51 protein-coding genes and 1 pseudogene are annotated in these 55,644 nt (G+C 64.9%); 23 read left to right on the top strand and 29 right to left on the bottom strand.

Annotated elements, in window-relative coordinates; translation table 11 throughout:
- Positions 1-952, top strand: a 952-nt coding sequence (locus tag HFRIS_RS00005) for an amidase family protein (RefSeq protein WP_006461115.1), incomplete at its 5' end; no start/stop codon positions are given.
- 46 nt (positions 953-998) lie between these two features.
- Positions 999-2,459 (top strand): Asp-tRNA(Asn)/Glu-tRNA(Gln) amidotransferase subunit GatB, encoded by a 1,461-nt coding sequence (gene gatB, locus HFRIS_RS00010; protein ID WP_006461116.1) that lies wholly within the window; start codon positions 999-1,001, stop codon positions 2,457-2,459.
- A 61-nt stretch (positions 2,460-2,520) separates the two neighbouring features.
- Here the strand turns inward: gatB and HFRIS_RS00015 are convergent, their stop codons facing one another.
- Positions 2,521-3,447, bottom strand: a complete 927-nt coding sequence (locus HFRIS_RS00015; RefSeq protein WP_039873678.1) for a cupin-like domain-containing protein — start codon at positions 3,445-3,447, stop codon at positions 2,521-2,523.
- Positions 3,448-3,603: 156 nt separating this feature from the next.
- Between HFRIS_RS00015 and HFRIS_RS00020 the strand changes: the two genes are divergently transcribed.
- Positions 3,604-4,494: a TauD/TfdA dioxygenase family protein gene (locus HFRIS_RS00020; RefSeq protein WP_006461118.1), complete on the top strand. Its 891-nt coding sequence runs from the start codon at positions 3,604-3,606 to the stop codon at positions 4,492-4,494.
- Here the strand turns inward: HFRIS_RS00020 and HFRIS_RS00025 are convergent.
- The 11 genes from HFRIS_RS00025 to aptA all read right to left on the bottom strand — a co-directional run bounded on the left by HFRIS_RS00025 (position 4,458) and on the right by aptA (position 17,454).
- A complete protein-coding gene (locus HFRIS_RS00025; RefSeq protein WP_006461119.1) occupies positions 4,458-6,053 on the bottom strand; it encodes a methyl-accepting chemotaxis protein in 1,596 nt (531 codons plus the stop codon). The two genes, HFRIS_RS00020 and HFRIS_RS00025, sit on opposite strands and share 37 nt — an antisense overlap.
- Positions 6,054-6,310: 257 nt before the next feature.
- Positions 6,311-7,804 carry a M81 family metallopeptidase gene (locus tag HFRIS_RS00030; protein ID WP_006461121.1) on the bottom strand — a complete coding sequence of 498 codons (1,494 nt, stop codon included), beginning with the start codon at positions 7,802-7,804 and terminating at the stop codon, positions 6,311-6,313.
- 15 nt (positions 7,805-7,819) lie between these two features.
- A complete protein-coding gene (locus tag HFRIS_RS00035) occupies positions 7,820-9,079 on the bottom strand; it encodes a Zn-dependent hydrolase (protein ID WP_006461122.1) in 1,260 nt (419 codons plus the stop codon).
- Positions 9,080-9,246: 167 nt separating this feature from the next.
- Positions 9,247-9,951: an ABC transporter ATP-binding protein gene (locus tag HFRIS_RS00040; RefSeq protein ID WP_006461123.1), complete on the bottom strand. Its 705-nt coding sequence runs from the start codon at positions 9,949-9,951 to the stop codon at positions 9,247-9,249.
- Positions 9,948-10,715, bottom strand: coding sequence for an ABC transporter ATP-binding protein (locus tag HFRIS_RS00045; RefSeq protein WP_006461124.1), 768 nt, complete (start codon positions 10,713-10,715; stop codon positions 9,948-9,950). The genes HFRIS_RS00040 and HFRIS_RS00045 overlap by 4 nt, the downstream gene beginning before the upstream one ends.
- A complete protein-coding gene (locus HFRIS_RS00050) occupies positions 10,712-11,713 on the bottom strand; it encodes a branched-chain amino acid ABC transporter permease (protein WP_006461125.1) in 1,002 nt (333 codons plus the stop codon). The genes HFRIS_RS00045 and HFRIS_RS00050 overlap by 4 nt, the downstream gene beginning before the upstream one ends.
- A 22-nt stretch (positions 11,714-11,735) precedes the next feature.
- Positions 11,736-12,602, bottom strand: a complete 867-nt coding sequence (locus tag HFRIS_RS00055) for a branched-chain amino acid ABC transporter permease (protein WP_006461126.1) — start codon at positions 12,600-12,602, stop codon at positions 11,736-11,738.
- A gap of 187 nt (positions 12,603-12,789) precedes the next feature.
- On the bottom strand, positions 12,790-13,983 hold the full coding sequence (locus HFRIS_RS00060; RefSeq protein ID WP_006461127.1) for an ABC transporter substrate-binding protein: 1,194 nt from the start codon (positions 13,981-13,983) through the stop codon (positions 12,790-12,792).
- A 19-nt stretch (positions 13,984-14,002) separates the two neighbouring features.
- Positions 14,003-14,191: a hypothetical protein gene (locus HFRIS_RS00065; RefSeq protein WP_006461128.1), complete on the bottom strand. Its 189-nt coding sequence runs from the start codon at positions 14,189-14,191 to the stop codon at positions 14,003-14,005.
- Positions 14,192-14,604: 413 nt separating this feature from the next.
- Positions 14,605-16,098, bottom strand: coding sequence for a CoA-acylating methylmalonate-semialdehyde dehydrogenase (locus tag HFRIS_RS00070; protein ID WP_006461129.1), 1,494 nt, complete (start codon positions 16,096-16,098; stop codon positions 14,605-14,607).
- 27 nt (positions 16,099-16,125) lie between these two features.
- Positions 16,126-17,454, bottom strand: a complete 1,329-nt coding sequence (gene aptA / locus HFRIS_RS00075) for an omega-aminotransferase AptA (RefSeq protein ID WP_006461130.1) — start codon at positions 17,452-17,454, stop codon at positions 16,126-16,128.
- 338 nt (positions 17,455-17,792) lie between these two features.
- Here aptA and HFRIS_RS00080 point away from each other — a divergent pair, with 338 nt between their 5' ends.
- Entirely contained in the window at positions 17,793-19,211 is a 1,419-nt protein-coding gene (locus tag HFRIS_RS00080; RefSeq protein ID WP_039873833.1) for an aminotransferase-like domain-containing protein, read from the top strand.
- Positions 19,212-19,282: 71 nt separating this feature from the next.
- Here HFRIS_RS00080 and HFRIS_RS25740 read toward each other — a convergent pair whose 3' ends face one another.
- Both HFRIS_RS25740 and HFRIS_RS25745 read right to left on the bottom strand, forming a co-directional pair.
- A complete protein-coding gene (locus HFRIS_RS25740; protein WP_244436239.1) occupies positions 19,283-19,813 on the bottom strand; it encodes a DUF2520 domain-containing protein in 531 nt (176 codons plus the stop codon).
- 60 nt (positions 19,814-19,873) lie between these two features.
- Positions 19,874-20,140, bottom strand: a pseudogene (locus HFRIS_RS25745) (NAD(P)-binding domain-containing protein); the annotation flags it as partial.
- Here HFRIS_RS25745 and HFRIS_RS25750 point away from each other — a divergent pair.
- A complete protein-coding gene (locus HFRIS_RS25750) occupies positions 20,033-20,284 on the top strand; it encodes a hypothetical protein (RefSeq protein ID WP_244436244.1) in 252 nt (83 codons plus the stop codon). The pseudogene HFRIS_RS25745 and the gene HFRIS_RS25750 overlap by 108 nt on opposite strands.
- 84 nt (positions 20,285-20,368) lie before the next feature.
- Here HFRIS_RS25750 and HFRIS_RS00090 read toward each other — a convergent pair whose 3' ends face one another.
- The gene (locus HFRIS_RS00090) at positions 20,369-20,815 is read right to left on the bottom strand and encodes a winged helix-turn-helix transcriptional regulator (RefSeq protein WP_006461133.1); all 447 of its coding nucleotides are present in this window, start codon (positions 20,813-20,815) and stop codon (positions 20,369-20,371) included.
- A 106-nt stretch (positions 20,816-20,921) separates the two neighbouring features.
- On the opposite strand from HFRIS_RS00090, the gene HFRIS_RS00095 reads away from it, so the two are divergent.
- The gene (locus tag HFRIS_RS00095) at positions 20,922-22,169 is read left to right on the top strand and encodes an MFS transporter (RefSeq protein ID WP_039873834.1); all 1,248 of its coding nucleotides are present in this window, start codon (positions 20,922-20,924) and stop codon (positions 22,167-22,169) included.
- Between the two features lie 104 nt (positions 22,170-22,273).
- Here HFRIS_RS00095 and HFRIS_RS00100 read toward each other — a convergent pair whose 3' ends face one another.
- Positions 22,274-23,170: an AraC family transcriptional regulator gene (locus HFRIS_RS00100; protein WP_039873686.1), complete on the bottom strand. Its 897-nt coding sequence runs from the start codon at positions 23,168-23,170 to the stop codon at positions 22,274-22,276.
- A gap of 154 nt (positions 23,171-23,324) precedes the next feature.
- Between HFRIS_RS00100 and HFRIS_RS00105 the strand changes: the two genes are divergently transcribed.
- Positions 23,325-24,302: an SDR family NAD(P)-dependent oxidoreductase gene (locus HFRIS_RS00105; protein WP_006461136.1), complete on the top strand. Its 978-nt coding sequence runs from the start codon at positions 23,325-23,327 to the stop codon at positions 24,300-24,302.
- A gap of 22 nt (positions 24,303-24,324) precedes the next feature.
- Here the strand turns inward: HFRIS_RS00105 and HFRIS_RS00110 are convergent, their stop codons facing one another.
- A complete protein-coding gene (locus tag HFRIS_RS00110) occupies positions 24,325-25,074 on the bottom strand; it encodes an SDR family NAD(P)-dependent oxidoreductase (RefSeq protein WP_006461137.1) in 750 nt (249 codons plus the stop codon).
- A gap of 78 nt (positions 25,075-25,152) precedes the next feature.
- Here HFRIS_RS00110 and HFRIS_RS00115 point away from each other — a divergent pair, with 78 nt between their 5' ends.
- A complete protein-coding gene (locus HFRIS_RS00115; protein WP_006461138.1) occupies positions 25,153-25,725 on the top strand; it encodes a TetR/AcrR family transcriptional regulator in 573 nt (190 codons plus the stop codon).
- 60 nt (positions 25,726-25,785) lie between these two features.
- Entirely contained in the window at positions 25,786-26,427 is a 642-nt protein-coding gene (locus HFRIS_RS00120) for an HAD family hydrolase (RefSeq protein WP_006461139.1), read from the top strand.
- 9 nt (positions 26,428-26,436) lie between these two features.
- Here the strand turns inward: HFRIS_RS00120 and HFRIS_RS00125 are convergent, their stop codons facing one another.
- Positions 26,437-27,168 (bottom strand): DsbA family protein, encoded by a 732-nt coding sequence (locus HFRIS_RS00125; RefSeq protein WP_006461140.1) that lies wholly within the window; start codon positions 27,166-27,168, stop codon positions 26,437-26,439.
- A 74-nt stretch (positions 27,169-27,242) separates the two neighbouring features.
- Positions 27,243-27,854: an NAD(P)-dependent oxidoreductase gene (locus tag HFRIS_RS00130; RefSeq protein ID WP_006461141.1), complete on the bottom strand. Its 612-nt coding sequence runs from the start codon at positions 27,852-27,854 to the stop codon at positions 27,243-27,245.
- A 147-nt stretch (positions 27,855-28,001) separates the two neighbouring features.
- Between HFRIS_RS00130 and HFRIS_RS00135 the strand changes: the two genes are divergently transcribed.
- Entirely contained in the window at positions 28,002-28,928 is a 927-nt protein-coding gene (locus HFRIS_RS00135) for a LysR family transcriptional regulator (protein WP_006461142.1), read from the top strand.
- A gap of 31 nt (positions 28,929-28,959) precedes the next feature.
- Here HFRIS_RS00135 and HFRIS_RS00140 read toward each other — a convergent pair whose 3' ends face one another.
- Entirely contained in the window at positions 28,960-29,520 is a 561-nt protein-coding gene (locus HFRIS_RS00140; RefSeq protein ID WP_006461143.1) for a PAS and helix-turn-helix domain-containing protein, read from the bottom strand.
- Positions 29,521-29,793: 273 nt separating this feature from the next.
- Between HFRIS_RS00140 and HFRIS_RS00145 the strand changes: the two genes are divergently transcribed.
- Positions 29,794-30,489: a CoA transferase subunit A gene (locus HFRIS_RS00145; protein WP_006461144.1), complete on the top strand. Its 696-nt coding sequence runs from the start codon at positions 29,794-29,796 to the stop codon at positions 30,487-30,489.
- A gap of 16 nt (positions 30,490-30,505) precedes the next feature.
- On the top strand, positions 30,506-31,156 hold the full coding sequence (locus HFRIS_RS00150; protein WP_006461145.1) for a 3-oxoacid CoA-transferase subunit B: 651 nt from the start codon (positions 30,506-30,508) through the stop codon (positions 31,154-31,156).
- 123 nt (positions 31,157-31,279) lie between these two features.
- Here HFRIS_RS00150 and HFRIS_RS00155 read toward each other — a convergent pair whose 3' ends face one another.
- Positions 31,280-32,728 carry a sensor domain-containing diguanylate cyclase gene (locus tag HFRIS_RS00155; RefSeq protein ID WP_081626808.1) on the bottom strand — a complete coding sequence of 483 codons (1,449 nt, stop codon included), beginning with the start codon at positions 32,726-32,728 and terminating at the stop codon, positions 31,280-31,282.
- Positions 32,729-32,955: 227 nt separating this feature from the next.
- On the opposite strand from HFRIS_RS00155, the gene HFRIS_RS00160 reads away from it, so the two are divergent.
- The gene (locus HFRIS_RS00160; protein ID WP_051110860.1) at positions 32,956-34,383 is read left to right on the top strand and encodes a sensor histidine kinase; all 1,428 of its coding nucleotides are present in this window, start codon (positions 32,956-32,958) and stop codon (positions 34,381-34,383) included.
- The gene (locus HFRIS_RS00165) at positions 34,368-35,723 is read left to right on the top strand and encodes a sigma-54-dependent transcriptional regulator (protein ID WP_006461148.1); all 1,356 of its coding nucleotides are present in this window, start codon (positions 34,368-34,370) and stop codon (positions 35,721-35,723) included. The genes HFRIS_RS00160 and HFRIS_RS00165 overlap by 16 nt, the downstream gene beginning before the upstream one ends.
- Positions 35,724-35,727: 4 nt before the next feature.
- Here the strand turns inward: HFRIS_RS00165 and HFRIS_RS00170 are convergent, their stop codons facing one another.
- From HFRIS_RS00170 to HFRIS_RS00195, 6 genes are all read right to left on the bottom strand, one after another.
- The gene (locus HFRIS_RS00170; protein ID WP_006461149.1) at positions 35,728-37,533 is read right to left on the bottom strand and encodes a sensor domain-containing phosphodiesterase; all 1,806 of its coding nucleotides are present in this window, start codon (positions 37,531-37,533) and stop codon (positions 35,728-35,730) included.
- On the bottom strand, positions 37,526-39,259 hold the full coding sequence (locus HFRIS_RS00175; protein ID WP_006461151.1) for a methyl-accepting chemotaxis protein: 1,734 nt from the start codon (positions 39,257-39,259) through the stop codon (positions 37,526-37,528). Before HFRIS_RS00175 ends, HFRIS_RS00170 begins: the two co-directional genes overlap by 8 nt.
- A 228-nt stretch (positions 39,260-39,487) precedes the next feature.
- Positions 39,488-40,729, bottom strand: coding sequence for an MFS transporter (locus tag HFRIS_RS00180; RefSeq protein ID WP_006461153.1), 1,242 nt, complete (start codon positions 40,727-40,729; stop codon positions 39,488-39,490).
- Positions 40,730-40,851: 122 nt separating this feature from the next.
- Positions 40,852-41,610, bottom strand: coding sequence for an SDR family oxidoreductase (locus HFRIS_RS00185; protein ID WP_006461157.1), 759 nt, complete (start codon positions 41,608-41,610; stop codon positions 40,852-40,854).
- A 156-nt stretch (positions 41,611-41,766) separates the two neighbouring features.
- Complete coding sequence (locus HFRIS_RS00190) at positions 41,767-42,579, bottom strand: SDR family NAD(P)-dependent oxidoreductase (RefSeq protein WP_039873842.1); 813 nt, start codon at positions 42,577-42,579, stop codon at positions 41,767-41,769.
- A gap of 128 nt (positions 42,580-42,707) precedes the next feature.
- Positions 42,708-43,061, bottom strand: a complete 354-nt coding sequence (locus HFRIS_RS00195; protein ID WP_006461161.1) for a DMT family transporter — start codon at positions 43,059-43,061, stop codon at positions 42,708-42,710.
- Positions 43,062-43,237: 176 nt separating this feature from the next.
- Between HFRIS_RS00195 and HFRIS_RS00200 the strand changes: the two genes are divergently transcribed.
- The 3 genes from HFRIS_RS00200 to HFRIS_RS00210 all read left to right on the top strand — a co-directional run bounded on the left by HFRIS_RS00200 (position 43,238) and on the right by HFRIS_RS00210 (position 45,685).
- On the top strand, positions 43,238-43,993 hold the full coding sequence (locus HFRIS_RS00200) for a hypothetical protein (protein WP_006461162.1): 756 nt from the start codon (positions 43,238-43,240) through the stop codon (positions 43,991-43,993).
- Between the two features lie 133 nt (positions 43,994-44,126).
- On the top strand, positions 44,127-44,474 hold the full coding sequence (locus tag HFRIS_RS00205) for a DMT family protein (protein ID WP_006461163.1): 348 nt from the start codon (positions 44,127-44,129) through the stop codon (positions 44,472-44,474).
- The gene (locus HFRIS_RS00210) at positions 44,471-45,685 is read left to right on the top strand and encodes an MFS transporter (protein ID WP_006461164.1); all 1,215 of its coding nucleotides are present in this window, start codon (positions 44,471-44,473) and stop codon (positions 45,683-45,685) included. Before HFRIS_RS00205 ends, HFRIS_RS00210 begins: the two co-directional genes overlap by 4 nt.
- Here the strand turns inward: HFRIS_RS00210 and HFRIS_RS00215 are convergent, their stop codons facing one another.
- Positions 45,686-46,429 (bottom strand): helix-turn-helix domain-containing protein, encoded by a 744-nt coding sequence (locus tag HFRIS_RS00215; protein WP_006461165.1) that lies wholly within the window; start codon positions 46,427-46,429, stop codon positions 45,686-45,688.
- Between the two features lie 188 nt (positions 46,430-46,617).
- Here HFRIS_RS00215 and HFRIS_RS00220 point away from each other — a divergent pair, with 188 nt between their 5' ends.
- From HFRIS_RS00220 to HFRIS_RS00230, 3 genes are all read left to right on the top strand, one after another.
- Positions 46,618-47,028, top strand: a complete 411-nt coding sequence (locus tag HFRIS_RS00220; RefSeq protein ID WP_006461166.1) for a hypothetical protein — start codon at positions 46,618-46,620, stop codon at positions 47,026-47,028.
- A 91-nt stretch (positions 47,029-47,119) separates the two neighbouring features.
- Positions 47,120-47,884 carry a DUF2145 domain-containing protein gene (locus tag HFRIS_RS00225; RefSeq protein WP_051110857.1) on the top strand — a complete coding sequence of 255 codons (765 nt, stop codon included), beginning with the start codon at positions 47,120-47,122 and terminating at the stop codon, positions 47,882-47,884.
- An 11-nt stretch (positions 47,885-47,895) separates the two neighbouring features.
- On the top strand, positions 47,896-48,270 hold the full coding sequence (locus HFRIS_RS00230; protein ID WP_006461168.1) for a c-type cytochrome: 375 nt from the start codon (positions 47,896-47,898) through the stop codon (positions 48,268-48,270).
- A gap of 11 nt (positions 48,271-48,281) precedes the next feature.
- Here the strand turns inward: HFRIS_RS00230 and HFRIS_RS00235 are convergent, their stop codons facing one another.
- A complete protein-coding gene (locus HFRIS_RS00235; protein WP_006461169.1) occupies positions 48,282-49,160 on the bottom strand; it encodes an oxygenase MpaB family protein in 879 nt (292 codons plus the stop codon).
- Positions 49,161-49,576: 416 nt separating this feature from the next.
- On the opposite strand from HFRIS_RS00235, the gene HFRIS_RS00240 reads away from it, so the two are divergent.
- The 3 genes from HFRIS_RS00240 to HFRIS_RS00250 are packed head-to-tail and all read left to right on the top strand — an operon-like array spanning position 49,577 to position 55,488.
- Positions 49,577-52,765, top strand: coding sequence for an efflux RND transporter permease subunit (locus HFRIS_RS00240; RefSeq protein WP_006461170.1), 3,189 nt, complete (start codon positions 49,577-49,579; stop codon positions 52,763-52,765).
- A 3-nt stretch (positions 52,766-52,768) separates the two neighbouring features.
- Positions 52,769-53,983 (top strand): efflux RND transporter periplasmic adaptor subunit, encoded by a 1,215-nt coding sequence (locus tag HFRIS_RS00245; RefSeq protein ID WP_006461171.1) that lies wholly within the window; start codon positions 52,769-52,771, stop codon positions 53,981-53,983.
- On the top strand, positions 53,980-55,488 hold the full coding sequence (locus tag HFRIS_RS00250; protein ID WP_006461172.1) for an efflux transporter outer membrane subunit: 1,509 nt from the start codon (positions 53,980-53,982) through the stop codon (positions 55,486-55,488). Before HFRIS_RS00245 ends, HFRIS_RS00250 begins: the two co-directional genes overlap by 4 nt.
- Positions 55,489-55,644: the final 156 nt, after the last annotated feature.

A 55,644-nucleotide genomic window follows, 5' to 3' on the forward strand; every position in this document is an offset into this window, starting at 1 on the left:
CTCGATTCGCCAGCCGGCCTCGCTGTGCGGCGTCACCGGCATCAAGCCGACCTATGGCAGCGTCTCGCGCTACGGCATGATCGCCTTCGCCTCCTCGCTGGACCAGGGCGGCCCGATCGCCAAGACCGCCGAGGATTGCGGCCTGCTGTTGAACGCCATGACCGGCTTCGACGAGCGTGATTCCACCAGCCTGCAGCGCCCCAAGGAAGACTTCACCCGTTCGCTGAACCAGAGCCTGCAAGGCCTGCGCATCGGCGTGCCCAAGGAATTCTTCGGCGCCGGCCTGGCCGCCGACGTGGAAGCGGCCGTACGCGGCGCGCTGGCCGAATTCCAAAAGCTCGGCGCCACCCTGGTCGATATCTCCCTGCCCAAGACCGAACTGTCGATCCCCGTGTATTACGTGATCGCCCCGGCCGAGGCCTCGTCCAACCTGTCGCGCTTCGACGGCGTGCGCTACGGTCACCGTGCCGCCGACTACAAGGACCTGGCCGACATGTACAAGAAGTCGCGCGCCGAAGGCTTCGGTGAAGAGGTCAAGCGCCGCATCCTGGTGGGCTCCTACGTGCTTTCGCATGGCTACTACGACGCCTACTACCTGCAGGCCCAGAAGATCCGCCGCCTGATCGCCCAGGACTTCCAGAACGCCCTGACCGGCCCGGACCGCCAGTGCGACGTCATCATGGGCCCGGTCTCGCCCACCGTCGCCTGGGACCTCGGCGACAAGACCGACGACCCGGTGGCCAACTACCTGGCCGACATCTTCACGCTCTCCACCAGCCTGGCCGGCCTGCCGGGCATGTCGATTCCCTGCGGCTTCGGTCAGGGCGAAAAGAACGGCAAGCGTCCGGTCGGCCTGCAGATCATCGGCAACTACTTCGACGAGGCGCGCCTCCTGAACGTGGCGCACCAGTTCCAGCAGGCCACCGACTGGCACCTGCGCGAACCGGCCTGATCACCTGGCCCTCGTCACCAACAACAGCATTCGCAAGGACAACATCATGCAGTGGGAAGTCGTCATCGGTCTGGAAACGCACACGCAGCTTTCGACCCAATCCAAGATCTTCAGCGGCAGCTCGACCCGCTTCGGCGCTGAGCCCAACACCCAGGCCAGCCCGGTGGACCTGGCCCTGCCCGGCGTGCTGCCGGTACTGAACAAGGGTGCCGTGGAACGCGCCATCCAGTTCGGCCTGGCCATCGGCGCCACCATCGCGCCGCGCTCGGTGTTCGCGCGCAAGAACTACTTCTACCCTGACCTGCCCAAGGGCTACCAGATCAGCCAGTTCGAAATCCCCGTGGTCCAGGGTGGCACCATGTCGTTTGCCGTCGAGAAGGACGGCAAGACCGAGATCAAGACCATCAACCTGACCCGCGCCCACCTGGAAGAAGACGCCGGCAAGTCCCTGCACGAGGACTACCAGGGCATGACCGGCATCGACCTGAACCGCGCCGGCACGCCGCTGCTGGAAATCGTCACCGAACCCGAAATGCGCAGCGCCGCCGAAGCCGTCGGCTACGCCAAGGCCCTGCACTCGCTGGTGGTGTGGCTGGGCATCTGCGACGGCAACATGCAGGAAGGCTCCTTCCGCTGTGACGCCAACGTCTCCGTGCGCCCGGTCGGCCAGAAGGAATTCGGTACCCGCTGCGAAATCAAGAACCTGAACTCCTTCCGCTTCCTGGAAGAGGCCATCAACTACGAAGTACGTCGCCAGATCGAGCTGATCGAAGACGGCGGCACCGTGGTCCAGGAAACCCGCCTCTACGATCCGGACAAGAAGGAAACCCGCTCCATGCGCAGCAAGGAAGACGCGCAGGATTACCGCTACTTCCCCGACCCCGACCTGCCGCCGCTGGCCATCTCGCAGGAGTGGATCGACCGCGTCAAGACCACCATGCCGGAGCTGCCTGCCGCCATGCGCGAGCGTTTCGTGGCCGACTATGCCCTGCCCGAATACGATGCCATGGTGCTGACCCAGTCCAAGGGCATGGCTTCCTACTTCGAAGCCGTGGTCGCCGCCGCCGGGAAGGATCAGTCCAAGCCGGCCGCCAACTGGCTCATGGGCGACGTCGCCTCGACCCTGAACCGCGAAGACACCGACATCGCCGACGCCCCCGTCAAGGCGGCGCAACTGGCGCTGCTGCTGAAGCGCATCGCCGACGGCACCATCTCCAACAAGATCGCCAAGGAAGTTTTCGCCGGCATGTGGGAAGCCCGCTCCGACAAGGACAGCCTGGCCGACGACATCATCGAGGCCAAGGGCCTGAAGCAGATTTCCGACAGCGGCGCGCTGGAAGCCATCGTCGACCAGGTGCTGGCCGCCAACGAAAAGTCGGTCGCCGAATTCCGTGCCGGCAAGGAGCAGGCCATCAACGCCCTGATCGGCCAGGCCATGAAGGCCACCCGCGGCAAGGCCAACCCCGCGCAGCTGACCGAATTGCTGCGCAAGAGGCTGGCAGGCTGATCCTTCCGCACTGCGCTGCCCATGAACGAACCCCACCCCTGGCAACAGGCGTGGGGTTTTTTCATGCGCCCGACAGCACCAGCGGCCGGCCCCGCGCCCAGCGATTGCTGGACAGCGAAAACGTCAGTGAGCTGACCTGGTGGTACCAGCCCGCCGGGATATAGAGCATCTCCCCCGGCTGCACCTCGCAGCACACCAGCGCCGCCTGGCGCGCCAGCGGAAAGCGCTCCAGGTCCGGATGATCGGGATCGAAGGGCGAGCCGAACAGGATGGCGTTGGCCTCCTTCGGATACAGATACTGGTCGTGATGCGGCGGTGCCAGCCAGACCCGCTTGCGACCCCACAGCTGGGCGAAGACATTGTCGTCATAGTCGCAATGCAGCGGCGTGATGCAGCCGGCCGGGCCGATCCAGAAGCGTGGCGGCCCCATCTTCTCGAAGAAGCCGGGCCAGTGGCACAGCGCATTCAATGCACGCAGTTCCAGGTTGCCCAGATAGGGTGGAAGTCCGCTCTCGTCCCGCAACGCCTGCTCCAGGTAGTCCACCAGCGTCATGTCCTGCATGGCCCGGTCCGGCGCGAAGGCGGTGTTGATGTAGTCCCCCACCCTGGCCCGTACCGGCAAGGCCCCGAAATGCTGGCGCAGCCCCTCCATGTCCATCGCCGCCAGCGGCCAGCGGCTGGCCATGCCGGTCATGATGAAGGGCAGGCCGGCGCGGGCGCGCTCGCGGAAAGCCGCCGTCTTCTGCGGGCCGATGCGCGGGATCGCCTGCACCGCCGGCAGCACGGCACTGGCCTCGCGAATGGCCTGGCGCATCCTGGCCACCGAGGCCACGCCGCGTATCTGCGCATCGCGCTGGTCACGCGCCTGCTTGCGCGCCGCCACTTCCTCGACGCTCAGCCCGGTGAGGTCGGCGCGCGGCGGCAGCCTGCGCGTTTTTGACGGGGCAGATTCAGGGGAATGTGAAGGAAAAGGCGGGCGCTGTGTCATCCGGGCTATTGTAGCGGCATGCCGTATCTCGCTCGGCGCATAAGGATATGAATTATTCTTCCTTGCTGGGTCTATGCCCCGGGGGGTGTAATAAGGGCTTTCCTGCCCGGGCAGTCGCGTCCGGGATCGTCAGGCCAGAGCGCAAGAGGAGCCCCCATGTCGGTCGCCACACCGGAACGCACGCAGCAGACCCAACAGCAATTCGAGATCCGTCCCTTCGACGCCCCGCTGGGCGCGGAAATCCTCGGTCTCGACCTGAACCTGCCGGTCTCCGCCCCGGAACTGGCGCGCATCCGCAGCGCCCTGGTGCAACACGGCGTGGTGGTATTCCGCGACCAGCGCATCACGCCGCAGCAGCACATCGACTTCAGCCGCCGCTTCGGCCCGCTGCAGGTGCACGTACTGAACCGCTTCCACCTGGCCGGCCATCCGGAAATCCTGATCGTCTCCAACGTGGTCGAGGACGGCAAGCCCATCGGTCTGGTGGATGCCGGTGCCGACTGGCACTCCGACCTTTCCTACATGCCCCGTCCCAGCCTGGGCGCCCTGCTGCATTCGCAGGAACTGCCGGCCGAGCAGGGCGACACGCTCTACGCCAACACCGCCGCCGCCTGGGACAGCCTGCCGGCCGCACTGAAGACCCTGCTCGACGGCAAGCGCGCCGTGCACTCCTACGTCTATCGCTACGAGCGTCTGCGCAAGCTTTCACCGTGGCGCGCACCGCTGACGCAACAGCAGATCGACGAAGTGCCGCCGGTTGAGCATCCGGTGGTGATCACCCACCCCGAGAGCGGGCGCAAGATCCTCTTCGTCAGCGAAGGCTTCACCTCGCACATCGTCGGCATCCCGCGTGACGAAAGCGATGCCCTCCTGAAGGAACTGCACGCCCACATCACCCGCCCGGCCAACGTCTACACCCACCACTGGCAGGCGCATGACCTGGTGTTCTGGGACAACCGCAGCACCCAGCACTACGCCGCGATCACCCCGCAGCACCTGCGTCGCACGCTCTATCGCACCACGGTCGAGGGCAACGTCCCGCGCTGATCGATCACCACCAGTGCCGTCGCGTCCAGGCGGAACACGCTGACCGCCTGCGTCAGCGCGCTCGCCTGGTCCTGCATGGAGCGCGCCGCAGCGGCGGCCTCTTCCACCAGCGCCGCGTTCTGCTGCGTGGCCTCGTCGATATGGGTGATGGCCAGGTTCACCTGTTCGATGCCGTCGCTCTGCTCCTGGCTGGCCAGGGTGATCTCGCGCACGATCTCGCTCACCCGCACCACGCTCTGCACCACTTCCTGCATGGTGCCGCCGGCCTGTTCCACCAGGCGGCTGCCATCGTCGACCTTCTGCACCGACTCGTCGATGAGTACCTTGATTTCCTTGGCCGCCGCTGCCGCGCGCTGCGCCAGTGAACGTACCTCCGAGGCCACCACCGCAAAGCCGCGCCCCTGTTCACCGGCCCGGGCCGCTTCCACCGCCGCATTGAGCGCCAGGATATTGGTCTGGAAAGCGATGCCGTCGATCACGCCGATGATGTCGGCAATCTTTTGCGAGGAGGCATGGATCGCCCCCATGGTCTGCACTACCTGATCCACCACCGCACCACCCCGGCTGGCGACCTGTGAGGCCTGCGCGGCCAGCGCGTTGGCCTGGCGCGCATTGTCGGCATTCTGCTTGACGGTGGAGGTCAGCTGTTCCATGGCCGAGGCGGTTTCTTCCAGCGAGCCGGCCTGCTGCTCGGTACGCGCCGACAGGTCGAGGTTGCCGGTGGCGATCTGGGTCGAGGCGGTGGTGATGGTATCGGTCCCGCTGCGCACGCGTGCCACGATGTCGCGCAGATTGCCATTCATGCGCTTGAGGGCGGAGAGCAGCTTGCCGGTCTCGTCGCGGCTGCTGCTATCGATGCGCGAGGTGAGGTCACCCGCGGCCACCGTCTCGGCCACCGCGATGGCCTGTGTCAGCGGCCGCGTGATGCTCAGCGTCAGCGCCCAGGCCAGCAGCGCCCCCAGCGCGATCTCGATGCCCCCCAGGACCAGCAACATGCTGCGTCCGGCGCGGTAGTTGTGATGGATCTCCGCGGCCGCCGCGTCGATGGCCTTCTTCTGGAATTCGGCATAGCGCAGCACGCCGTCGGCGTAGTCATCCATCATCTTGATGAGCGTGGTATCGGTCATCACGCGCGCCCCGGCATCATCACCGGCGGTCTTGATGTCGAAGATCTTCTGTCGCGTGGCGCGATAGGCGGCCCGCAGCCTGCCCACTTCGTCAAACAGCCGTTTTTCCTCGGGGTCCACGATGGCGGCCTCGACCCGCTTCTGCAGCTGGCTGATCTGGGCCGACTGGGCATCGATCTGTTTCTGGAAGTAAGCCTGGAAATCGTCGTCGTCGGACTTCATCACCGCCAGGGTGCGCACCCCGTTTTCCTTGATGGCGGCATGCCATTGCACGGAGTCGCGCTCCTTGGCCAGGGCCACGCGGGTCATCTCATCGGAGGCGTCGCCGATGCTGCCCAGGCGCCATACCCCCAGCCCCACCATCAATGCCATCAGCATCAGCAAGGAAATGAAACCGATGCTCAGGCGCACGCCGATCTTGAGGTTCTTCATGTCGTCCTCCCAAGGTTGCCGCAACGGGCTGGCGTTGGTGAATAGTTGTCGTCGTGAGCGCCGCTGCGGAGATGCAATAAAGATATAAACGATTTCCCTGTCTGCGCACCCGGTCATCAGGATCCAGGGGCAGAGCAGGTCAGCCTACCACGGGGGGCGACGATTGCACCATGTACTTTTGGGGGACTGTTGCGAGATGCCATTGCAGCATGGCAGGCAGCCTGCCTGGCTGCCTGCTCAGAGGGGGGATGAGAGGACTACCAGTCCATCTGTGCGTCCAGCGGATAGATGGGACGCCGTATCTTCTTGATGGGGAACAGCCTGAAATTGGCACTGGTCGGCCCGCCGCTGTCGGAATCGCATTCCACCAGCGCGCGGCTGATCGGCACGAATACCGGGCGGCAATACATGCGCGACTTCAGGATCAGGAAGGCCTGTTGTGCCGGGTCCAGTCCCAGGCTGGTGAATACGCCCAGGTCGTAGGGCTCCACCCGTTCCTCGGTGACGACGATGCGCGCCGCACCGATATCGAGGAGCACGCTGCGTCCCATCTGCAGCGTCGAGCCGGTATAGATCGGTCCGGTGACGGTAAAGCGGCCATCGCTGATGGCCAGCACCTTGCCGGTATAGACCGGCGGAACCTTGGTGATGCCCTGGGCACTCAGCGCCACCTTGTTGCCCACCGCCAGCGTGAGCTGCGCGCCGACCCCGGCGGCAACCAGTTGGGCCACCGCCTCGGGATCGCTGATAGGACCGACGGCAATGCCTTCCAGGCCGGCCGCCAGCGCCGCTTCCAGCACGTCCATGGTGTTGCAGGTGCCACCGGACATGACGTTGTCGCTATGGTCCAGCAACAGCACGGGACCGCTGCCGGCTGCTTCGGCGAGCTGCCGAGCCTGCGCCAGCGATTGCGCCAGCGGCAGGCTGTCATAGACGAAGTCATCGCGCTCGGCCCAGATCTGGCGGCCGATCTCGTCGGCCACGCTATCGGCCAGCGCAGCATCGTTCTCGGCCACCACCACCACCGACATGCCGGCATCATGGAAATCCGACAGGGGGAAGCCCGCCAGCACCGAGACCGCCAGCACGCCCGGCCGCTGCTCGGCCTGCTTGGCCGCCTCCACCGCGCGCTGCATGGCCGAGGCCGAGGTATTGCTGGTCAGCGTGGCCGACAGCACCGGCACCTGGCGCCAGCCCAGGCGCGGGCGGGATTTCTCCTGCAGCAGGGCCACCAGCAGGCGGCCGGCATGCTCGCCGGTCTCGTACATATCGACGTGCGGATAGGTCTTGAAGCTGACGATCACGTCGGCATTGGCCACCATCCTGGGCGTGACATTGCCGTGCAGGTCCAGCGCCACCCCCAGCGGCGTATGCGGGGCGATGCGGCGGATGCGTTCCAGCAGCACGCCTTCGCCATCGTCGGCGTTCTCCGCCACCATGGCGCCGTGCAGGTCCAGCAGGATGGCATCGCAGCCGGCCTCGATGGCCCGCACGATGCCGTCGCACATCACGGTATAGGCATCGGCCGCCACGGCGGCGCTGGGATTGGCCCAGGCTGCCAGCGGCGTGACGATCTCCGCGCCCAGCCCCTCGGCGATATCGAGGAAGGCGCCCATGGCCGTGCGCGCCCCTTTCTGGTCACGGTAGGCCGCCTCGTCCCATTGCGGGGCGAAGGCGTCCAGGGGAGTGGGAATCGGCGAGAAGGTATTGGTCTCGTGATTCATGCGTGCAATGACGATTTTCGGTTTCATGATCACTTTCCTGCATTAATCCCTGACCACGCCGGCACTGGCCAGCATGGCCTGCAGCAGCACGTTGCAGCCGGCTTCGAGGTGCTCGGGGCGGGCATCCTCGATCTCGTTGTGGGACACGCCGTCCTTGCACGGCACGAAGATCATCCCGGCCGGTGCCAGGCGCGCCGCGTAGATGGCGTCATGGCCGGCACCGGAGACCACGTCCATGGTCTTGTAGCCCAGCGCCGCAGAGGCGGCGCGCACATTGTCCACGCAATCCGGATGGAAGGGGCAGGGCGGGAAGTAGGACACCCGCTCCAGCTCGATGGACAGCCCGGTCTTCTGGCGCATCGCCTCCAGGTAGGCCACCAGGTCTTCATGCATGCGGTTGAGCGATTCGTCGCTCACGTTGCGCAGGTCGATGGAAAACTTCACCTGCCCCGGGATCACGTTGCGGCTGTTGGGCATCACCTGCACCTGGCCCACCGTGCCACGGCCATAGGGCGGGTAGCGGTGGGCGATGGCCACCACCTCCTGCATGATGTACGTGGACACCTGCAGCGCATCCTTGCGGATTTCCATCGGTGTCGGACCGGCGTGCGATTCGAAGCCGGTCACCGTGCAGTCGTACCAGGACAGCCCCAGCACCGCCGGCACCACGCCGATGACGGTGTCAGCGTTTTCCAGCACCGGCCCCTGTTCGATGTGGGCCTCGTAGTAGGCGCCGATGGGATGGTCACCGCAGACCTGGTCGCCGATGTAGCCGATGCGCTCCAGTTCATCGCGCACCTTCTTGCCGTCGATATCGGTGGCGTTGTAGGCATGCTCCAGCGTGAAGGCGCCGCAGAAGACGCCCGAGCCCATCATCACCGGCACGAAGCGCGAGCCTTCCTCGTTGGTCCAGACCGCCACCTCGATGGGCGCCTCGGTCTGGATGCCGTGCTGGTTCAGCGTGCGGATCACCTCGATGCCCGAGAGCACGCCATAGTTGCCGTCGAACTTGCCGCCGGTCGGCTGGGTATCGATGTGCGAACCGGTCATCACCGGCGGCAAGGCATTGTTGCGGCCGGGCCGGCGCATGAAGATGTTGCCGATCTGGTCCACCACCACGCTCATGCCCTCGGCACGTGCCCAGGAGGTGACCAGGTCGCGGCCCTGCTTGTCCAGGTCGGTCAGCGCCAGGCGGCACACGCCCCCCTTTTGCGTGCCGCCGATCCTGGCCAGCTCCATCAGTGAATCCCACAGTCGCGCGCCATCGACGCGCAGGGTGGGGGCTTGTGTTTTCATGTCCATTGTCGATTCCTTGTTTGGTTTTGCCACAGGCAATCCTTCGATACGGCCTTCGGCCTACTCAGGCCGAACGGGAGGAGGGGACGCCACCACGCGTGCGTAAAGCCATCCCCACCCCGTTCGACCTGAGTAGCCGCGCAGCGGCGTATCGAAGGACGCTCCATCGTCATTCATGCCGCCAGATTGACGCCCAGATAACGGTCCTTGACCCGGTCGTCGGCCAGGAAGGCATCGTTGCTGCCGCTATAGACGATGCGTCCCTGTTCGACGATGTAATGGCGGTCCGCCAGTTGCGTACAGACTTCCAGGTTCTGCTCCACCAGGATGATGGACATCCCGGTGGCCTTGATCTCCTTGATCTGCGCCACGATCTCGTCCACGATCACCGGTGCCAGCCCTTCCACCGGCTCGTCCAGCATCAGCACGCGGGGATGCGTCATCAGCGCCCGCGCGATGGCCAGCATCTGCTGCTCGCCACCGGAGAGCTGGCCGCCGCCGTTCCTGCGGCGCTCCTTCAGGCGCGGGAAGATGGTGTAGATTTCTTCCAGCCCCCAGGCCGACTCCTTGCGCGCGGCCATGGTCAGGTTCTCTTCCACGGTCAGCAGCTTGAAGATGCCGCGATGCTCCGGCACCAGACATACCCCGCGCGCGGCGATCTTGTACGAAGGCAGGCCACTGATGCGCTGGCCCTCGAACAGGACCTGTCCCTGCGCCGGTGGCACCACGCCGACGATGCTCTTCAAGGTGGTGGTCTTGCCGGCGCCATTGCGCCCCAGCAGCGTCACCACCTCGCCGGCATCGACCTCCAGCGAGATGCCCTGCAGGATGTGGCTCTTGCCATAGTAGCCGTGAACGTCTTGTACTTGCAGGATCATGCCTTGCCTCCGGTGATCATGCTGCCCAGGTAGGCCAGCCTTACCCGTTCGTCGTTGCGGATCTCGGCCGGCTTGCCCTGCGCCAGGATCTGGCCCAGCTGCATCACGGTGATGCGGTCGGAAATGTCCATCACGATGTCCATGTTGTGTTCGATCAGCACCACCGTATAGTCGTGGCGCAGGCCGTGGATCAACTGCTTCATCTCGGCGATGTCGTCGATGCCCATGCCCGAGGTCGGCTCATCCAGGAAGATCACCTTGGGTCGCCCGGCCATGGCCATGCCCACTTCCAGCCGGCGCTGCTGGCCGTGCGACAGTTCGGCGCAAGCGCGTTCGGCCACCGCCTGCAACGACAGGCGCGTCAGCAGCGTATCGGCCAGCGCGCAGGCCGCTTCGAACTGCTCGGCCCGCTTCCAGGGATTGAGTGCGGCCAGCGGAGCGCGACCCTGTGCCGCCAGCCGCAGGTTTTCGCGCACGCTCAGGTTGGGGAACAGGCTGGTCACCTGGAACGAGCGCGCCAGTCCCTTCTGCACGCGCCGGTTGCCCGGCAGGTGCGACACTTCCTCGCCCTCCACCAGGATGCTGCCTTCGGTGATGGGCGTGGTCCCGGTCAGGGTATGGAACAGCGTGGTCTTGCCCGCGCCATTGGGGCCGATCACCGAATGCACGGTGCCGCCTTCGATATCGAGCGTGATGCCGTTGACGGCGGTGAACTTGCCGTAGCGCTTGGTCACGTTGACCGCTTGCAGGATGGGGCGGCTCATGGGTGCTTCTCCTGGGTGACGGCGGCCTGCGGCTCGGCCTCCCGGGCCTTGGTGCCGCGTACGCTATCGATGATCTTCATCGCCAGACCGAACAGGCCTTTCTGCATGTACAGGCTCACCGCGATCAGCAGCAGGCCCAGCAGCATCAGCCAGCGCGGCCACAGGCTGGAAAGCCAGTTGCCCACCAGCACGTAGAAGCTGGCACCCAGCAGCGAGGCGAACAGGTTGCCGGTGCCACCGATGACAGTCATCACCAGGATCGCCTCGCTGGTGTGGTACTCGATGTTGGACAGCGGCGCCACCCCGGTCATCATCGCGTGCAGGCCACCGGCCAGCCCCGTGACCGCGCCCGAGATGACGAAGGCCGCCAGCTTCAGCAGCCGCACGTCATAGCCCAGCGCCGAGGCTCGCGCTTCGTTCTCGCGCACCGCCAGCAGGGTCTTGCCCAGCACCGAATCGACCACCCGCTGCAGCAGCCAGAACACCAGCACGAACAGGATGGCCACCACCGTGTAGTACTGCCACGACGAGGTGGTCGGCAGCAGCGTCAGGCCGAACAGCGACAGCGGCGGACGCGGGATATCCAGCAGGCCGTTGTCGCCGCCCGTGACGTCCTTCATCGTATAGGCCAGGAAGTAGAACATCTGGGCGAAGGCCAGCGTCAGCATCACGAAGTAGGTGCCGCGCTGGCGGATCGAGAACCAGCCCACCAGCAAGGCCACCAGCGCGCCGCCCAGTGCCGCCAGCGCCAGCGAGGGCAGCAGCGCCAGCTTCAGCTGCAGCAGCACCACGCCGGCCGTATAGCTGCCCACGCCGAAGAAGATGCCCTGGCCGAAGGACATCAGTCCGGTATAGCCCAGCAGCAGGTTGCAGCCCAGCGCGGCCAGCGCGAACACCAGCACTTCGGTGGCCAGCGTGCCGGAACTGAGCAGCAGCGGCAACAGCACCACCACGGCGGCGGCCAGCAGGGTGTAACGGAAATGCGCAATCTGTTTCATGGAAACTCCCGTGCAGAAAAGCTCAAGCCGCACCCGGCCGGCCCAGCAGGCCATTCGGACGCAGCAGCATGACGGCCGCCATGGCGACATAGATCATCAGGTGTGCGCCCTCGGACCAGACCGTGCTCATCACGCTCTGTACGATGCCCACCAGGATGCCGCCGATCAGCGCCCCCCAGAAGCTGCCCAGCCCGCCGACCACCACCACCACGAAGGCAATCCCCAGCGCCTCCACCCCCATGAAGGGATCGGCACCGCGGATCGGCGCCGCCAGTGCGCCCGCCAGGCCGGCGGTGGCCGCCCCCAGCGCAAACACCAGGCTGAAGATGCGGTTGATGTTCAGGCCCAGCAGCGACACCATCTCGGTCGATTCCGAACCGGCGCGCACGATCGACCCCAGGCGCGTACCTTCCAGCACCCACCACAGCAGCAGCGCCATCACGGCGGTCAGGCCGATGACAAAGAGCCGGTACTTGGGATAGACGAAACCGCTCCACATCACCACCCCCTGCAGCACGTCGGGCGGCGAGACATTGTTGCCCAGCGGTCCCCAGACGGAAATCACCGCTTCCTGGATCACCAGGGCCATGCCGACCGTGAAGAGGATGTGGAAATGATGCGGCAGTGCATACACGTGGCGCAGTACGAAGCGCTCCACCACCCAGGCGAACAGGCCCACGGCCAGCGGCGCCAGCAGCAGCGACCACCAGAAGTTCAGCCCCAGGTCGGTGACCTGGAAGCACAGGTAGGCGCCCAGCAGGAAGAAGGCGCCATGCGAGAAATTGACGAAGCGCAGCAGGCCGAAGACGATCGACAGGCCCACCGCCAGCAGGAAGTAGAGCATGCCGATGCCTACGCCATTGGCGATCTGCAGCAGATAGATGTTCATGGAACCTCGTGAGGGGAACAAGGAAGTTCGGTAATGCCTCGATCACCGTTCGGACCGAGTAGACCTGCAGGGTCGTATCGAAGGCGCTCCGTCCTGGTTGCGCCGGGCGTCGCGCCTTCGATACGCCGCTGGCGCGGCTACTCAGTCCGAACGGTTTTTGACTCGCTGAGCCTCAGGGCAAAGGTCATCACAGCTTGCACTGCGTCTTTTCCAGCGGCAGGAAGGACTTGCCGGAGGAGACGATATCCGCGTAGTCGTTCTTGTTGGCCATCTTGGACTTGGCCTTGCCCTTGAGCAGGTAATAGTTCTTGATCACCTGGTGGTCGCCCTTGCGGATTTCCTCGGTACCGGTCAGGCCCTCGTACTTCATGCCTTCCATGGCCGCAATGACGGCCTTGGGGTCGGTGCTGTTGGCCTTGATGATGGCGTCCAGGATGATCTTGGTACAGATGTAGGAACCGGCCAGGCTGTAGTTCGGATCGATCTTCAGGTTGTCGTTGACCAGCTTGACGAATTCCTTGTTGAAGGGCGAATCGATGGCATGCCAGTATTGCGCGCCGAAGTAGACGCCGTCGCAGATGTCCGCGCCCAGGGTCTCGAACTGTTCCAGCCCCGAGGCCCAGGCCATGAGGATGGTGCAGTTGTTCTTCATGCCGAAGCTGACCGCCTGGCGCAGCGTGTCCGAGGACTGCGAGCCGAAGTTCAGCAGCAGCAGCACGTCCGGCTTGGCCGCCATGGCATTGGTCAGATAGCCGGAGAACTCCTTCTCGGTCAGCGAGTGGTAGCTGTTGCCGACGTGTTCGATGCCCTTTTCCTTGAAGATGTTCTTGGCCGCCGACAGCAGACCTTCGCCGAATACGTACTGCGGCGTGATGGTGTACCAGCGCTTGGCGTTGGGCAGCTTTTCCAGCAGCGGACGCACGGTCTGCTCGATGGCACCGAAGGTCGGCACCGACCAGCGGAAGGTGGAGCGGTTGCAGTCGCTGCCGGTGATCTCGTCGGCACCGGCGGTGGTGATGAAGACCGCACCGGCCTTGTCGGCTTCCTTGCCCATGGCCAGCGCCTCGCCGGAGAGGATGCCGCCGGCGAAGAAGCGGGTGCCCTTCTCGATGGTTTCCTGCATCTTGCGCACGGCCGTGGCCGGCTTGCCTTCGGTGTCGAGGTTGGTATAGCTGGTGCTCTTGCCCAGCACCTTGCCGTACTTCTGCAGGGCCAGCTTCATGCCCATGTCGGCGAACTTGCCGTTGGCCGCGAAGGGGCCGGACATCGGCACCGGGCAACCGAAGGCGATGCTCTCTGCCTGGGCAAACACATCGTGGTAGGTCAGTGCGCCGGGTGCGGCCAGGGCGGACAGTTTCAGGAAATTGCGACGGCTGATCATGCTTGTTTCTCCCTCGAAGCTAACGATTGACAGATGACAGACAGATGACATCCATGGAAATGCGCAACACTGCATTACTGCCCATCAACGCAATTTCCATGCCCATCGCTCCCATGAAACTTAGGAAATGGTGGACATCGATGGATTGCGCAGACGTGAAGAAGCCACCGCCAAAAACCGGCGGAAAAGCCTGGAACCATAGGGGCATGCTGCCTTCCGGCAAGCGCGGAAAGCAGAGATCGTGATTGCAAAAAACGCAGCAGCGGCGCGCATTTGCGCCGCGTGGCGTGAGCCTGCATGAGGGCTCCTCCTGCCGCTCCGATGAGCGTGTCTCCAGATAGTTTGCCGTTGTCCCGTGCCGCCGGTGTGTGTCCACCGATCTGCCACGACGGTCTGTATTTTCTAAGCTTTTCGCCAGCGTATCTGCTTTTGGTGCAGACCGCACTGACGATTCTTATCCTGTGGGTTCAGGGTCTCCTTGTTTGCACCAGCGGCTGACGTTTTCTGCACCATTGCTTGCGTGAGTTGCATCATGCCATTCCGGGACGCTGCCTCAGCATACCTGCGCCTGCGTCCGCACAAAAGAAAAACGGCATGAAAATTTCATGCCGTCTGTCCTGTTTATTTCATCTGCGGGAAAGCGAATTCCGCCCCTGCGCTGGCGGTATTGGGCCAGCGCTGCATCACTGCCTTGGCCCGGGTGTAGAAGCGCACGCCCTCCGGTCCGTACATGTGATGGTCACCGAAGAGACTGCGCTTCCAGCCGCCGAAGCTGCTGAAGGCCATCGGCACCGGCAGCGGTACGTTCACCCCCACCATGCCGACCTCGATCTGGCGCACGAACTCGCGCGCCACGCCACCGTCGCGGGTATAGACCGCCACGCCATTGCCATACTCGTGGGCGTTGATCAGTTCCACCGCGCTGGCGATGTCGGGGCAGCGCAGCACGCACAGCACCGGGCCGAAGATTTCTTCCTTGTACACCGTCATCTCCGGCGTGACGTGGTCGAGCAGGGTGCCGCCCACGAAGAAGCCCTTTTCGAAGCCCGGCACCTGATAGCCACGGCCATCCACCACCAGCGTGGCGCCTTCTTCGACACCACGGCCGATCAGGCCTTCGATGCGTTCCTTGGCGGCGGCTGTCACCACCGGACCCATCTCGGCACCGGCGGCCATGCCTTCGTTGATCTTCAGCTTGCCTGCGCGTTCGGCCAGGGCCGCCACCAGTTCGTCACCGGCGCTGCCGACGGCGACTGCCACCGAGATCGCCATGCAGCGCTCGCCAGCGGAGCCATAGGCCGCACCCATGAGGGCGTCCACGGCCAGCTGCATGTCGGCGTCGGGCATGACCACCATGTGGTTCTTGGCGCCGCCCAGGGCCTGCACGCGCTTGCCCTTGGCCGACCCACGGGCATAGATGTATTCGGCAATCGGGGTCGAGCCGACGAAGCTGATGGCCTTGACCTGCGGGTGGTCCAGCAGCGCATCGACGGTCACCTTGTCACCCTGGATGACGTTGAAGACGCCGTCCGGCAGGCCGGCTTCCTGCAGCAGGTCGGCAATCAGCAGTGCGGCCGAGGGATCGCGTTCGGAAGGCTTCAGCACGAAGCAGTTGCCACAGGCGATGGCGATGGGGAACATCCACATCGGCACCATGGCCGGGAAGTTGAACGGCGTGATGCCGGCCACCACGCCCAGTGCCTGGCGCATCGACCAGGCGTCGATGCCACGGGCGATCTGGTCGGTGTATTCCCCCTTGAGCATCTGCGGAATGCCGGCAGCGAACTCGACGATCTCGATGCCGCGCGCCACTTCGCCCTGGGCGTCCGAGAAGGTCTTGCCGTGCTCGCGCACGATGATGCGGGCGAAGTCGTCGGCCCGTTGCTGGATCAGGTGCAGGAAGCGGAACAGCACCCGCGCCCGGGTCAGCGGCGGCGTATTGGACCAGGCCGGGAAAGCCGCCACGCCAGCCTTCACTGCGGCATCGACCTCATCGACCGTACCCAGCGCCACCTGCGCCACCGGCACGCCCAGCGCCGGGTTGAAGACATCGGCGTAGCGCCCGCTCTTGGTATCGACGCGCTGGCCGCCGATGTAGTGTGCAATCTTTTCCATGAATCTTTCTTGCGTCGTAGTGAGGGATCAGGCCAGGGTCTTGAGGATGGCCGCCAGCTTGCCGAACAGTTCGTCGATCTGCTGCTTGTTGATGATCAGCGGCGGCGACAGGGCGATGATGTCGCCGGTCACGCGGATCAGGATGCCGTCGTTGAAGGCGCGCACGAAGGCGTCGTAGGCACGGGCGCCGACGCGGCCCGGGATGGACGACAGTTCGATACCGGCGATCAGGCCGATGGTGCGCACGTCGATCACATGCGGCAGGCCGCGCAGCGCGTGCGCTGCTTCCTGGAAGTAGTCGGCCACGGCCTGGGCATTGTCCAGCACGCCTTCGGTCTCGAACACGTCCAGCGAGGCCAGGCCGGCGGCGCAGGCCAGCGGGTGGCCGGAATAGGTATAGCCGTGGAAGAGCTCGATGCCGTCCGGGCCGTTCATGAAGGCGTCGTGGATTTCCTTCTTCACGAACACCGCACCCATCGGCACCACGCCGTTGGTCAGACCCTTGGCGGTGGTGAAGATGTCCGGTTCGACATCGAAGTAGTCGGACGCGAAAGGCGTACCCAGGCGACCGAAGCCGGTGATCACTTCATCGAAGATCAGCAGGATGCCGTGCTTGGTGCACAGCTCGCGCAGACGCTTGAGGTAACCCTTGGGCGGGATCAGCACGCCGGTGGAACCAGCCACCGGCTCGACGATGACGGCGGCGATGTTGGAAGCGTCATGCAGGGCGACGATGCGTTCCAGCTCGTCGGCCAGGTGCGCGCCGTATTCCGGCTCGCCCTTGGTGAAGGCGTTCTTTTCCAGGTTGTGGGTGTGCGGCAGGTGGTCCACGCCTTGCAGCAGCGCGGTGCTGAAGGTCTTGCGATTGCCGCCGATGCCGCCCACCGACATGCCGCCGAAGCCCACGCCGTGATAGCCGCGCTCGCGGCCGATCAGGCGGGTACGGGTGGCATTGCCCTTGGCGCGGTGATAGGCCAGCGCGATCTTGAGCGCCGTATCCACCGCTTCCGAACCGGAGCCGGTATAGAACACGTTGGCGAAGCGGTTGCCGGTGTAGGCCTTGAGGCGTTCGGCCAGTTCGAAGGCGCTGGGGTGACCCAGCTGGAAGGAGGGCGCGTAGTCCAGCGTGGCCACCGACTTTTGCACGGCCGAGACGATCTTGGGATGGGCGTGGCCCAGCGGCACGCACCACAGGCCGGCGGTGCCGTCCAGGATGGCATTGCCGGCATCATCGCGGTAATGCATGCCCTCGGCCGAGACCAGCATGCGCGGCGCGGCCTTGAAGTTGCGGTTGGCGGTAAAGGGCATCCAGTAGGCCGACAGGCTGGAAGGATGCGAATGGTCTTGACTGGACATGGCAGGCACCGATGGAAAAGGTAAAAGGAGAAACCAGCAGGGAGTGCTTGATTATTGCCAGACACTGGCAGTATTGTTAGCTACACTTTTGATTTTGATCTGAAACTGTATTGTTCTGTGCGATAAACTGTATTGAGCTATCCGCCGGGAACGACATTGCCCGGCCGACTGGCGTCGATGGCCCAGCAGCCTTTATCCAGAAGGGGAGGGGAGCACAATGGTGAGTCCGCCTCGCCGCCGTCGGCAGAGCAATACAGTTCAGGTTTTCACAACACACATCTTCCGATTGCAGCAATGCAGTGGACATCATGGGCTCCATCCCGCCCGAAAGGATCAGCATGGCCAAGCTCCCGCGAGCGCCCCTGCAACTCGATCTGCAACGCAATACTGCGGCCCGCCTGGTCGAGCAGGTCGCCGACGGCCTGGCCGGGCTGATCGAAGCCGGCGAACTGCGCTCCGGTGAACGCCTGCCTTCGGTCCGGCAATTCGCCCAGAGCCACGCCATCGGTGCCTCCACCGTGGTCGAGGCCTATGAACAACTGGTGGCACGCGGCATGTTGCTGGCACGCCGTGGCGCCGGCTTCTTCGTGGCCGCACGCGCTGGCCAGAGCGGAGCACGAGCGGTGTTCGTGCCGCATGAACCGGTGATCGACTCGGCCTGGCTGCTCTCGGAAATGTTTGCCGACGAACGCGTGCCCATCAAGGCCGGTTGCGGCTGGCTACCCGGCAAGTGGCTCAACGACGAAGGTCTGCACCAGGCCGAGCGTCGCATCATCCGCTCGCCCGGCGCGCAGCAGGTGGGCTATGGCCACCCCTACGGCTATGCCCCGCTGCGCCAGCTGATCACGCAATTCCTCGGCCACTGGGCACTGGAGCTGGGCATCGAACAGGTGCTCACCACCCACGGCGCCACCCAGGCCCTGGACCTGGTCATCCGCACCATGACCCAGCCCGGCGACACGGTCATGATCGACGACCCCGGCTACTGCAACCTGATCGCCATGCTGCGCCTGGCCGGGCTGAACGTGATCGGCGTGCCGCGCACCCCGGGCGGGGTCGATACCGAGCAGCTGGAAACGCTGGCCCGGGCACACCGGCCCAAGATGTTCTTCACCACCAGCGTGCTGCAGAACCCGACCGGCACCTCCTACACCCCGGCCTGCGCCATGCGCGTGCTGCAGGCGGCCGAGCGGCATGGCTTCTGGGTGGTGGAAGACGACATCTTCCGCGAACTCGGCCAGGCCACCGATCCCATGCTGGCCGCGCTGGATGGCCTGCAGCGGGTGATCTACGTGGGCAGCTATTCCAAGACCATCGCGCCCTCGCTGCGGGTGGGCTACATCGCCTGCCAGCGCGAACTGGCGCGGCAGATCGTGCATACCAAGATGGTGCTGACGCTGACCAATTCGGAGATCAACGAACGACTGGTGCACAACGTCCTCACCGAAGGCCATCATCGGCGCCATGTGCAGACCCTCAATGCGACCCTGCTCAACGCCCAGGCCACTCTCAATGCCAAGTTGAGCGACGCCGGCCTGACACCTTTCACGCCGGCGCGTGGCGGCATGTTCACCTGGGCCACCATCGAGGGCTGCGCACTGTCGGCCCGCGAAATCGCCGACCGCGCCAGGCAGAAGGGCATCTGGCTGGCGCCAGGGGATTTCTTCCATCTGTCGGCACCGGACAGGACCAGCTTCCGTTTCAATGTGGGGTATGCGGATGTGCCGGAGTTGTTTGATTTCCTGCGGGGGCTGTAGGCCTTCTATCGTGTGCAACAGGCACCACTTGAAGCCGCGCGTGTAACCAGAACGGTCCCGGCCGCAAGGCACTATCGAACCGGCTTGTCCGTGCTGTCGAGCAGTGTCTCGATCTGCCTTGCCCGTCCCGGATCGATGCTGCCGCGCTCCAAGGCCAGGGGAATGTTGCGCAGTGCCAGCTTGCGGTACAGGTCGGCGGCGCTTGAATCCACGTGCTCCAGCGAAGCCAGATGTTTCTGGATCGTTCCCATATCCCCACGTGCGATGCATCCCCCCATTCCTTTGGCCAGGCCGGCATCCTGCACGGCCGCCACGGTGCCTCGCAGAAGCGGTATCAGGGCCGCCATGGACTGCCGCTCAGATGCGCCAAAGCCCGCCCACAGCTTGGCCCCCTCTTTCAACAGCGCGATCAGGAAGGGGCCGACGTAATAGGCCGAGGCGTGATAGAGCGGGCGGATACCGGCGGGGAGCGGCAACGGGACGCATCCGATACTTTTCGCCAAGGACTCCAATGTCGCCAGCAAGCCTTCTTCGGCCTCAATCCCGACCGTGCATCCCGGCAGCCCGGCCAGAGCGACCTCGGGATTGGCGAACATCTGCATGGGATGAAATCCTCCCACCAGGGCGCCGGCTTGCCTGGCGCTCACCAGGGCCGATACTTCCGTGGCGCCGGAGCAGTGAACGACGGCTGTCCCGGCTGCCCACGAAACTTCTTCGCAGACCGGCCTGATCGCATCATCGCTCACGGTCAAGAAGACGAGGGAGGATAGTTCAGCGACTTCCTGAGGCGAGCCGGCCATGATGGGCTCGGGACAGCGCGCATGGAATTGGGCGAGATTGGCATCGCTTCTGCTATGCACCGCCGCGACGCGATGCCCCGCCTGGGCGAACGCGGCTGCCAGAGTCTGGGCGACCCGGCCCGCTCCCACGAAGCCGATCCGCGAAAGCACATTCGCCGTTTGCATGGATTCTCCCTGATCAACGCCGCCAGTCATCGGGTTTCGCGGCAAATTGAAGCGCAACAGGTCGGCAAGGCCATGCGTGAAGCCTTGCGGATTTCCTCGACGACATGAAGACGGCCCGTTACCGCAGCTTTCATATAGTTGCGTAATACAACCATAGTCCAAGCAGGGCCGAATAGCAATGGCCTGGTTCGCTCAGGCGAGCTTTCGTACTTCGGTCGCGCTGGGGGGCAATCCACCGCCGTCCCTGGCGGTCGGCTTCATCAGCGGAATCGGCTTGCCGGTGCGTTTGTCGATGAGCACCGAATGGCGTTCGCCGCGCTTGAACAGATGTTGCTCGCCCCATTGCCGCAGCGCCACCACGACGGGGAACAGGCTTTCGCCCTTGGCGGTGAGTACGTATTGCTGATAGGCCGTGCCATCCGAGGCGGCCTGCATGTCGAGGATGCCGGCTTCGACCAGCTTGCGCAGCCTGTCGGAGAGGATGTTGCGGGCCACGCCCAGATTGCGCTGCAGTTCGCCGAAGCGACAAGCGCCGTCGAAAGCATCGCGCACGATCAGCAAGGACCACCGATCCCCGATCACGTCGACGCTGCGCGCAACGGGACAGGGTTCGTCAGTCAGGACGCTATTGTTTGGCATGGCATCTCCCCGAGCCGGGACGGTGATCAATCTGGTTGCATTATAAAACCACATCATCTAGCATTCAATGAGTTTCGATTTGCAACCAGATTGGATGAATGCCATGATGAAGGATACTTCGGCGTCAGCGCCGAACCGACCCGCTGCACCGGTCCGGCGCGCCGATATGCCGCGCAGCATGCTATGGCTGTTCGCCATCGCCAGCGGCCTGAGCGTGGCCAATGTCTATTACGCGCAACCGCTGCTCGATGCCCTCTCGAGAGACTTCGGCATCAGCCACGCTGCTATCGGCGGCGTCGTCACCGCGACCCAGATCGGTTGCGCGGTGGCCTTGTTGCTGCTGGTGCCGCTGGGTGACCGGATGGATCGACGGCGTCTCATGGCGATACAGCTATTGGCGTTGGTGGTCGCGCTGGTGGTCGTCGGTCTGGCCCAGAGCGCGCTGGTCCTGTTGATCGGTGTCCTCGCCGTCGGCTTGCTGGGTACGGCGATGACACAGGGGTTGATCGCCTATGCCGCCAGCGCTTCGGCTGCGCATGAACGAGGGCGGGTTGTCGGCGCGGCACAAAGCGGTGTGTTCGTCGGTCTGCTGCTGGCCAGGGTCTATGCGGGAGGCGTCAGCGACCTCGCAGGCTGGCGCGGTGTCTACCTGACCGCTGCCGCGCTGATGCTGGCCATCGCCACGCCGCTGTGGAGAAGGCTTCCGGCCCTGGCCGCCGTGCCCGATGAAATGGGCTATCTGCGTCTGATCGCTTCCATGCTCACGCTGCTGCTGCAGGAAAAGGTCTTGCAAGTCCGGGGTGTGCTGGCCATGTTGATGTTCGCCGCACTCAATATCTTCTGGAGCGCCCTGGTGCTGCCCTTGAGCGCGCCACCCTATGGGTTTTCACATACCGCCATCGGCGCCTTCGGCCTGGTCGGCGCCATCGGTGCACTGGCCTCCGCGCGTGCCGGGCAATGGGCCGACCGTGGACAGGGGGAGCGTACCAGTGCCGTCGCACTGGCACTCCTGCTGCTGGCCTGGTGGCCGCTGTCCTTGATGGCGTGGTCGCTGGTGGCGCTGGTGGTCGGCATCATCTTGCTCGACATAGGCGCGCAGGCGCTCCACGTCACCAGCCAGAGCATGATTTTCCTGACCCGGCGCGACGCCTACAGTCGCCTGATCGGTCTCTACATGCTGTTCTATGCCGTCGGCAGCGGCCTGGGAGCGATCGGCGCGACGGCCACCTATGCCCATGCGGGCTGGCAAGCGGTATGCCTGCTGGGTGCCGCGGTCAGCCTGCTGGCGTTGCTGTTCTGGTGGCTGACCCGACGGGTTTCATCCATGGCAGCCACCCATACGCAAGATCGATAGCGCGGAAGTCCGGCTGCCCCAATGGCACCATGCTCTCATGCCCAGCAGCGCCAATGCCCACAATGCGCCGGGCCAGTGTGATGCGCCAGGGATGGCCAGCAGCATCAAACGACGACATTGGATACATCCACCAGATTTTCACGCAGGCGGGAAGCATCCCGTTTCGGCGGATGGCCGAACAATCGGGAATATTCACGGCTGAATTGGGACGGGCTTTCATATCCCACCGCGTAGGCGGTCCGGGTGGCGTCCACGTCAGAGGCCAGCAGACGTCGGGCCGCCTGCAGTCGCAGCGTCTTATGGTATTGCAGGGGGCTCATCGAGGTGGCCGCGCGGAAGTGGCGGTTGAAGGACGCAATGCTCATGCCAGCGATGTCGGCGACGGTCTTGATCGGGAAGGATTCATCGTAGTGATGACGCATCCAGTCGATCGCTTTTCTGACCTGCGTCAGTCGTCCCTCCTCGCGGCCGATTTGCCGCAGCAACGGTCCGTGCGGGCTTTGCAACAGCCGGTACATGAGCTCGCGCTCACGCGATGCGGCCAGCACGGCAATATCGTCCGGCGTATCCAGCAGGGCCAGCAAGTGGTCCCAGGCTTCAAGTACGTCGCGCGAGACCCGCTCGATGTTGAAGGCTGCCGGCTCTTTTTTGTGCGGGGCGGCCGGCATGTCGGCGATCAGGGAGGTGAGGATGCCGTGGTCCAGCGTCAGGCCGGTGCCGACGTAGGGCTGGTCGCCCTCCATTTCGAATATGCAACAGGTCGTCGGTAAATCGATCAGGGAAGCGAAGCAGGCGCCCGCACTGTAGCGCAGCATCTTCTTGTTCACCATCATCTGCTTGGCGCCCTGCAAGATCAGGCATACGCCGGCGCCGATGGCCATCATGCTCGGCTCCGCTTGCCGGAAGACGCCGACGGCCAGTCGCGGAATGGCTGTGTCCAGGCTCTTCGGGTCTTCGTGGCGCAGTACGCGGCGGCTCATTTGATGAAGGAGATCTTTCATATCTTCAGTGTGCCAGCTGAATCGGACATGTTCAATGAATTGAGCGGATCAGGCAATAAATTGCGCTGTTTTGGCGAAAATCCGTCAAGCCCAAAGCGTATCTTGGCAAGACGCATGCGGTGTCGCATGCCTCTGAACTCAACAGGAGAACATCTTGAACAGCGCACATTTCAACGCAAAATCGACGACGGATGAAGTATTGGCCGGCACGGACCTGCGCGGCAAACGGGTCTTCATCACGGGTGTCTCGGCAGGGCTGGGAATCGAAACGGCCCGCGCCCTCGTGGCCCATGGCGCCGACGTCATCGGCACCGTGCGCGACCTCGACAAGGCGCACGGTGCCACGCAGGTGGTGCGGGATGCGGCAGAAGCCTCAGGCGGCAGCCTTGAGATCATCCGGATGGACCTTGCCGATCTGGCATCGGTCCGAGCCGTGACCGACAGCATGGTCGCCGCAGGAAAAACCTTCGACCTCGTCATTGCCAATGCCGGCATCATGGCACCACCCTTCGGCGTGACGCCGGATGGCTTCGAGCTCCAGTTCGGCACCAATGTCCTGGGACACTTCGTATTGGTCCACCGGCTGGCACCGCTGATGGTAGCGGGAGCAAGACTGATCATGCTCTCCTCCAACGGGCACCGGTTCGGCGATGTCGATCTCGACGATCCGAACTTCACGCATACCCCTTACGATCCCTGGCTTGCATACGGCCGCTCCAAGACCGGCGACGCCTTGCTGGCCGTGGCCTTCGACGCGCGGCATCGACATCGTGGCGTGCGCGCGGCGAGCGTCCACCCGGGTGTCATCCTGACCGAGCTGACGCGCAATATCGCGCCTGAAGTGTTCGAGAGTGCCTTTGCCTCGATGCATGAACAACACCTGGCGCTGGGAAATGCGCCCTTCGAGGTCAAGACCCCCGCAGAAGGCGCCGCGACGACGCTTTGGGCCGGCGTCGTCGCGGATGCCGAGACCATCGGCGGACGTTACTGCGAAGACTGCGCAATCGCTGCCCCGCTTGCTGACGATGCCGTCGTCAGCGCTTTCAGCGCAGGCGTACGCCCGTATGCGCTCGATCCGGTACGTGCCGAGCAGTTATGGATCAAGTGCGCAGAATTGACGGGCGAAGCGTAATGAACAAGCGCAGCCAACTATCTCACACGGCGACGGAACCACCATCGACGAACAACTCGACACCGGCGATGTAACTGCTCTCGGGCGATGCCAGGAACAGTACCGCACGTCCTACTTCATCCGGTTCCCCCAGGCGTCCTGCGGGGATTAGCTGCCTGAGTGCGTCCTCCACCCCAGGACGCGCTTCAAGGTAGTCACGCATCAGGCGGGTCTCGGTTCCTCCAGGCGCCACCACATTCACGCGGATCTGACGGTCCTTCAGATCCGCGGTCCAGCTGCGCGCAAAGGAGCGCACAGCGGCCTTGCTCGCGTTGTACAGCGATTGTCCCGGGAAGCCTTTGACCCCGGCCACGGAACCATTGAGGACAATTGCGCCGCCTGCCGACATCAAAGGCAGCGCCTTTTGCACACTGAACAGCAATCCGCGTACATTCAGATTGAAGATCTGATCGAAGTCCGCTTCATCGATCAGTCCCAGTGGCTTGGCATCGGCCGAGGCGGTCCCGGCGTTGGCGAAGAGCACGTCGAGTCTTCCTTGCTCCGCCTGGATGCGTGCGTAGAGGCGATCCAGATCGCCTGGATTGGCAGCATCCCCTGATACACCGACCGCACCGTGGCCAATTTCCCGGACTGCCGCATCAAGTTTGTCGGCCCTGCGACCGGTCACATAGACCCGGGCGCCCTCGGCTGCAAACAGCTTGGCGGTGGCCAGGCCAATGCCTTCGCTGCCACCGGTGACCACCACAACCTTGTCGTCGAATCGCTTTGCCATCTCTGTCCCTTTCATAAGTGGAGAATTGCTCCACTTATTATGTGGAGATATCATCCACTTTTGCAAGCGCATTTGAATATGACGAACAAATTCCCCCTGACAGAAGAACCCTCGTTAAGGGCCGATGCCGCGCGCAATCGCGAGCGCATCCTTGCGGCAGCCGAAGAAGTGTTCCTGGAACGGGGAGCAGATGCCTCGCTCGACGACATCGCCAAGCGCGCCAAAGTCGGGATCGGCACGCTGTATCGCCGCTTTCCCACCCGGGAGGCGCTGCTTGCCGCAACCAACGATGAGCGCCTGATGGCGCTGGCCGAGGCGAGCCGGGGACGTGACGACAAGCTCGACCCCGATGCTTCCGTGCGCGCCTTCGTGAAGGATCTCGTGGCGCATGCGTCTCACTATCGGGGGCTGGCGGCGGCGCTGGGTACGGTCCTCAAGAGCGGCACGCCGGGTTGTCACGCCAGCGGCGAGGAAGCGCAACGCCTGCTCTTGCGCGCACAAAAGGCGGGCGCCATTCGGCGGGACGTCTCGGTCGAGGATCTCGTCTGCATGGTGACTGCGATTTCCCTCAGCATCGAACAAGGCAGTGCGACAAAATCGCGGATCGCCCATTTGATCGACCTGTTCCTCGACGGCGTCGGCGTGCGGTGATCGGAGCGTTTCAGACCACGCGACGGAAAGCCTTCCAGACCATTTGACAGGACATCCACCATGACGTTTTCAGCACCAAGCGGCATCCGCGCCGTCGTCTTCGATTTCGGCGGCGTACTGTTCGACTGGAATCCCCAGCACCTGTATCGCCAGCTGATCGCTGATGAAGAAGAGCGCAACCATTTCCTCACCCACATCTGCTCACCCGAATGGAACGTACAGCAGGATGGTGGTCGCACGCTGGCCGATGCGACCGAGCTGTTGGTGCGTGAGCATCCGCAGCACGAAGCCTTGATCCGGGCCTTCTATGGTCGTTGGGTGGAAATGCTGCGCGGACCGCTCCCCGAGGGCGTGGCATTGCTGCGTGAACTGCATGCGCAGCAGGTGCCGGTATTCGGCCTGACCAACTGGTCCGCCGAGACCTATCCGTATGCACGGGACAATCACGACTTCATGCAGTTGTTCCTGGACATTGTCGTGTCAGGCGACGAGCGTTGCATCAAGCCTGAGCCGCGCATCTACGAGATCGCGCTGGAGCGTTATGGACGCCACCTGCCGGCACTGCAGCCGCAGCAACTGGTCTTCATCGACGACGCGCAAAAGAATATCGACGCCTGCCGGGCGCTGGGCTGGCACGGCATCCACCACGTCCAGGCGGAGCAGACCCGCTTGCAATTGCGCGCACTGGGCTTGCCGGTCTGACGGTCGTGATCAGTCGCAGCGGCCGGTCTGCACATCGCATTGGAGCGGCGTGCTTTCCTGCGCTGGCAATGTCGTGCTGGTCGTGCCGGTTTCGTCACGCAGGTAGGCGGCCCACTGCTCGGGCTGCCCCAGCCAGCGGCCGGTGTCCAGTACTTCCAGCGTATCGCCCCGCTGCAAGATGAAGGTGGGGAAGCCGCGTCCGCCGACGTAGTTCAGCAATTCACGGCTGGCCGCGATGTGGTCATCCAGTTCTTCCTGCTCCACGCGCTGCAGTTCGGCGACGAAGGTGGCAGCGTCGACGCCCAGCGCCTGGGCCAGTTCGGTCAGCGTGCTCACCTCCGAAATCCGTCGTCCCTGCTGGTAATGGGCACGCTGGATGGCCGCCAGCATGTCCAGTCCGGCTGTCTCGCCCTGGATGGATTGCACCGCCAGCACGGCGGCTATCGGTGGCGCCGAATCGAAGACGGCATCGGTGTCCTTGAGCAGTCCATTGAAATAGTCCTCACCGAATGCCTGCCCGGTCATCTGCGCGATGCGGTGGTCGTGCGGCATCACGTAGTCGCGCAACTGCGCGTCGACGCGGCGGCGGTTGCGGCCGGCCATCATGCCGCCACCATGCGCCTGCACCGGCAGCACGGCGCGGGCTGCGGCCACCAGTGGCGCAGCCCCATAGCACCAGCCGCACAGCGGATCGTGGATGTAGTGGAGCACGGTGTCGTGAGCGGTGGCGGGAGTGGTCATGATGGGGTTCCTCTTGGATGAATCGATGTCGGGCCTGAGGATGTTTCACCATCAGACCCGGGGTATTGCCTGGCTCAGTAGCCTACCGTGAAACGCGCGCGGACGTGCTTCGGTTGTTCCAGTTCGTCCAGCAGGGCGACGGCGAAGTCTTCATAGGAGATCCAGCTCTTGCCATCGGCGCCGACCAGCAACTGGTCCTGGCCCAGGCGGAACTGGCCGGTGCGTTCGCCGGCGATGAACAGGGCCGAGGGCGACAGGAAGGTCCATTCCAGTGCCTGCTCGCCGCGCAGGACGTTCAGGAAGTCACGGCCGCCGGCGGCTTCCGGCTTGTACTCTTCCGGGAATTCCGGAGTGTCGATCAGGGCTTTGCCAGGTGCGATTTCCAGGCTGCCGGCGCCGCCGACGATGGCCAGGCGCTTGACGCCCGCCGCCTTCACGGCCGGCAGCAGGTCGGCCGCGCCGAAGCTGGTGAAGCGGCCGCTGGAGACGACCACGTCGGCACCCTTGATGGCCGATGCCAGGCTGGTGGCGTCCTTGACGTCGGCCGCGACCACGGTCACGCCGGTGCGCTGGGCGATCTTGCCGGCATCGCGGGCGATGGCGACGAGATTGTGGCCGCGACGCAGGGCTTCGTCCACGATGCGGCTGCCGACATTGCCGGAGGCGCCGATGAGTGCGATTTTCATGAGGTTTCCTTTCGAGGTGGTGATGGGAGCACGAGGAGCGGCACAGGGTGTCGCACAGTCGCCATCATAGGATCGCTTTTGTTTTCGAAAAACAGCATAATCGATCACAGTTTGTTTCCAAAAACGTGCAGATCGAAAGGCGGCACCATGGATCGCTTGATGGCCATGCAGGTATTCGTGGCGGTGGTGGACGGCGGCAGCCTGTCGGCCGCGGCCGGGCAGCTGGACCTGTCGCGGCCGGTGGTGTCGCGCTATGTGGCCGAGCTGGAGGACTGGGTCGGGGCGCGCCTGCTGCACCGGACCACGCGGCGCCTGTCGCTCACGCCGGCCGGCAACGAAATATTGCCGCGTTGCCGCCAGATGCTGGAGTTTTCCGATGACATGCGCCACGCGCTGGACACGCCCGATGAGACGCCCCGCGGGCTATTGCGCATCACCGCCAGCACTTCCTTTGCGCAGACCCAGCTGATCCAGGCGGTGGTCGACTACGGGCGCCGCTATCCTGGCGTGGCGGTGGACCTGCTGGCGCTGGACCGCACGGTGAACCTGGTGGAAGAACGCATCGACCTGGCCATCCGCATGACCAACCGGCTGGAACCCAACCTCATTGCCCGACCGCTGGGCGTGTGCCGCTCGATCATCTGTGCCGCGCCGGATTACCTGGCCCACCACGGCACCCCGCGCAAGGTGGAAGAACTGGCCCTGCACAATTGCCTGACCCACTCCTATGTGGGGCGCAGCCTGTGGCAGTTCGATCCGAAGAAGGTACATGGAAAGGGCGGCAAGACAAGGACGGCGGCGCAGAGCCAGAGCGTGGCCGTGGGCGGCAGCATCAGTGCCAATGAAGTGACGGTGCTGCTGCAGGCGGTGCTGGCCGGGGTCGGTATCGGCCACATGCCGGCCTATGCCGTGGCGCCGCTGGTGGCCAGTGGCCGGCTGGTGCAGTTGCTGCCGGACTTCGAGCCGCTGCAGTTGGGGATGTATGGCGTCTACGCCTCGCGCAAGCATATGCCGGCGACCTTGCGCACCATGCTTGATTTCCTGGCCCAGCGCTTCGCCGGGCAACCGTTCTGAGCGGAGCAGGTCAGGCCAGGGTCGGGCCCGTTCAGGGGGTGATGCTGAGCAGCTTGTGAACCAGTTCGGAGGAGGTGGAGGCGGCGAACTTGCGCATCAGGCGGGCGCGATGCATTTCCACCGTGCGCGGGCTCAGTTCCACCTGGCGCGCAATGAGCTTGCTGGTCTTGCCTTCCACCAGCAGCGCGGCGATCTCGCGTTCGCGTGGCGTCAGGCCGGGCGCGATGGGGCGCTTGGCGCTCACGTCCTCGAAGGTCCAGATGCCGGCGGCATGCGGGTTGTCGCGGTTCAGGGCGTGGCCGGTGACATGGCACCAGAACATCTCGTCGTTGGAACGCTTCATGATGCGTTCGTCCGAATAGAATCCCTTTTCATTGAGGATGGGGACCAGGCGCAGGCCGGTGCGTTCGAACTCGTCGGCGGTGGGATAGATTTCCTGGAAGGACGTCTGCCGCAACTGTTCCACTTCGTAGCCGAACATCGCCGCCATCGCCAGGTTGCCCTGCTGGATGATGCGGTTGTGCGAGACGCACATGCCGATGGGCGCGTGCATGAAAACCTGTTCGAAGTCGATGGCAAGTGGCTGGGTCATGAGTAATGCTGCGCGATGTGCCGCAAGTAGCCGGCAAGGTCCCTCGAACCCGGCGCACCGCCCCTGCGGTCGATGTTATGCTGCATTGCGCCAGGTATTTTTACCGTATTGTATGGCTTATTTCACCTGACCTATGATAATTGGCGCTAATCGGAGCCCGGCATTGCCATGGCGCAGCGCGAAAGAGAAGCTCCGATGCCATCCCTGTTTGAGCTGGTATCCCCACCAGCAGCTTGCAACCCTGCTCGCAAGACAAGAGCCGAAAGGAGACTCGTGAACAAAGTGTATCCAGACGCGGCCACCGCGTTGAAAGACATCGTCAAGGACGGTCAGACCATTGCGGTCGGCGGCTTTGGCCTGTGTGGCATCCCCGAGGCGTTGATCGCCGCCCTGCGTGATTCGGGCGCGCAGAACCTGACCGCCATTTCCAACAACGCCGGGGTCGATGGTTTCGGCCTGGGCCAGTTGCTGTCCACCCGCCAGATCAAGAAGATGATCGCCTCCTACGTGGGCGAGAACAAGGAGTTCGAACGCCAGTACCTGGCCGGCGAACTGGAACTGGAATTCACCCCGCAGGGCACGCTGGCCGAGAAGCTGCGCGCCGGCGGTGCCGGTATCCCCGCCTTCTTCACCAAGACCGGTGTCGGTACCCTGGTGGCCGAGGGCAAGGAAGTGCGCGAATTCGACGGTGAGCGCTATGTGATGGAGCGTTCGCTGGTGGCCGACGTGTCGCTGGTGAAGGCGCAGAAGGCCGACAAGGCCGGCAACCTGGTCTTCAACAAGACCGCCCGCAACTTCAATCCCAATGTCGCCATGGCCGGCAAGGTCACCGTGGTGGAAGTGGAAGAACTGGTGGAAGTGGGGCAACTCGATCCGGACCAGATCCACACCCCCGGCATCTTCGTGCATCGCATCGTGGTCAACGCCACGCCCGAGAAGCGCATCGAACAACGCACCGTGCGCGCATAAGAGGAGACACGACAAAATGGCATGGACCCGAGATGAAATGGCTGCCCGCGCAGCCAAGGAACTGCAGGACGGCTTCTACGTGAACCTGGGCATCGGCTTGCCCACCCTGGTGGCCAACCACGTTCCCAACGATATCGAAGTTTGGCTGCAGTCCGAGAACGGCCTGCTGGGCATCGGCCCCTTCCCCACCGAAGACCAGGTCGACGCCGACCTGATCAACGCCGGCAAGCAGACCGTGACGACCATCCCTGGCTCGTCCTTCTTCAGTTCGGCCGATTCCTTCGGCATGATCCGTGGCGGCAAGATCAACATCGCCATCCTGGGCGCGATGCAGGTCTCGGCCAAGGGTGACCTGGCCAACTGGATGATCCCCGGCAAGATGGTCAAGGGCATGGGCGGTGCGATGGACCTGGTGGCCGGTGTCGGCCGCGTGGTGGTCCTGATGGAGCACGTGGCCAAGGCCAAGGACGGCAGCACATCCAGGAAGATCCTGAACGACTGCAACCTGCCGCTGACCGGCGTGGGCGTGGTCAACCGCATCATCACCGACCTGGGCGTGATCGACGTCACCCCCGGTGGCCTGAAGCTGATCGAACTGGCTTCCGGCGTCACCAAGGAAGAAGTGATCGAGAAGACCGAAGCACCGCTCGACGTGAGCGAGGTCTGAGCGAGATCTGCGTGAGGTCTGCATTAGCGCCGAACGATCGGCCTGACGCTGCATCGCAATGAACAAGGGCGCCGTGAAAACGGCGCCCTTTTTTCGTAGTGCAGGCCATGCCGCCCGTGCGCTTCAATCCGCCATGCTGACCCGCACCGCATTGCGGCCATCCCGCTTGGCCCGGTAGAGCGCGGCATCGGCGGCGTTGAGCACGTCTTCCACACGATGATGATGAGTGCGCTGCAGCGTGGCCACGCCCACGCTGATGGTCACCACCCGCAACGGGCTGCTGGCATGTACGATCAGGCGGCTGTAGACCGCGTCGCACAGGCGTTGTGCCATCAGGCGCGCACCTTCGGTGTCGGTCAGCTCCAGCAGCACCACGAATTCCTCGCCGCCATAGCGGCCCGCGCAGTCGGTATGACGCGGCAGGTTGTCGCTGATGGTCTTGGCCACCTCCTGCAGCACGCCATCGCCCAGCTTGTGGCCATAGGTATCGTTATAGGGCTTGAAGTAATCCACATCGATGAACAGCACCGAGAAGGTCGAGTTCAGATTGCGCCGGCAGCGCTCCCAGGCCGCCTGCAGGGCCTCGTCCAGGGCGCGTCGGTTGAGCAGGCCGGTCAGGCCGTCGGTCTGGGCCAGCTCTTCCAGGCGCCGCTCGATGGTCACGCGCCGGCGCAGTTCCTGGCGCACGTGCGACAGCAGATAGGCCAACAGCAGGGCAAAGATGAACAGCGAGATGATCACCGCATAAAGAGTCTTGCGCCAGTTCTTGAAGATGGCCTGTTCGGCATAGCCCACGAAGACGATCAGCGGTGAGTCGGGAATGCGACGGAAGGTATAGAGCCGTTCCACGCCATCACTGTTGGCACGGGCGAAGAAGCTGCCCTCCTCGTGCCGCAGTGCGCTCTGGATGCGCTGGAAGTTGGAACTGCCACTCAGGTCGCGGCCGATGATCTGCTCGCTGTACGGAATGCGCATGTAGGCCACGCCATCGTCCGAATACAGCGAGATCACGCCATCGGCGCCCAGCGAAAGTCCTTCGAACAGTTCGCGGAAATAGCTCAGGTTCAGCGCCATGACGACGATGCCGCCAAAGCTGCCGTCTTCATTGAACAGGCGTTTGGACAGCACCACCACGCGTACATCGTTGCCCAGGTTGGGCAGGTTGGCCAGGATGGGTTTGGAGACATACAGCCCCGCATTGGCTGAATCGCGATGCGCGGTGAAATAGGCGCGGTCGGCGTAGTTGGGCGCGGCATCACCCTGGCGACGACGCGAGCTGGCCTGGACCCGGCCATTGGCATCGATGATCGCCATCACCGAGATATGGCTGACATTGGCGGTACTGCCGAACAGGTACGCATAGCGCTGGGCGTCATTGAGGCGCGCTGCGCCCAGTGGATGCTGGTAGCGGTAGGCCAGCGTATCGAGCGACAGCGACAGCACTTCCATGTTGCGCGAGATTGCCCGCTGGGCGATCAGGGTCACGTTGCCGGCATTGTCCACGGCCGCCAGGCGCGTCTGGCGATAGCTCTGGTAGAGCGTGCTGGCACACATGGCGATCACCATCAGCATGGCGATGCCCAAGACCACCACCAGATATTTCTTCAACTGCTTGATTTTATTTCCCCCCTGCTTCACCCCAGGCGCAATTAACGCATAAAGCAAAAAGCGCTTCCATCTTGATCGGCGGCAACGTGATTGAGTTGCAACAAAAGATGAACCGCCATCCCGCCGTTCCTGTCAGATGGCTTATCACCGGTAAAGCTTCGTGCTTAAATGCGAGCGCCATGAAAGGCGACATGCCAGCCGGCACCGGAGGCCTCCTGAACATCAAGAACACCATCAAACGCGACCTGGTCATCCTGTGGGCCTTCATTGCCCTGATCGCGCTCGTGCTGGCTTTCCTGCTGCTGCAGCTGAGCCGGCAGGGCGCCGCCTCGCAGATCAGCCAGGCCACCGGCCAGGCCGCGGTGAGCTGCACCGCCATGAGCGCCGGACTGGCGCATGCGCTTTCCACCCATCCTTCCAGCCCTCCCTCTCCCTCTGTCCCCAGCACACCCCAGGCGTCCAATGCCGACGGGTTGCCCGCGCGCTCGCTGATGCAGGCCGTGATCGACCTGTCCCTGCGCGATCAGGCCGGGGTCGAGGGCGGCTTCTGGCACCCGCAACAGGACGTGGTGGCCTACGCCTTTCCCACCTATGACGGCAGCGGCATCAAGCGCGACCCGCCCGGGGCGGAAATGGAACGCATCGTCTCGATCGCCCAGCGCGCCCTCGATGGCGCGGCCACCGTGAGCGATGTGCGCCCCGGCCTGCGCGAGGCGGTGGTGTTCGCCGCCTGCCCGGTCAACTTCAAGGGTGTGTCGCTGGCGGCCTGGACGCTCAAGCGCGTGCCGGTGATGAGCGCCGGCGTGCTCAACCAGTTGCTGGTGGCCATTGCGCTGTTGCTGGGTTTCGTCATTGTCAGCGGGGTCTGGCTGGGGAGCACGCTGAGCCGCTGGCGTGGGCAGTCCGAGCGCCTGTCGCACCAGCTCGCGCATGCCGAGCGCCTGGCCACGCTGGGCCGGGTGGCGGCCGGCATGGCCCATGAAATCCGCAATCCCATCGGCGCCATGCGCATGAAGGCCGAGAACGCCCTGGCCGCGCCGGCCCAGGTGCGCGAGGCGCGGGTGACCGGTGCACTGGAAATGGTGGTCAGCCAGACCGAGCGGCTCGACGCGCTGGTGGCCAGCCTGCTGGCCCTGGCCCAGCCCTTCCAGGTGCAGCGCCAGCGCATCGACCTGGCGGCCTGGATCGAGGAAAGGCGCCAGGCCCATGCCGAGCTGGCCGAGAAGAAGCAACTGCAGCTGGGCACTACACTGGATCTGCCCAGCTTCGCCTCGGGGCTGTCAACCAGTGCGCTGGACCCGGTGCAGATGGCACGCGCGCTGGACAATCTGCTGCTCAATGCGCTGGCCCACTGCGAGGCCGGCGGCCGTATCGACATCGGTGCCCGGCTTGGCGCGGATGGCCGCCTGCAGCTCTGGGTTGCCGATGACGGCCCCGGTGTCGCGCCCGAACTGCGCGAGAGCCTGTTCGATCCCTTCGTCAGCCAGCGCAGCGGCGGTACCGGTCTGGGACTGGTGCTGGTGCGCGAAATCGTGCATGCCCATGGCGGCAGCATCACCCTGGCCGCCACCGAGCGTGGCGCCCGTTTCGATATGGAGTTGCCATGGCGCGCATCCTGATCGTCGATGACGACGTCGCCTTTCGCAGTAGCCTGGCCGAGACCGTCGGCGATCTCGGCCATGAGGTGCTGGAGGCCGGCAGCACCGCCGCCGGCCTGCGCCTGCTCTCCGCCCATGCCATCGATGCCGCCATCGTCGATCTGCGCATGCCGGAGGAAGATGGCCTGGTCTTCCTGCAGCGTGCTCCGGTCATTGCCGCCATTCCCTGCATCATGCTCACCGCCTATGCCAGCGGCGACAACACCATCGAAGCCATCCGCCTGGGCGCCTTCGACCACCTGACCAAACCGGTCCCGCGCACGGCGCTGGTGGAGACCCTGGAACGTGCCTTGCGCCAGAGTACCTCCGCCTCCGATTCTTCAACTGCGCCGGACGCGGCCAGCGCCGCTGCCAGCGAGCGCAACCAGCTGGTGGGTGACAGCGAAGCCATGCGCCAGGTCTTCAAGCAGATCGGCCGGGCCGCCACCAGCGACGCCACCGTGCTGATCCTGGGCGAAACCGGCACCGGCAAGGAGCTGGTGGCACGCGCCCTGCATCGCAATGGCAGCCGCGCAGGGCGTCCCTTCGTGGCGGTCAACTGTGCGGCGATCCCGGCCGAGCTGATCGAAAGCGAACTGTTCGGCCACGTCAAGGGCGCCTTCAGCGGGGCCACCCAGCATCGCATGGGACGCTTCCAGGAAGCCGATGGCGGCACCCTGTTCCTGGACGAGATCGGCGACATGGCCCTGCCGACCCAGGCCAAGATTCTGCGCGTGCTGCAGGAGCGGGAATTGACGCCGGTCGGCGGCAGCCAGTCGCTGCGGGTGGATGTGCGGGTGATCGCCGCCACCCACCGCGACCTGCCGCAGGAGATTCGCGAGGGGCGCTTCCGGGAAGACCTGTGGTATCGCCTGCAGGTGGTACCGATCATGGTGCCGCCGCTGCGCGAGCGGCCCGGCGACATCCTGGCCATTGCCGAACATTTCCTGCGCCAGCATGGCGCCGACAGCCCCAAGCGCATCAGCGCGGTGGCCGCGCGACGTTTGCTGCAGCATGCCTGGCCGGGCAATGTGCGCGAGTTGCGCAATACGATGGAACGGGCGGCGGTAATGAGTCACGGCAACTGCATCGAGGCCGAACACCTTGCCTTGCCGACCCTGTCTGCCACCAGTCCGGCGCAGGGCATGCAGATCGACTGGGATGGTCCGCTGGCGGCGGCGGTGGCACAGGTGGAGCGGCTGATGTTGGAGCGCGCATTGGCCGCGGCCAACGGCAATCGCGCCGAAGCCGCCCGCCGGCTGGGCATTTCGCGCCAGCAGTTGTATCGCAAGCTGGAAGAAGCGGGGCCGCCAGGTAGCTAGGGCCTCAGGCCGCCGCCCGCACGTGGGCCGAGAAGGCCTCCGGTGTCAGCGGGCGGGCCATGTAGTAACCCTGCGCTTCGTCCACGCCCCAGGCGCGCAACAGTTCCAGGGTCTGCGCCGTTTCCACCCCTTCGGCCACGATGTGGTAGTCCAGTTCCTTGGCCAGCGCGATCAGCGATTGCACAATGCGGCGATCCCTTGCGCTGCTGTCCAGGTGACGGATCAGGGACTGGTCAATCTTCACCACCGAGGCCGGGACCTGTTGCAGGTAGGCGAAGTTGCTGTAGCCGGTACCGAAATCGTCCAGCGCCAGCCCCATGCCCAGGGCGCGGATCTCATGCAGCAGCTTGAGCACGGCCGGGCTGTGCATCCATACCCCTTCGGTGCATTCGATCTCGACCATGGCCGGGTCGATGCCGCTGTCACGACAGCCGCGTTCCAGGCGGCCGATCAGGTCGGACTCCTCGAAATTGGGCGCGGCCAGGTTGATGGCCAGCTTGACCGGCATGCCCTCGTTCTTCCAGGTCGCCATCTGTTGCAGGGCGCTTTGGATCACCCACTCCGAGACCGGACGGATCAACGCCGTGCGCTCTACCAGCGGGATGAATTCGGCCGGCGAGATCGGTCCCAGCTCATGGTGCTGCCAGCGCAGCAGCGCTTCGCCGCCGTGATAGCGGTTGCTGCGCAGGTCCAGCTTGGGCTGGTAGGCCAGGGCCAGGCCACCCCCCTGCTGGCGCTCCGGCAGCAACGCATCGGGAATATCGTTGAGCAGGCGGAAGCGGCGCTGGTGCATCACGTCGGCATCGGCATCGTAATCGGCCCAGCGTTGCCGGCGCGCCAGGGCTTCGTGCAGGGCGGCCACCGCCTTGCGCGGCGCATCGCGCAATTGCTCGCGGGTCTGCACCACGCTGACGATGCCCCCATAGCTGGGCAGGTTCATCGGTACGGCCATGCTGTCGACCGGTTGTTCCAGTGCCGCTGTCATGCCGCGCAGGTGGCCGGCCAGTTGCTCGGCCTTGCCGGCATGCGAGAGCAGCGCGAAACGACCGTCGCTGATGTGATAGACATCGGCCTGGCCCTGCACCAGCGTCTGCAGCCGCGCCCCGACATTGCGGATCAGCTCGTCATGGATACGCGAACCCAGCACGCTGCCGATCTCGAAGGAGGTATGGGCGTCCGGCATGTCGATGTAGGCCAGCGCCCGGGTGCCCGGCTCTGCCTCCTGCAGGGCGCTGTCGGCCGGGACCAGCGAGGCCAGGTCTTCCCGCAACTGGTACTTGTTGGGCATGGCCGTGAGTGGATCGACACGGCCGATGGCTCGCCGCAGCAGCATCTGCGACATCGCCAGCGCAGCCAGCTGCTGCAGCTGCTTGCGCTGGGCTGCATCGAAGGTGCGCGGCACGGTGTCGGTGATGCACAGCGCGCCGATGGCATGGCCCTCGGGCGTGAGCAGGGGCGCGCCCACATAGAAACGGATATGCGGCGGCCCGGACACCAGCGGATTATCCGCAAAGCGGGCATCGAGGGTGGCGTCTTCCACCACCATCAGCGCACGCTGGCTGACTGTGTGGTCGCAGAAGGACAGCTCGCGCGAGGGCGCGCACATGTCCGGGCCGCTCTGCGACTTGACCCACTGCCGGTCGGCGTCGATGAGCGACACGTACGCCCCGTTGACGCCGAACAGCGAGTGGCACAGGCGGGTGATGTTGTCCAGATCTTCGGAGGAGCCGGTATCGAGCAGATGCAAGGCATGCAGCGCCGCCAGGCGCTGCAGTTCATCGTTCGGCCGGGACAGGGCCGGGTCAGGCATCACCGTGATCCCCGGCGGCGGCCAGCTGCAAGGGGCGGCCGGTCTGGCTTGCCAGCGAGCGTGGCGGATTGACCTCGACGCTCGGGCGCGACTTCACCGCTGCTGCGGCCGGTGCCGCGGACGAGGAGGGCGCTGCCAACTGGAACACGTCCACTGCCCGGGTCAGGTGCTGCGCCTGGTCCTGCAGGCTGGAGACGGCGGCACTGGCCTGTTCCACCAGGGTCGCATTCTGCTGGGTGACCTGATCCATCAGGGCGATGGCCTTGTGCACTTCCTCGATGCCCACGCTCTGCTCATGGCTGGCGGTGGAAATCTCGCCCATCACATCAGTGACCTGCTGCACGCTGGCCACGATCTGTTCCATGGTCTCGCCGGCACGTTCCACCAGGCGGGTACCGTTCTCGACGTTGTCGACCGACGCATCGATCAGTTGCTTGACTTCCTTGGCCGCCGCCGCGCTGCGTTGGGCCAGGCTGCGCACCTCGGTGGCGACCACGGCGAAACCGCGTCCCTGTTCACCGGCACGGGCCGCTTCCACTGCGGCATTCAAGGCCAGGATATTGGTCTGGAAGGCGATGCCGTCAATCACCCCGATGATGTCCACGATCTTGCGCGACGAGGTGTTGATCGCAGCCATGGTATCGACCACCTCTTCGACGATGGCGCCACCCTGCTTGGCGATGTCGGAGGCATTGCGGGCCAGCTGGTTGGCTTCGCGGGCGTGGCCGTCGTTCTGCTTGACGGTCGCGGTCAGCTGTTCCATGGCCGAGGCGGTCTCTTCCAGCGAGGCGGCCTGGTCTTCGGTGCGGGCCGAGAGGTCGCTGTTGCCGGCGGCGATCTGGGCGCTGATGGTGGCCACACCGGCGGCCGCATCACGCACCTCGGTCACGGTATTGCGCAGGTTGATGCTCATTTCGGAGAGTGTCGCCATGATGCTCTGGCGCTTGCCGCCATCGTAGCGGCGCAGGGCCACTTCGTGATACAGCTCGCCACGGTCCACCGCCAGTGCCAGTTGCTTGACCTCGTCCGGTTCGGCACCCAGGGCGCGACCGATGGATCGCGTGATCAGACCTGCCAGCACCACCCCGGCCACCATGGCGGCTGCCAGCAGTACCAGCATGAAGGCCTGGAAGCCACGGGCGGTGCTGCGTGCCTTGGCCGACTCGGCCTGGCTCATGCGTTCCTGCAGGTCGATGAATTTGTTCACCGTGGCCAGCCAGGTGATGAAGGCCGGCTTGGCTTCGCCCAGCATGATCTTGCGGGCGCCGTCGATGTCGCCGCTGCTACGGGCGGCGATGATGCGTGCCGAAAGCGGCATGGCGCGGGCTTCGGCGGCCTTGATCTGGGCCAGGGCGTCGCGCTCGTCGGCGTTGGGCGCATGCGCGCCCTTGTTGGCGAAGATGGCATCTAGCGGCTGCGCCGATTGCTGGTAATCAGCATCGAGCTTGTTGATCAGGGCCACCACGTCCTTGACCTCGGCGTCGTCCACCAGCGTCAGATCGCGCAGGGCGATGGCGCGGTCGTGGACGCTGCCGCGGAAGTTGATGGCATAGCGTTGCTTGACGTTATTGTCTTCGCTGACCGTGGTCAGACTGCCTTCGATCGCATTGACCTTGCTGATGCTCACCACCGTCAGCACCAGCATCATCACCAGCACCAGCGCAAAACTGAGACCCAGGCGCGCGGCCACGCTGAGCGAACGCCCCTTGTTGTTTGCCTTATCCATGATTTCCCCTGTTGTATGGATTTGATTGTGCGGATGAGATCCGCGGCCGGCGCCCTCTCGCGCCATGGAAGACAGTTCGATGATAGGTTGCCCCATGCCCCCCGGCAGGACAAAGAGGGGCATGTTTCCGGACGACCGGCCCCAACCGGTCATCCGCTGCTTTCCGGATCGGCAGCCTATCACGACGGCGGAAAAACTTCTTGGACGTTCTCGGATGGCCTGCTTGCCTCAGGGCAGCTTGCCGGCGCGGTCCAGCACCAGCCCCAGCACGGCGCAGCAGCCGGCGAACAGGCCGATCCCGCCAACCGCACCCAGACCAAGGATGCCGGCGCCGATGGCGCTGCCCACGGAGAAGCCCAGGTACATGGTGGAGGTATTGAGCGAGAGCGAGACCGAGGCCTGCGAAGGCGGACCGGCCGCGATCAGCCGTGCCATCTGAGCCGGGAAGAAAGCCCATACCGCAAAGCCCCACAGCGCCACGGCCAGCAGCACCGGGACCAGCGCGACCTGCGGTGCCAGCCAGGTGGCTGCCGCCAGCGCCCAGAACGACAGTGCCAGCAGCAGCAGGGCGGTACGGACCACGCGCTGCGAGCCGAAGCGGTCATTGAGCATGCCGCCAGTGCTCACGCCCACGGCCGCCGCCACCCCCCACAGGCTGACCGTCAGGCCGATGCCGGTTTCGCCGAAGGCCAGGGTATGTGACAGGTAGGGCGCGATATAGGGATAGGCGGCATAGGCCGCAACCGACCAGAACAGGGTGACGGCCAGCAGGCGACGCACCGCTACCTGCCCGATCACGCCGACCCGCTCGCGCAGGCTGGCCACATGCAACTGGCCACCGGCCCGGCGATCCACCCCCAGCCAGATACCGACCACCGCCACGGCACCCATTGCCGCCACCGCCAGGAAGGTGGCACGCCAGCCAAAGGCATGCCCCACCACGGAACCCAATGGCAGGCCCAGGGCGATGGCAATGGTCATGCCGCCACTGACGATGGCCAGCGCCCGCCCGCGTTGCTCGGGTCTGACGATGGCGCCGGCCAGGGCATTGGCATTGGGCGTGTAGAGCCCGGCGGTCACCGCCATGAGCAGGCGCGCGAACAGCAGGCCGGCAAAGCTGGTGGACAGGGCCGCCGCCAGGTTGGCCACGGTGAAGATGCCCATGGCGCCGATGAGCACATTGCGGCGATTGACGTTGGCCGACAGCACCGTGGTGATGGGCGAACTCAGGGCCAGCATCAGGGTGAAGACGATCACCAGGCTGGCCACGACCGACACGCTCATGCCGAAGTCGGCCGCCATGCGCGGCAGCAAGGGGGCGATCATGAAGCCCTCGGTACCGATGGCAAAGGTACCCAGGGCCAGGAAACCGGCCGTCAGCAGGGAGCCCGGATGGGGCGGTGCGGAGCCGGCAGCGGCCTGTGGTGCAGGCGCAGTGGTGTCAGGGGTGGGGGTGGGAGCAGGGTTCATGCTATTTGACGCTGGCAAGGTGGGGCGGCCGGCCTGCCCGGCGCAGCAGGTGATTGCTGGCGCCGCAGACCGGCCGCTGCCGGGAGGTCGGATGAGACCGGATGAGGTCGGATAAGAGCGGCTCAGACCGGGATCGGGTTGGCGATCAGCGCTTCGTTGAAACCGTTGACCAGTGCGTGCTCGTTGGCGCCCGGGTTGTCACGCAAGGGCTTGATGGCTTCGACCAGGATTTCCTCGTCATCGCTGGCCAGCTTGGCCATGGTTTCGGCGATGAAGGCATCCAGCGGCATGGCACGCGGATCACCGCTCTTCTTGACCAGGTCGGTGTCGACCCAGGGCGGTGCGATTTCCTGCACCCGCACGTTGGTCTGGCGCAGCATGAAGCGCTGCGACAGCGCGTAGGAGTGCAGGGCTGCCTTGGTGGCCGAATACACGGCGGTCACCGCCAGCGGCACATAGGCCAGCACCGAGGTGTTGTGGATGATGGTGGCGCTGGGCTGGGCCTTGAGCAGGTCGATCAGGGCCGAACTCAGGCGGATCGGGCCCAGCAGGTTGGTGTTGATGATGTTGCGGCTGACTTCATCGTCGATGATGCCGCCGGCGTCGTCGAAAGGCATGATACCGGCATTGTTGATCAGCACGTTGAGCCCCGGATGGCGCGCCTTCAGGGTGGCGGCTGCGGCTTCGATGCTGGCCAGCTCCGAGACGTCGAAGGCGATTGCCTCCATGCCCGGATTGGCGGCGGTGACTTCGTCCAGCAGCGCCTGGCGGCGGCCGCCGATGATGACCTGGTTGCCCAGCTTGTGGAAGGCCTCTGCCAGGGCGCGGCCGATGCCAGACGTGCCGCCGGTGATGAAGATGACGTTGTCGGTAAGTTTCATGATGTTGCCTTTCTGAAGAGAAGGTCGTAAGGGGGCTGTGGAGGACTGCGCAGGGGCAGTCGTTCCGGATCGGATCGTTGGTGTCTGGATTGGCTGCAGTCAGGTCGGCCGCGATAGCGGATCAATACAGTGCAGCTCAGGGCAGCTCAGGGCAACTCAGTGCGCGGCCGTGTAGCGCGCTGCCGGGACATTGGCCGAGAGCTTGCTGGCCAGGCCCTGGCGGGCGGTCTCGAAGCGGGTCCAGGCGTCTTCCTCGTGCAGCGACGGGATGGTCACCAGTTCGCCGCGCTGGAAGCCGACCAGGGCGGCATCGACCATCTGGTCGGCCGGCATGACGATGGCCGGGTCCAGGTGTTCCACCGGCAGTCCGCCGATGGCCCAGAAGTCGGTCGCGGTGGCGCCGGGCAACACGGCCTGCACCTGCACGCCCTTGGCCGCCAGTTCATGATGCAGCGATTGCGAGAAAGCCAGTACGAAGGCCTTGCTGCCCCCATAGACGCCGTTGAGTACCTCCGGCGCCACGCCGACGATGGAGGAGATATTGATGATCGCGCCCTGGCCGCGTGCCACGAAGCCGGGGACCACGGCATAGGTCAGGCGGGTCGGTGCGGTGACGTTCAGGGCGATCATGTCGGTCATGTGATCGACATTGCTCTGCAGCAGCGGGGTGTGGGTGCCGATGCCGGCATTGTTGACCAGCAGGGTGATGCTGGCATCGCTGCGCAGCTTGTCTTCCACCAGCGCCAGCGACTGGGCCTGGCCCAGGTCGGCTTCCAGCACTTCCACGGTACGGCGGGTGTCGTTGCTGATGCGCTGGGCCAGGGCATTGAGGCGCTCGCGGTTGCGGGCCACCAGGATCAGGTCGTAGCCCAGGCGGGCGAGGCGGTCGGCATACAGCGCGCCGATGCCGGACGAAGCGCCGGTGATGAGGGCGGTGCCGCGCTGGGTGGTGGCTTGGGACTGGGTCATGATGTTCTCCTTGGGGTTGTCGGTTGCGATGGAGAGCATCTTATGGCGGCGGCCGATTTCCGGAATGACGCAGAAGGTGGTGTTTTCGGACATCCTGACCGGATCCCGTCACCGGTCCCGCGACCCCCTCAATGTGCGGCGCTGCTGGAAAAGATGTTGATCACCAGCACCCCGGCCACGATCAGGGCGATCCCGGCCACTGCCGGCCCGTCCAGGCGCTGGTGGTGGATCAGCCAGGCCGCCAGCGTGATCAGCACGATCCCCACCCCCGACCAGATGGCATAGGCGACGCTGGTGGGCATGCTGCGCAGGGTCAGCGAGAGGCAATAGAAGGACAGGCCATACCCGAGCACCACCACCAGGGCCGGCAGCACGCGGGTCATGCCGTCGGAAGACTTGAGGGCGGTGGTGGCGATGACTTCGGCCACGATGGCCACGGCCAGGGTCAGGTAAGGCGAGGAGGCGGGCGAGGAAAGGGACATGGGGGGCTCCTGTGTAAAAAATGGCGGCGGACAGTGTCCGTTTGCGGACGTTGAAGTGTCACGGAAACGGACACCTGTTCGCAAGCCGAGTTCCTAAGTGATTGAATATAAAGGGATTCGTGGCGGGCACGGGGTTTGCAAAAGAGGGAATACCTCTCACCCCTCAAGGAGTTGTCATGAATCTTTCTTCATCCCCGCTTTCAGCCTCGCTGCGCTCGCTGGCGGCTGCCTCGACCCTGGCCGTGCTGACTTCGCTGGTGGCCGCCCATGCCCAGGCACTGCCACCCCCGCCGGCGCCCCTGCCCGGTCCGGTCCCCGCTGCGGGCATGGCGCCGCCTGCCGTGCAAACGCCACCAGCCACCTATGAAGCCGCCCTGACGGCCCAGGCCCCGGTCACCGAAGGCCGCGTCAGCCGCCTGTTGATCAATCCCTATGGTGAGGTCGATGGCCTGCTGGTGGGCGAGCGCACCGTGGTCAAGTTCCCGCCGCATCTGTCGCAGACCTTGCAGGGTGTGGTCAAGCCGGGGCAGTCGGTGCGCGTGTTCGGCCAGGCTGAAGGGGCCGGCACCATCAAGGCCGATGCCATCGTCAATCTCGCCACCGGCCAGACCGTGATCGACCGTCCGCCCGCCTTCGACGCCAACCCGCCGCTGCCGCCCCATCTGCGCGCGGCGCAACTACGCCAGCTGTCGGTGCGCGGCAAGATCGCCATGGTCCTCACCGGCCCGCGTGGCGAAGCCAACGGCGTCATCCTCGATGACGGCAGCATCGCCCGCTTTGCGCCCGACAGCGTGCGCATGTCGCTGGAACCCGGCGCGCCGTTTGCTGCCAATGGCTTGGGCACCCGCAACAGCATGGGTACCGCCATCGAGGCCATTGATGTCGGTGCCAGTGCGGACAGCGTGCAACCCTTGTACAGCCGGGTGCGCTGAGGCTGCCCTGCCTGGCTGAGTTGGTCGAGTTGGCTGCGTCACTGATGGTCCCGTCGATGCGCAGCGGATGGCTTTGTGCCATCGGTTGCGCCTCTTTTCCTCCTTGTCGTCATTTTCATAAAGAACAAAAAACATGTCGCCCAAAGTCCTTCCCATCGTCTTCCTGATCATCTCCAACGTCTTCATGACCTTTGCCTGGTACGGCCATCTCAAGTTCGAGAACCGTCCGCTGTACCTGGTGATCCTGGTCAGCTGGATGATCGCCCTGGCCGAATACTGCTTCGCCGTCCCCGCCAACCGCATCGGCCACAGCGTCTACAACGCCGCCGAACTCAAGACCATGCAGGAGGTGATCACGCTGGTGGTGTTCTCGATCTTCTCGGTGCTCTACCTGGGTGAGCAGTTCACCATCAACCATCTGGTCGGGTTTGGCTGCATCTGCCTGGGTGCCTTCTTCATCTTCAAGGGGCCGATAGGATGAACGCCAAGGCCGGCTCCATCGCCTGGCTGTCCAGGCTGAACTTCTTCCTGGCCGACGTGCGCGACGGTCTCGGGCCTTTCCTCGGGGTCTTCCTGATGGGGCAGGGCTGGGCCGCCGACGACATCGGCTATGTGATGACGCTGGGCGGCATCGCCGGCATGCTCGCCACCACACCGGCCGGCGCGCTCACCGATGCGGTGCGCGCCAAGCGCCTGGTGGTCGGGCTGGGATCGGTGCTGGTGGTGGCCGGCTCCTTGCTGCTGCTGGTGGCGCCCAGTTTCACGCTGACCGCCATTTCCCAGGTTGGCACCGGCATCGTCGGCGCCGTCATCGGCCCGGCCATCGCCGGCCTCACCCTGGGCATCGTCGGTCAGCAGGGTTTGCCCGCCCAGCTCGGGCGCAACGAAGCCTGGAACCACGCCGGCAATGTCTTCTCGGCGGCCCTGGCCGGTGCGCTCGGTTACTACTGGGGCCTGCCGGCGGTGTTCGTACTGATGGCGGTGATGGCGCTGGCTTCGCTGGTCTGCCTGTCGCGCATCCGCCCGCAGGACATCGATCACGACGTCGCCCGTGGGCTGGACCCGGAACGCGCTGCAGCGGACCCGCAGGTCTCCACCTGGCGCGTGCTGGTCGCCTCGCGCCCGCTGATGCTGCTGGCCCTGGCCATGATGTTGTTCCATCTCGGTAATGCGGCGATGTTGCCCTTGCTGAGCCAGTCGGTGGTGGCGCGTGGCGGTGCCGATCCGGCGCTCTATACCGCGCTCACGGTGATCGTGGCGCAGCTGGTGATGATCCCCACGGCGCTGCTGACAGGCCGCTTCGCTGAGCGCCAGGGCTACTGGCTGCCCATCACCATCGCCCTGCTGGCACTGCCGGTGCGCGGCCTGGTGGCCGGCGTGTGGGATTCGCCCTGGGCGCTGCTGCCGGTGCAGATGCTCGATGGCGTCGGTGCCGGCCTGCTGGGCGTGGCCTTGCCGGGTTCGGTGGCGCGCATCCTGCAGGGCAGCGGCCATATCAACATCGGCCTGGGCGCGGTCACCACCATCCAGTCGGTCGGCGCGGCGCTGAGCCCGGCCCTGGCAGGGGTGGTTGCCAAGCATTACGGCTATGGCGCCGCGTTTGCCGCGCTGACCGGGATTGCCGTGGTGGCGCTGCTGGTGTGGGGATGGCTGGCGGAGCGGCGTGATCATGGGGTCGCCGCGTCGGACTAGTCAGTCCTTTGGCGGCCGTCGCAACTCCCGGAATTGCGGCGGCGTCCATGGCCTGAGCGCCACGATCAGGGCCGTTCCGTTGCGTCGCTCCAGTGGCAGACCGAGGTCCTGATGGTGGGCCGCAAGGAATTCGGTACGAATCCGGTTCATCGCCCGCTGCACGACGGTATTGCTCTCTTCCGAGAGCGTGCCGCTCACCAAGATCATCTTTTCGCCGGGCTGGTCGAAGTGCGAATTGAAAAAATCGTTGCGCAACTGGGCGCGGAAATATTGCTGGATCGGGCCGCCCGGCAGCCAGGTGAAATCGGGTGCCACCCGTACGCGGATGCGGTTGTTGGGTAGCAGGTCGAGAATGCCCAGCTTGTCCAGCCGCGCCAGCAGGCGGATGCACTCCGCCCTTGTGAGGGCGAAGCTGTCCACTATCTGCTCCAGCGTCCACTGGTGTAGAGCATGCACCGCCACCAGCAGCAGCCGGGGATCGGCCACCAGCTTGGCCTCCTGCTCCACGCTCAGGCGCGAAGGCACCGGCTGTTCACTCACCACCATGCGCGCCAGGTCACTGATCTGCAGACCCAGCAGGGTGCAGACCTGGTCCAGTCGCTCCAACGTAAAACTGCGCTCGGCAAAGATGCGCTTGACGCTGGCTTCGCTCAGGGCTAGCCCCTTGGCCAGTTGCGCATAGGTGATGCCGCGTGCCTTGAGCACGTTCTTCAAAGCGTTGATCAGCGCGTCGGCCTGGGCCATGGCGGTTCTCCTTGTTCCTGAAAGATCAGCGATACGACGAAAGGCTGCGGTATTGTATTTCGATACCGATCGCAGCAGGAATTGCTCTTCAAGACGAGCGGCTCAACACCGGGGCGGCGCATTGCTACATTGCGTCCCGCTGTCTCGCCACGGTGGCGGACAGCTTCCAAACTTCCAAGGAGTCCATCATGAAAAGCCCAATCCTGCGCCGTCTGGCCTTGTCCCTGTCGCTGGTTTCCGCCTTACTGGCTGCGCCGGTGCATGCCCAGTCCAGCGATCGGGATCTCTCCACCGGACTGGTAGTGGTGTCGGTGATGGCGCCGGTTGCCTTCATTTCCGACATCAGTGACTACAAGTTGACGGATTTCTGGGCTTCGCTCGACGGCACGTACTATGTGGTGGAAAGGGTAAGCGATGGCGTTAGCGGCTCGATCACCGTGGGCCGCAATATCAGCGGGGCGGCCTCGCTCGGCGTGGGTGAATCGCTGCGCTTTGTCACCACTACATCGGGGACCTTGCTGGTCGCCGCCGGCAATGTGCTGGCGATCATTCCCACGGCGATGGGCAAGGCTCTCTTGAAGAGCGAAAAACTGTCTTGAACCGGAGCCCATCGTGCGATCGTCCCGTGTTCTTTTCACCTCTCTCCAACGTTTCACGCGCCTGGCTGCTGTCCTCGCACTATCTCTGGGCATGACGCTGCCACTGGCCGCCCATGCCGGGCGGAGTTGCGAACAGAAGCTTCCCGAGGTCGACGCCATGCGTCAGCAGCTGGAGATGGCCGTGCAGACTGTACAGCGTCTGGACGCCAGTACCGCCGACGTGGTCATCATCGGTCGCGTCGGTCAGGACCTGAGCCAGTACCGGCAGCGCTACTCGCACCTGGCCTTTGCCTACCGCGACGGGGTGCATTGGTATGTGGTGCACAAGCTCAACGAATGCGGCACCGCGGTGAGCAGTATCTACGAGCAGGGCATGGGGCAGTTTTTCATGGACAGCCCTTTCCTGCTGGAGGCCTACGTCAGCGTGCCGCAGCCGGAGGTACAGCATGCGCTGCGCGCGGCCATCGATCGTGCTCAGGCCACGCGCATGCACGAGCCGCACTACAACATGTTGGCCTATCCCTGGGCCACCCGCTACCAGCAGTCCAATCAGTGGGTCAACGAAACCCTGGCACGGGCGCTGGAGTCGCAGATCGAGACTCGCGAGCAGGCCCAGGCCTGGCTCAGGGCCAAGGGTTACACCCCGGATACGCTGAACCTGGGGCCGCTTACGCGCCTGGGTGGGCGCATGTTCAAGGCCAATATCGCATTCGACGACCATCCCAACGCCCTGCGCTTCAGCGATAGAATCGAGACCACCACGGCTGACTCGGTGTTCGCCTTTCTTCAGAAATCGGGCATTGAGGCCAGCCATTTCGTGATCCGGGGCGCTTCCGCGCCTGCGGTAGCCGACTGACCGGAATGTCCATGCGCCTGACCTCCTTGCTGATTGTTGTCCTTGCCCTCATCCCTCTATTGACCCAGGCGGCAGGCGACCCCGTGGCCGGGCGCGCTGCCTTCGCCAAGTGCGCCAGCTGCCACGCAGTCGGACCCTCGGCACGCGCCGGCTTCGGTCCGCAGCTGAGCAACGTGATCGGCCGCAAGGCCGGTTCCACCGCAGATTTCAAGTATTCGCCGGCCATGGCCGGTGCCGGCTTCGTCTGGACCGAGGACAAGCTGCGCGCCTTCCTCAAGGCGCCCAGCGAGGTGGTGCCGGGCAACAAGATGCGCTTCTGGGGCATCGGCAGCGATCGCCAGATCGACGACATCCTGGCCTACCTGCGCAGCGTCCGTCAGCCCTGAAAGAGCGGCCTTCAGCCGTACGGCGGCAAGCCCATGCGCCGCCTTGCCAGATGGATGGAACCGTTGCGCACCGCCCAGCGCAGTGGCTGTGCGGCCACCAATACCGAGCGTCGCAGCAGCTCCCGACGCCACGGCGGACGCGGTGTGACCCCCAGCATCTCTTGCGCCCAGGGCGGCAGCAGGTCCACTCCGGCGCGCATCATCAGGCGCGTCCATGGCTGCGCCAGCGCGTTCGGCGCGGGGGCATTCAATACCAGCTGCAAGGTCTTGCGGGTGCGTTCGTCGCAGCGCAGTTCGGGGCGCATCGCCTGGATGTATCCGTCCACTGCCATCTGCGAACGCGGTACCTCGCGCGCGCCCAGTGCCTCGGCGACCCGGGCGATCTCGCCGAAATACTGGTCCTGGCGCACCGCCGGAAAGTCCGGCCGACGATAGCGCAGATAAGCCTGCAGGAAGCAATGCACCTCGGCCACATGCACCCAGGTCAGCAGATCAGGATCGCTGGCGGAATAGGCGCGCCCATCCGGCGCCACGCCCTTGACCACGAGATGGATGCGCTTGACCCGCTCGATGAGGCGCTCGGCGTCGGCGCGACTGCCGAAGGTGGTGCCGGCGATGAATTGTGCAGTCGCGCGCAGGCGCGCCAGCATGTCGGCCTGGAAGTTGGAGTGATCCCACACCCCGGCCAGTGGTAGCGGATGCAACATCTGCAGCAGCAGGGCCGCCACGCCGCCCGTCAACATGGAGGTGAAATCGCTGTGGACCTGCCAGGCTGCAGAATCCGGACCGAACAGGCCGGGATCACCTGGCGGCTGCAGGAAGTCGGCACTGCCAGGGCCGCGGCTGATGGAGAGGACATTGGCTTCGATGCGCTGGCGCAGGAATTCCATGATGCAGGAGAGTGCGGGGACAAGGTAAGGGAAGGGCAGTGTGCCATAGCGGCGCGGTTCCTGCCGGTCGCCACATGTGGCGATTTTCCGGTTGTGCTTGCAGCCGGTGAGAAGTCCTTCGCTGACATTTCCGTCAGAAAGCGATTTGTCGAAAAGCCTTCTGCAAGGCGGCTCCGAGGCCGCTACAATAGCCCTCGCCGCACGGCCCACGAAGAATAAAACCGGGCCCCGGCAAGCTCATCGGATTCAGGGAACGCAGACCGGCGACCGGGGAAAAGCGCCAGCCTGCGCCACATAGAACAAAGCACAGCAGGAGAGGACGGCCGGGGCCGCACGGGGCGCCGGTTCATGGCATGGGCAAGCTGCAGACGCAGGCTGCCCGGTCGATCCTGCCCGCCTTACAGGGATAGCAGTTCATGAACATGGTCGCGCTGGCGTTGCGCCGCCCGTACACCTTCATCGTGATGGCCTTGCTGATCGTGCTGGCCACGCCATTGACGCTGAAGAACATGGCCACCGACATCTTCCCCGAGATCAATATCCCGGTGGTCTCCATCATCTGGAACTACAACGGCCTGTCGGCGCAGGAGATGGGGCAGCGCATCGCCGCCCAGAACGAGCGCGGGCTCACCACCGTGGTCAGCGATATCGAGCACATCGAGTCGCAATCCCTGGCCGGGGTGTCGGTGATCAAGGTGTTCTTCCAGCCCAAGGCCAATATCCAGCAGGCGATCGCCCAGGTGGTGGCCTCGGTGCAGACCCAGGTGCGCCAGCTGCCGCCGGGGATCACGCCGCCGCTGGTGATCAAGTATTCCGCCTCCAGTATCCCGGTGATGCAACTGGCACTGTCCTCGCCCACGCTGCCCGAGCAGACCGTGTTCGATGCTGCCGTCCAGACCCTGCGTCCACAGCTGGTCACCATTCCCGGCGTGGCAGTGCCTTACCCGTATGGCGGCAAGAGCCGGTTGATCTCCGTGGACCTGGATACCCAGGCCCTGCAGTCGCGTGGCCTGGCCCCCATCGACGTGGTCAACGCCATCAATACGCAGAACCTGATCCTGCCCTCCGGCACGGCCAAGTTCGGCGGCACCGAGTATTCGGTCAAGATCAACGGTTCGCCCGAAGCCGTGGCCGGTCTCAACGAACTGCCGGTGCGCACCACCAACGGCGCCACCATCTACCTCAAGGATGTGGCCAACGTGCGCGACGGCTTCTCGCCGCAGACCAACGTGGTGCGCCAGGACGGCGCGCGCGGCGTGCTGCTGTCCATCTTGAAGAACGGCGGCGCCTCCACCCTGGACATCGTGGACAACCTGCGCAAGCTCTTGCCCACCGCGGCCCAGACCCTGCCTGAAGACATCAAGATCACGCCGCTGTTTGACCAGTCGCTGTTCGTGAAGGCGGCCGTGACCGGCGTCATCAGCGAGGCGCTCATCGCCGCCGGCCTGACGGCGGCCATGGTGCTGCTGTTCCTGGGCAACTGGCGCAGCACGCTCATCATCGGCCTGACCATTCCGCTGTCCATCATGGCGGCGATCCTGATGCTGGCCGCCCTGGGCGAGACCCTGAACCTGATGACCCTGGGCGGCCTGGCGCTCTCGGTGGGCATCCTGGTGGACCAGGCCATCGTCACCATCGAGAACATCGAGCGTCACCTGCACCTGGGCAAGCCGCTGCACGACGCCATCACCGTCGGCGCCGGCGAGATCGGTGTGCCGGCCTTCGTGGCCACGCTGTGCATCTGCATCGTGTTCGTGCCGATGTTCTTCCTCTCCGGCGTGGCGCGTTTCCTGTTCGTGCCGCTGGCCGAAGCCGTGGTCTTTGCCATGGCCGCCTCCTACATCCTCTCGCGCACCCTGGTACCGACCCTGGTGATGCTGCTCATGGGTAGCCACGGCCAGGTCGACAGCGCCAAGGCCAGTCTGCTGCAGCGCCTGTACCGCGCCTTCGACAACCGCTTCGAGCGGGTGCGCCATGGCTATACGCTGGTGCTGTCCTCGCTGCTGGCGCACCGGCGCCGCTTCGCGCTGAGCTTCCTGGGGTTCTGCCTGCTGTCCTGCCTGCTGTATCCCTTCCTCGGCCGCGACTTCTTCCCCAACGTGGATGGCGGCCAGATCCGCCTGCACATGCGCATGCCCACCGGCACCCGCATCGAGGAAACCGCGCGTGCCGCCGACGAGGTCGAGCGCGTCATCCGCAGCCTGATCCCGGCCTCCGAACTGGAGACCATCCTCGATAACCTGGGCGTGCCCAATTCCGGCATCAACCTGTCCTACAGCAATGCCGGCACCATCGGCACCCTCGACGGCGAAATCCTGATGGCCCTGAAGGAAGGCCATCGCCCCACCGAGGAACTGGTGTCCATGCTGCGCGAACAATTGCCGCGCCGCTTCCCCGGCATCGAGTTCTTCTTCCAGCCGGCCGACATCGTCACCCAGATCCTGAACTTCGGCCTGCCCGCGGCCATCGACGTGCAATTCACCGGCCCCAACATGGAAGCCAATGCGCGCCTGGCGGCTGAGCTGACGCGCAAGATCAGGCAGATTCCCGGCGCCGTGGACGCCCACGTGCACCAGCGACTGGACGGCCCCTCGCTGGACCTGCGCATGGATCGCACGCGCCTGCAGCAGTTCGGCCTGTCGGCTTCCAATGTCGGCCAGAACCTCCTGATCGCCCTGTCCGGCAGTTCACAGACGCAGCCGGCCTTCTGGCTCAATCCCAATAACGGTGTGGTCTACAGCATTGCGGTGCAGTCCCCGCAATACCAGGTCGATTCGCTCGATTCCCTGCTCAATATCCCGGTCGGGGCGGGCGCCAATGCCACCACCCCACCGCAACTGCTGGGCAACCTGGTCGATGTGCATGCCGGACGCCAGATGGCCGTGGCCTCGCGCTACAACATCTCGCCGGCCATCGATGTCTATGTCAGCGTGCAGGGGACCGACTTGGCCAGCGTGGCCGGCAAGGTGACGGCCCTGGTGGAAGAGATCAAGCCCAGGCTGGCCCGTGGGAGCCAGGTGGTGATCCGCGGCCAGGTGGAAACCATGCAGTCTTCCTTCATCGGCCTGGGCGTCGGCCTGGCCATGGCCATCGTGCTGGTGTACCTGCTGGTGGTGGTCAACTTCCAGTCGTGGATCGATGCCGCCATCATCATCGCCGCGCTGCCCGCCGCGCTGGCCGGCATCGCCTGGATGCTCTTCATCACCGGCACCACGCTCTCGGTGCCGGCCCTGACCGGCGCCATCATGACCATGGGCGTGGCCACCGCCAACAGTATCCTGATCGTGGCCTTTGCGCGGCAGCGCCGGGAAGAGGGTGCCACCCCGCTGGCGGCCGCGCTGGAAGCCGGCTCCACCCGTATCCGCCCGGTGCTGATGACGGCACTGGCCATGATCATCGGCATGATTCCCATGGCCCTGGGCCTGGGTGAGGGTGCCGAACAGAACGCGCCGCTGGGGCGTGCCGTGATCGGTGGGCTCATGCTGGCCACCGTATCGACCTTGTTTTTCGTGCCGGTGGTGTTTGCCGGCGTGCATCAGAGACTGGCCCGCCGCGCCGAGAAGCGCCGCCATCCCGTGGCCGGGCCCGCGCATCAGGAGTCTTGAACCATGTCGCATGACCGTCATTCCGAACTCGGCATCCACCCTCTTTCCGAGGGCGAGCCGCAACAGCGCCAGCAGATGATGAAGCGCGCCCGGCTGGTGCTGGTGGTGGTGCTGATCCTGCTGGCCGCAGGCGCGGCGCGTACCATCATCAGCCGCACGGCCAACGCACGCGCCCTGGAAGCCGGCACCGCCGAGCGCGCCAAGGTGTTCGTGCGCGTGACCGAAGCCCGCAGCAGCGCCGATGGCCAGACCCTGGCCCTGCCGGGGACCTTGCAGGGCTTTGTGCAGTCCCCCATTTCGGCGCGTTCCGGCGGCTACCTCAAGCGCTGGTACAAGGACATCGGCGCCGAGGTCAAGAAGGGCGAGCTGCTGGCCGAGCTGGATACCCCGGAAATCGACCAGCAACTCTCGCAGGCCCTGGCCGCCCGTCAGCAGGCCGCCTCCAGCATGGAACTGGCCAAGAGCTCGATGGCCCGCTGGGAGGCCCTGCGCAAGAAGGATGCGGTCTCGCAGCAGGAACTGGATGAACGCCGCAGCGCCTTCGCCCAGGCCAGCTCCAACCTGGCGGCAGCCGACGCCAACGTCGAACGGCTGCGCCAGGTGGAGGGCTTCAAGCGCATCGTGGCACCGTTCTCGGGCATCATCACGCGCCGCAACGTGGACGTGGGCGACCTGATCGATCCGGGCGCAGGGCGCTCGCTGTTCGTGCTCTCGCAGACCGATCCGCTGCGGGTCTATGTCAACGTGCCGCAGTCCTATGCCAACCTGGTCAAGCCGGGCCAGCAGGTCACGGTCACCCAGTCCGAACTGCGTGGCCGCAAGTTCGAAGGCAAGGTGGCGCGCACCGCCGGGTCGATCGATACGGCGACCCGTTCCATGCAGATCGAGGTGACCCTGGCCAATGCCGATAACGCGCTGCTGCCCGGCGCCTTCGTACAGGTGGCGTTGCCCCTGAAACCCAGCGGCGCGCTGCTGGTCGCAGCCGATACCCTGATGTTCCGGCGCGATGGTTCGCTGGTGGCGGCCGTCGATGAGCAGAACAAGGTACAGCTCAAGAAGGTCAGGCTGGGGCGCAACTTCGGGCTCACTGTGGAAGTGCTGGAGGGCTTGAGCGGCAAGGAAAAACTGATCCTCAATCCCTCCGATTCGCTGTCCGAAGGTGACCAGGTCGAACCCACCCTGGAGCAGGCCGCCCCAGCGAAGAAGGCCGCATCATGAAGCTGCGCCGCCCGCCGGTCGTCCTGGTCATGCTGACCTGCGCCCTGGCGCTCGCTGCCTGCGCCAGCGGCCCCGATTACGTCAAGCCGACGCTGGACATGCCCGCCGCCTGGACGCCGGAAGCCCCCTGGCGCAGCATGCAGCCGCAGGATGAGGTCGCGCGCGGCCCCTGGTGGGAGCGCTTCGGCGATGCCCAGCTCAATGCCCTGCAGCAGCAGGCGCTGGCCGGCAACCAGACGCTGGCGATTGCCACGGCGCGGCTGGCCCAGGCACGGGCGCAACTGGATGTGAGCGGAGCGGCGCAGGCGCCGCAGGTCGGCATCAGCAGCCGTGCCGCGCGTGCGCGCATCTCGGCCAACCGGCCGCTGACCAACTACAATTCGCCCAATTACGCGACCGTACAAAACGATTTCGCGCTGGGCTTGACTGTCAGTTACGAACTGGATTTCTTCGGCCGGGTACGACGCTCGGTGGAAGCGGCCGGCGCCACCCTCCAGCAATCGGCTGCCGATCTCGAAAACACCCGCCTCCTGATCAGCGCCGACCTGGCCAGCAACTATTTCAACCTGCGTGAACTGGATGTCGAACTGGACGTGGTCCGGCGCGCCATCGAACTGCAGCGCAAGGCGCTGGACCTGGCCACGTCGCGGCACGACCTGGGCGCCACTTCCGGACTGGACGTGGCCCAGCAACAGGCTCTGCTCGACACCACGCTGACCCAGGTCGACCTCCTGGGCCGCCAGCGCGCCCAGTACGAGCATGCCATCGCTACCCTGACCGGCACCCCCGCCCCGGGCTTTGCGATCGCCCCCTCGCTGGCGCCGATCGCCTTGCCGGCGATTCCGCTGGGCGTGCCCTCGGACGTGCTGGAGCGTCGCCCTGACGTGGCCTCGGCCGAGCGTGCCATGGCTGCCGCCAATGCCCAGATCGGTGTGGCCAGCGCGGCCTTCTATCCCAGCTTCATGCTGCAACCCTCGTATGGCGTGGACAGCCGCAACTGGGGCGCGCTCTTCAACGCGCCCAGCGTGCTCTGGTCACTCGGAGTATCGGCCTCGCAAAGCCTGTTCGATGCCGGCCGCCTGCGCGCCGGCGTGGACTTCAGCAAGGCTGGCTACCAGGCTACCGTGGCCGGTTACCGGCGCACCGTGCTGACCGCCATGCAGGAAGTGGAAGATGGCATCACCGGTATCGCGGCCCTGGACCGTGCCTATCGGCAATCCCAGTCGGCCATCGCTAGTGCGCGTCGGGTGCTGGACATCGCCACCAGCCGCTACGAAGGTGGTGCCACGCCCTATCTCGATGTAATCACCGCGCAACAGTCCCTGCTCAACAGCGAGCGCCAGGCGGCGCAATTGATGGGTCAACGGCTGCTGGTGTCGGTGTTCCTCATCAAAGCGCTCGGTGGAGACTGGCAGGATCGTCGTGAGAGTGCGCTGCAGGTCGGTAGCTCGTCGGCACCGGCACTTGCTCAATTGCCAATCTTATCGCCGCAAGAGAACGACTGATATGATGGCCTGACCAGTTTGATCGGCCGGAAAGCCGCTTGCTGACAGGCTTGTCAGTTCTGCATGGCAAGTACGGCAATTGCCCGGTAAACCCCCGCGTAATCAGCGATATGGCCCGTTCACGACCTGCCTAGAATCGACTCTGCATTCCAGCAC

This window comes from Herbaspirillum frisingense GSF30, from assembly GCF_000300975.2.
GTDB lineage: Bacteria > Pseudomonadota > Gammaproteobacteria > Burkholderiales > Burkholderiaceae_D > Herbaspirillum > Herbaspirillum frisingense.

Excerpts from the sequence above, each read along its gene's own strand:
- HFRIS_RS00220 (WP_006461166.1), top strand. The coding sequence starts at position 46,618 with ATGAAAAGCCCAATCCTGCGCCGTCTGGCCTTGTCCCTGTCGCTGGTT.
- HFRIS_RS00185 (WP_006461157.1), bottom strand. The coding sequence starts at position 41,610 with ATGAAACTTACCGACAACGTCATCTTCATCACCGGCGGCACGTCTGGC.
- HFRIS_RS00235 (WP_006461169.1), bottom strand. The coding sequence starts at position 49,160 with ATGGAATTCCTGCGCCAGCGCATCGAAGCCAATGTCCTCTCCATCAGC.
- HFRIS_RS00190 (WP_039873842.1), bottom strand. The coding sequence starts at position 42,579 with ATGACCCAGTCCCAAGCCACCACCCAGCGCGGCACCGCCCTCATCACC.
- HFRIS_RS00230 (WP_006461168.1), top strand. The coding sequence starts at position 47,896 with ATGCGCCTGACCTCCTTGCTGATTGTTGTCCTTGCCCTCATCCCTCTA.
- aptA (WP_006461130.1), bottom strand. The coding sequence starts at position 17,454 with ATGTCCAGTCAAGACCATTCGCATCCTTCCAGCCTGTCGGCCTACTGG.
- HFRIS_RS00170 (WP_006461149.1), bottom strand. The coding sequence starts at position 37,533 with ATGCCTGACCCGGCCCTGTCCCGGCCGAACGATGAACTGCAGCGCCTG.
- HFRIS_RS00015 (WP_039873678.1), bottom strand. The coding sequence starts at position 3,447 with ATGACACAGCGCCCGCCTTTTCCTTCACATTCCCCTGAATCTGCCCCG.
- HFRIS_RS00175 (WP_006461151.1), bottom strand. The coding sequence starts at position 39,259 with ATGGATAAGGCAAACAACAAGGGGCGTTCGCTCAGCGTGGCCGCGCGC.
- HFRIS_RS00040 (WP_006461123.1), bottom strand. The coding sequence starts at position 9,951 with ATGATCCTGCAAGTACAAGACGTTCACGGCTACTATGGCAAGAGCCAC.
- HFRIS_RS00250 (WP_006461172.1), top strand. The coding sequence starts at position 53,980 with ATGAAGCTGCGCCGCCCGCCGGTCGTCCTGGTCATGCTGACCTGCGCC.
- HFRIS_RS00090 (WP_006461133.1), bottom strand. The coding sequence starts at position 20,815 with ATGCCAAACAATAGCGTCCTGACTGACGAACCCTGTCCCGTTGCGCGC.
- HFRIS_RS00060 (WP_006461127.1), bottom strand. The coding sequence starts at position 13,983 with ATGATCAGCCGTCGCAATTTCCTGAAACTGTCCGCCCTGGCCGCACCC.
- HFRIS_RS00140 (WP_006461143.1), bottom strand. The coding sequence starts at position 29,520 with ATGACCCAGCCACTTGCCATCGACTTCGAACAGGTTTTCATGCACGCG.
- HFRIS_RS00030 (WP_006461121.1), bottom strand. The coding sequence starts at position 7,804 with ATGAAACCGAAAATCGTCATTGCACGCATGAATCACGAGACCAATACC.
- HFRIS_RS00035 (WP_006461122.1), bottom strand. The coding sequence starts at position 9,079 with ATGGACATGAAAACACAAGCCCCCACCCTGCGCGTCGATGGCGCGCGA.
- HFRIS_RS00130 (WP_006461141.1), bottom strand. The coding sequence starts at position 27,854 with ATGAAAATCGCACTCATCGGCGCCTCCGGCAATGTCGGCAGCCGCATC.
- HFRIS_RS00065 (WP_006461128.1), bottom strand. The coding sequence starts at position 14,191 with ATGCCCCTATGGTTCCAGGCTTTTCCGCCGGTTTTTGGCGGTGGCTTC.
- gatB (WP_006461116.1), top strand. The coding sequence starts at position 999 with ATGCAGTGGGAAGTCGTCATCGGTCTGGAAACGCACACGCAGCTTTCG.
- HFRIS_RS00045 (WP_006461124.1), bottom strand. The coding sequence starts at position 10,715 with ATGAGCCGCCCCATCCTGCAAGCGGTCAACGTGACCAAGCGCTACGGC.
- HFRIS_RS00195 (WP_006461161.1), bottom strand. The coding sequence starts at position 43,061 with ATGTCCCTTTCCTCGCCCGCCTCCTCGCCTTACCTGACCCTGGCCGTG.
- HFRIS_RS00200 (WP_006461162.1), top strand. The coding sequence starts at position 43,238 with ATGAATCTTTCTTCATCCCCGCTTTCAGCCTCGCTGCGCTCGCTGGCG.
- HFRIS_RS25740 (WP_244436239.1), bottom strand. The coding sequence starts at position 19,813 with ATGCAGATGTTCGCCAATCCCGAGGTCGCTCTGGCCGGGCTGCCGGGA.
- HFRIS_RS00020 (WP_006461118.1), top strand. The coding sequence starts at position 3,604 with ATGTCGGTCGCCACACCGGAACGCACGCAGCAGACCCAACAGCAATTC.
- HFRIS_RS25750 (WP_244436244.1), top strand. The coding sequence starts at position 20,033 with ATGGAATTGGGCGAGATTGGCATCGCTTCTGCTATGCACCGCCGCGAC.
- HFRIS_RS00080 (WP_039873833.1), top strand. The coding sequence starts at position 17,793 with ATGGCCAAGCTCCCGCGAGCGCCCCTGCAACTCGATCTGCAACGCAAT.
- HFRIS_RS00150 (WP_006461145.1), top strand. The coding sequence starts at position 30,506 with ATGGCATGGACCCGAGATGAAATGGCTGCCCGCGCAGCCAAGGAACTG.
- HFRIS_RS00210 (WP_006461164.1), top strand. The coding sequence starts at position 44,471 with ATGAACGCCAAGGCCGGCTCCATCGCCTGGCTGTCCAGGCTGAACTTC.
- HFRIS_RS00135 (WP_006461142.1), top strand. The coding sequence starts at position 28,002 with ATGGATCGCTTGATGGCCATGCAGGTATTCGTGGCGGTGGTGGACGGC.
- HFRIS_RS00120 (WP_006461139.1), top strand. The coding sequence starts at position 25,786 with ATGACGTTTTCAGCACCAAGCGGCATCCGCGCCGTCGTCTTCGATTTC.
- HFRIS_RS00070 (WP_006461129.1), bottom strand. The coding sequence starts at position 16,098 with ATGGAAAAGATTGCACACTACATCGGCGGCCAGCGCGTCGATACCAAG.
- HFRIS_RS00025 (WP_006461119.1), bottom strand. The coding sequence starts at position 6,053 with ATGAAGAACCTCAAGATCGGCGTGCGCCTGAGCATCGGTTTCATTTCC.
- HFRIS_RS00115 (WP_006461138.1), top strand. The coding sequence starts at position 25,153 with ATGACGAACAAATTCCCCCTGACAGAAGAACCCTCGTTAAGGGCCGAT.
- HFRIS_RS00155 (WP_081626808.1), bottom strand. The coding sequence starts at position 32,728 with ATGCTGATGGTGATCGCCATGTGTGCCAGCACGCTCTACCAGAGCTAT.
- HFRIS_RS00095 (WP_039873834.1), top strand. The coding sequence starts at position 20,922 with ATGAAGGATACTTCGGCGTCAGCGCCGAACCGACCCGCTGCACCGGTC.
- HFRIS_RS00165 (WP_006461148.1), top strand. The coding sequence starts at position 34,368 with ATGGCGCGCATCCTGATCGTCGATGACGACGTCGCCTTTCGCAGTAGC.
- HFRIS_RS00100 (WP_039873686.1), bottom strand. The coding sequence starts at position 23,170 with ATGAAAGATCTCCTTCATCAAATGAGCCGCCGCGTACTGCGCCACGAA.
- HFRIS_RS00110 (WP_006461137.1), bottom strand. The coding sequence starts at position 25,074 with ATGGCAAAGCGATTCGACGACAAGGTTGTGGTGGTCACCGGTGGCAGC.
- HFRIS_RS00180 (WP_006461153.1), bottom strand. The coding sequence starts at position 40,729 with ATGAACCCTGCTCCCACCCCCACCCCTGACACCACTGCGCCTGCACCA.
- HFRIS_RS00125 (WP_006461140.1), bottom strand. The coding sequence starts at position 27,168 with ATGACCACTCCCGCCACCGCTCACGACACCGTGCTCCACTACATCCAC.
- HFRIS_RS00205 (WP_006461163.1), top strand. The coding sequence starts at position 44,127 with ATGTCGCCCAAAGTCCTTCCCATCGTCTTCCTGATCATCTCCAACGTC.
- HFRIS_RS00160 (WP_051110860.1), top strand. The coding sequence starts at position 32,956 with ATGCCAGCCGGCACCGGAGGCCTCCTGAACATCAAGAACACCATCAAA.
- HFRIS_RS00245 (WP_006461171.1), top strand. The coding sequence starts at position 52,769 with ATGTCGCATGACCGTCATTCCGAACTCGGCATCCACCCTCTTTCCGAG.
- HFRIS_RS00215 (WP_006461165.1), bottom strand. The coding sequence starts at position 46,429 with ATGGCCCAGGCCGACGCGCTGATCAACGCTTTGAAGAACGTGCTCAAG.
- HFRIS_RS00055 (WP_006461126.1), bottom strand. The coding sequence starts at position 12,602 with ATGAACATCTATCTGCTGCAGATCGCCAATGGCGTAGGCATCGGCATG.
- HFRIS_RS00225 (WP_051110857.1), top strand. The coding sequence starts at position 47,120 with ATGACGCTGCCACTGGCCGCCCATGCCGGGCGGAGTTGCGAACAGAAG.
- HFRIS_RS00050 (WP_006461125.1), bottom strand. The coding sequence starts at position 11,713 with ATGAAACAGATTGCGCATTTCCGTTACACCCTGCTGGCCGCCGCCGTG.
- HFRIS_RS00240 (WP_006461170.1), top strand. The coding sequence starts at position 49,577 with ATGAACATGGTCGCGCTGGCGTTGCGCCGCCCGTACACCTTCATCGTG.